We start from the raw sequence: 57671 nt of genomic DNA, 5'->3' as shown, positions 1-57671 counted from the left end.
CGATGATCCCGTGGCCGTCCCGGAGCACGGTCATGGCACGCCCGGTCGGCGGCATCACGATGCCGACCAGATCACCCACCGGGTCGCCGTCGGCGAACTCGATCACCCAGTCCTCACCCAGTCCGGGGAGCACGATCACGGCCGTGTCGGCGTGCGCGACCTGCCGCACCCGCGCCGCGATCAGCCCGAGCGCCTCCTCGATGTCTGTTCCGGAGAGCAGGGTGGTGGTGATCTCCTGCCCGACGGCGAGCCACCGTTCCCGGGTGCGCGCCGCCGCGTAGAGGCGTGCGTTCTGCACAGCGATGCCCGCCGCGGCTGCGAGGAGTCGCACCTGGTCGGCATCGTCGTCGGTGAACGGTTCGGCTTTGCCGGCCAGGTAGAGCCGACCGTAGGTGTGGTCTCGCACCCGCACCTGTACCCCCAGGAAGCGGGCGGTGCGTGGGTGCCCGGGCGGAAGGTCGGCGAACCGCGGGTGGTCGATCAGGTCCTCGAGGAGCAACGGTTCGGGCCCAATCGCCTCCAGCACCTCGACTCCGTGCGGGTGGGTGAGCAGGGCGCGCACGTCCGGGGCATCGCCGGTCTCCAGGTGCGTTTCCACCTCGCCGGCGGCGTCCAGCACCCCGATCGCGGCGTAGGGCGCCCCGGTGAGATCGGCTGCCGCCTCCACCACGTTGCGCAGCACCTCGTGCAGCTCCAGGTGTGAGGTCACCGAGAGCACGGCGTTCAGCATCCCGTTCCCTGGGCGGCTCGTCATGACACCAGTGTGCGGGATCCGTCGATCCGGATCACCTGATCCGCCGCCTCGCACCCGGTGTGCTGGTGGGTGATCACCAGGACGCCGCGGTCCCGGCCTAGGGTGAGGATGTCGGTCATCAGGGCTGCGGCGGTGGCCGGGTCGAGGTGCTCGGTGGGTTCGTCCAGGATGAGCAGGGGAGCCGGGCTGAGCAGGGCTCGGGCCAGCAGCAGCCGACGGCGTTCCCCACCCGAGAGGGTCGGTGCACCCACGATGGTGTCCAGCCCGTGCGGGAGCCGGCTCACCAGGGTGCTCAGGCCCACCCGGGCGAGGGCGTCCTCGGCCTCCGCACTACTCACGTCCCCACGGGCCACCCGTAGGTTCTCCAGCACGGTGGTCTCGAACAGGTGCGCGTCCTCGGCGGTGAAGGTCACCACCTCGGTAGGTGCGCCACCGGTGATGTCGAGCGTGCCGACCACCGGAGGGATCAGGCCGGCGAGCGTGAGTGCCAGTGTCGTCTTCCCGGCACCGCTCGGCCCGGCCACCACCACGGCACGGCCGGGCTCCAGGTGGAGGTCGATGCCGGTGACCACGGTCCGACCGTCCCATCCGCACGCCAGGTTCTGAGCCACCACCCCGGCGTGCGGCACGGCACGGCCGGTAGGTGCCGGCGATCGTCGCTCCGGTTGCCCCGGTCCCGACGACGAGTGGCACCTCGCGCGCACCGATGGCCAGTCCGCGGGCGAGGAGCCGGCCGGTCTGGCGGCATCGAGGAGAGCGCGGACGCGCCGGGCCGCGGCGGCGGATCGGGTCAGCTGCACCGCCGCCGCCGGGAGCGCCGCGCTCGCCTCGAAAGCGGCCAGCGGAGTCAGCACCACCACCGCGAGCTCCACCGGGGCCAGTGAACCGCCGGCGGTGGCACCGATCCCGATCAGCAGCGCCGCCACGGTCGCGACCCCGGTGGCGAGCAGCACCAGCGCGTGTGCCGCGGCCGCTGGCCCCGCCGCCCGGTCCCGCCCACGACGCAACCGCTCCTCCACCGCGGCCACGTGCCCTGTGGCCGCGGCGATCCCACCGTTCACCCGCAGCTCGGTGGCCCCGTCCAGCACGGTGGTGACGGCGGCAGAGAGTTCCGCTCGGTCCTCAGTGAGCGCCACCTCGGCGGCGCGCGTGGCCTTCGCGGCCAGCATCGGGGCACCCACTCCGCTGACCAGCAGGCAGAGCGCGAGCACGGCACCGGCGGCGGGGGAGAAAGCGCCCACGAGCAGCACCGATCCCGTGCTCACCACGGCCGCCACGGCGGCGGGTACCAGGGCGCGCACCACCACGTCCCCGATCGCGTCCGCATCCGCACCGAGCCTGCTCAGCAGGTCGCCGCGGCGTAGCCCCAGCACCGCCTCCGCCCGACCCGAGGCGAGTGCGGTGTAGAGCCGTTCGCGCAGCGTCGCGACCCCGCGCAGCGCCACGTCGTGGGAGGTGATCCGGTCGAGGTAGCGGAAGACGCCCCGGGAGATCCCCAGCGCCCGCACCGTCACCACCGCGACGGTGAGGTCCAGCACGTGCGGCATCTGGCTCGCCCGGGCGATCAGCCACGCTGACACCGCGGCCAGACCCACGGCAGCCGAGAGCGTCAGGGATCCCCACGCGATCGCCAGCATGGTCCGACGCCTGTCCACGCCGAGCAGCGGCAGCACCGCACGCACCTGCCGCAGGTCGGCCAGAAGTCGGCCCCGGGCGGTGGTGGGGTCGCCGGAAGTGGCCGGTGCGATCAGGTCTCCGCCCCGGGCGGTGGTGGGGCCGTTCGAGGGCACCGATGCGACCGGATCCCCGCCCCGGGCGGTCATGAGAGGGCCTCCGCCCGTGCCTCGAGCTGCGCGTCCCCACGCACCTCGATCACCGCGTCGCACGCGGCGAGCAGCGTTTCCCGGTGCGCCACCACGATCACCACCCGGCCCTCAGTTGCCGCACCCCGCAGCACCTGGAGCAACTCCGCCTCCGCGACTCCGTCCAGGTGCGCCGTCGGCTCGTCCAGCACCAGCACCGGCGCATCGGAGAGCAGCGCCCGGGTGAGCGCCAGGCGCTGCCGCTGACCGAGCGAGAGACCGACGCCGCCCTGCCCGATCCTGGTGTGCCACCCGCCGGGCAGCCCGGAGACCACGCTATCGAGCCCGGTGGCCCGGGCCGCCCGGGCGAGCTGCGTTCCGCTCGCTGAGGCGGCCTCGGCTGTTTCATTCATCGCCACGTCCTGCCCGAGATACTCGGCCAGGGTTCCTGGCTCCAGCACCGGCCGCTGCGGCACCCAGGACACCCGGGACCACCACTGCTCCGGTGCGATCTCGTCCAGGCGACGGACGCCGTCGGGGGCGTGCACCAGCACCTCGCCCCGGTCCAGGGCGAGCGCACCGAGCAGGGCGAGGACCGCCGTCGACTTCCCCGCACCGTTCGGCCCGTGCAGAGCGGTCACCTGCCCCGCGCGGGCTGTTCCGGTGAGCCCGTCGGGTGCGAGGTGCCCGCGATCGTCGGCCCGCACGCCCACGTCCTGCCAGCTCACCGCCGTCACCCGTGCCGGCGCCGCCTGTGTCCCAGCCGCGGGCAACGGCTCGTCCAGCACCGCGTGCACCCGCTCCGCCGCAGCGAGCCCGTCCGCCGAGGCGTGGAAGTGCACCCCCACCTGACGGATCGGCAGCAGTGCTTCCGGCGCGAGGATCAGCACCGCCAGCCCGGCCTCGAGCCCGACGTCGCCGAACACCAGCCGCAGCCCCACCCCGACCGCCACCGCCGCCACGATCAGGCTCGCGAACAACTCCAGCACGGCTGCGGACAGGAACGCCACCCGCAGCGTGGCCATCGTGCTGCGTCGGGACGCCTGAGCCAGCTCACGCACCCGAGCAACCGGCCCGATCGCGCGGCCGAACGCCTGCAGCGTCGGCAGCCCGGCCAGCAGGTCCAGCAGCTGGGCGCCCAGTCGTTCCTGCTCGGCGAGCCGCCGCTGAGCGTAGGACTGGGTGACCCGCCCGATCAACCACATGAACAGCGGGATCACCGGCAGCAGTCCCACCACCGTCAGCGCGGCCAGCAGGTCCAGGGTGGCCATCAGCACCAGCACCGCGGGCGTGAGCACCGCGGCGAGCAGCAGCTGCGGCAGATACCGGACGAAGTACGGCTCCAACGCGTCCAGACCCCGGGTCAGCGTGGTGGCCGTGGCCGTGCCGCGTGCAGCCAGCCACCGCGGACCGAGGGCCACCGCCCGGTCGAGCACTTGGGCGCGCAGCTCGGCGATCACCCGGGTGGCCGACCGGTGCGCGAACCGTTCGGTCGCCCCCGCCAGCAGAGCCCGCAGCACGAAGAGCGCCGCGGCCCCGGCGATCTCCCCGCGCACCTCGCCCAGCGTGGCCGTGCCGGTGATCACCGGTGCCAGCGCGCCGGCCAGCAGCACCGCCGTGCCCAGCACGCATGCCGTGGTCGCCGCGGTCAGCACCACGGTAAGCAGCAGGTAGACCCGGGCGGCACGTGCCCGGCCCACCAGCCGCGGATCGAACGGTCTCATTCGCCGTCCGCACCGGCACGGGCCGGCAGGCCCGCATGCGGCGGTATCACCTCAGCGGTGAGCCGCTTGCGGAACACCCAGTACGTCCAGCCCTGGTACCCGATGATCAGCGGGGTCAGGAATGCCGACACCCAGGTCATGATCGTCAGTGTGTAGTCGGTGGAGGAGGCGTTCGCGATGGTCAGCGAGTTCGCCGGGTCGTTGATCGCGGGCATCACGTTCGGGAACAGGGTGCCGAAGATCAGCACCACCGCCGCCGCGATCACCAGCGCGCTGGCCCCGAACGCCCAGCCCTCCCGGCGCGCTCGGGTCGCCACCAACACCACGACCAGCCCGACGGCGGCTATCACCACCGCCGCCCAGGTCCAGTCGTGCGCCGAGTGCGCGAGCTGGGTCCACACGGCGAAGGCGCCGGCCACCACTGTGGTGGGCACGGCCAGCAGCGCTGCCAGGCGCCCAGCGCGGTCGCGCATCTCCCCGGCCGTCTTCAACGCCAGGAAGATCGCCCCGTGGGTGGCGAAAAGCAACGTGGTGGTGGCCGCGCCGAGCAGCGCGTAGGGGCTGAGCAGGTCGGTGAGCGAGGAGACCATCTGATGGTCCGCCGTCAGCTCCACCCCGCGCACCAGGTTCGCGAAGGCGAGCCCCCACATGATCGCCGGGATCCAGGAACCGAGGGTGATCGCCCAGTCCCATCGGGCGCGCCACGTATCGTCGTTGATCTTGCCGCGGAACTCGAACGCCACCCCGCGCATGATCAGCGCCGCGAGGATCACCAGCAGCGGCAGGTAGAACCCGGAGAACATCGTGGCGTACCACTCCGGGAAGGCGGCGAAGGTGGCGGCGCCGGCCACGATCACCCAGACCTCGTTGCCGTCCCAGACGGGGCCGATGGTGTTGATGATCAGGCGTCGGTCGGTGTCGTTGCGGCTCAACGGGCGCATCAGCATCCCGACGCCGAAGTCGAACCCCTCGAGCACGAGGTAGCCGAGCCAGAAGAAGGCGACGATGACGAACCAGAGCTGCGGCAGATCCATGATGTGACCTCAGTAGGCGAAGGAAAGGGGAGCGTCGTCGGAGGAGTCCCCGCCGCCGTCGGGACTGTCCGGCCTGTCGGGGCCAGACGCCAGCGCTGGTGAGGTGGCCGCAATCCCTGCCGAGGCGTAGCGCCGCATCAGGGTGAACCAGACCACGGCGAGCACGGTGTAGAGCACGGTGAACGTGACGGTCGCAGCGATCACCTCGCCGGCCACCACAGAGCTGGACACTCCGTCCTGAGTGAGCAGCCGGATCGCATCCACCCCGTTCGGGTCCGGGTTCGGGACCACCACCCAGGGCTGGCGGCCGGTCTCGGTGAAGATCCACCCGAAGGAGGCCGCGACGAACGGCATCGGCAGGGCGAGCAGGCACAGGCGTGCGAACCAGCGGTTCTCGGTGACCCGCCCCCTGCGTAGCAGCCACAGGCCGGCGACGGCCAGTAGGCCGCTGAACACGGCGAATCCGATCATCAACCGGAAGGACCAGTAGGTGAGGGCCAGGTTGGGCTGGTAGTCGACGCCCTCGCCGTAGGCGGCCTCGTACTCGGTCTGCAGGTCCTGCACGCCGGGCAGGTAGCCGTCGAAGTCGCCGGTGCCGAGGAAACTGGTCAGGCCGGGCACGGTGAGGATGTGATCGACCCCTTCGCAGGAGTTGGACAGGTCGCCGATGGTCAGGATCGAGAACGCGGCGCCGTTCTCGCCCTCGCAGAGCGCCTCGGCGGCGGACATTTTCATCGGCTGCTGCTCGTACATGAGCTTGGCCTGCCAGTCACCGCTGGCTGCGACCCCGGCGCCGGCGATCACGATCGTGACCATGCCCAGGATGGCTGCGGGGCGATAGATCGTACGGGCGGTCTCCCGGTCCCCGGCGCGGACCGACTTCACGATCCACCAGCCCGCCACGCCGGCGACGAAGGTACCGCCCACCAGCAGTGCTGAGGCGACGGTGTGACTGTAGGCGGCGAGCAGCGTGTTGTTGGTCATGACGGCGCCGAAGTCGGTCATCTCGGCCCGGCCGGTGCTCTCGTTGTAGACGGCGCCGACCGGGTGCTGCATCCACGAGTTCGCCGCCAGGATGAAGTAGGCGGAGATGTTCGTGGCCACGGCCACGATCCAGATGCAGGCCAGGTGCACCTTCTTCGGCAGCTTGTCCCACCCGAAGATCCATAGACCGAGGAAGGTGGACTCGAAGAAGAAGGCCGCCAGCCCCTCGATCGCCAATGGAGCGCCGAATACGTCTCCGACGAATCGGGAGTACTCGCTCCAATTCATCCCGAACTGGAACTCCTGCACGATCCCGGTGACCACCCCGAGTGCGAAGTTGATCAGCAACAGCTTGCCGAAGAACTTCGTGAGCTTCAGCCACGACTCGTTGCCGGTACGCACCCACATCGTCTGCATGATCGCCACCAGCGGTGCCAGACCGATCGTGAGCGGCACGAAGATGAAGTGGTAGACGGTGACGATGGCGAACTGCCATCGAGCGAGATCGAGGGTGTCCACGCGGGTGCGTCCTTCCGTGGGGTGTGCTTCTCACGGTAGGCGCGTCATGGCGCCGATCTCCGGGACGAAGGTCCCAGCCGACCGCGGATCTGCAGGTCCGCCTCGTGGCGACGTCCCCCGCTGGTGACCTCTCCTGTGCGATACTCCTCGTGGTGACCGGCTCGATCCATACCTGCCGGGAGCCCGGTGACATCGGCAAAGGTAGTTGGGGTCATGGAGTACGCGCCGCCTCAGGTGGCGGGCGCGGCCCAGGACCGACCACCCGGCGAACGTGCCCCCATGGTGCGTGATGGCACTGGCAGACGGTCAACGCGAGCAGATCGCGAGGCCCGAGCACCAAGGACTTTTTGACGGTTCGCTTCACCGAAGGCGGCCGACGAACCGCCCTCGGACATCAGGTGGGTATGGCTGGTGTCCGACGGCCTGGGGAATTACCCGTGTCAGACGAACACCAGAACATCAGCACCAGCGCGACCGACCACGAGGGTGTGGAGCAGCCGCGCAAGCGCCGTTCCCGCCGCGCGACCGCACCGGCCATGACGCCGGACGCGCCGACCACGTCGCCAGATCCCGTGCAGGAGGTGCCCGCGCCCGAGCCGACGAGTGAGCCTGCCCCGCAAGCCGCTGAGCCACCTGCTGAGCCCGCCGCCGAGAAGCCGAAGCGTGCCCCGCGCAAGCGTGCGCCGAAGAAGAGCGCCGATCCGGCCCCCGCCGAGACCGCGAGCACCGACGAGGCACCCACCGAGAAGGCCGCGCCCGATACGGCTCCCGCGAGCGCTCCGACGCCGGAGGTGCCGGCGACCGACGACGCCCCGGCCGAGCAGGCTCCGGCACCTACGCGCAAGCGCGGCGGACGCCGCGCCGTCTCCGGCGGCGGTACCCCTGAACCGGCACCCGCCCTCGATGTCTTCGCCGCCTTCGGCGTGCAGCGGGACGAGGATGAGGAAGACGCCGCCACCACCGCGGCCCCGCAGCTCGATCTGGACGTGCCCGCCCGCGACGAGGCTCCGGCCGCCGACGCGGCAGTGGAGAACGACGAGGACGAGGACGAGGACGAGCAGAACGCCGCGGAGCAGAACGAGGACGACGAGCCGCGCCTGCCCGCCACCGCACTGCTGTTCCAGGCGCCGGACACCTCTCGCGGCCGTCGTCGCCGCCGGTCCACCGACGCCGACGTCTCCACCGAGACCGCTGACTCACCTCGCGAGCAGGAGGCCGGCGACGACGAGACGCCGGACTCCTCCGCCAAGCCCACGAAGAAGAAGGGCAAGGGAGGCTCCCGTAAGAAGGGTGCTCGCCAGTCCGACTCCGACGCTGAGCAGCAGGTCGAGGATGGTTCGGCCGACGACCAGTCCACCGACGAGACTGCAGACTCCGGTGAGGCAGACGGCTCCGGCTCCTCCGGAGGGGGGAAGCGCCGTCGCCGGCGTGGTGGCCGTGGCCGCCGCAAGACCGGCGGGAACGGCGACTCCGGGCAGGACCAGGACTCCGCCGAGGGCGAGGGCCCTTCGGGTGATGACAGCAAGGGCTCGGACTCGGACAACTCGGGTGGCTCGGACGCCGAGAACGGTGCGGACGGCTCCGGTGACGGCGACGGAAGCGGTTCCTCCCGCCGTCGGCGCCGGCGTCGCAGCCGTGGTTCCAGGGGTGGCGACGACTCCGGCTCGGCCAAGGACGAGGTGACCGCGCTCAAGGGATCCACCCGCCTGGAGGCCAAGCGTCAGCGACGTCGCGAGGGCCGGGACTCCAACCGGCGCCGCTCCATCATCACCGAGGCTGAGTTCCTCGCCCGCCGTGAGTCCGTGGACCGGTCGATGGTGGTGCGTGAGCGCGACGGGCGCACTCAGATCGCCGTGCTCGAGGACGACGTGCTCGTGGAGCACTACGTGGCCCGCAAGACGCAGAGCTCGATGGTCGGCAACGTGTATCTGGGCCGGGTGCAGAACGTGCTGCCCTCCATGGAAGCGGCGTTCGTGGATCTCGGCAAGGGGCGCAACGCCGTCTTGTATGCCGGCGAGGTGAACTGGGACGCCGCTGGTCTGGAAGGACAGCCGCGCCGCATCGAGCAGGCGCTCTCCTCCGGCGACTCCGTGCTCGTGCAGGTCACCAAGGACCCGATCGGCCACAAGGGTGCCCGCCTGACGGCGCAGGTCACCCTCGCAGGTCGCTTCCTGGTGCTGGTGCCCTCGGGTTCCATGACCGGGATCTCCCGCAAGCTCCCGGACACCGAGCGCAACCGCCTGAAGAAGCTGCTCAAGGAGATCGTCCCGGACGGGCAGGGCGTGATCGTGCGCACCGCCGCCGAGGGCGCCAGCGAGGACGCGCTGCGTCGTGACGTGGAGCGGCTCACCAAGCAGTGGGACGACATCCAGACCAAGGTGAACCGCAAGTCCACCAACGCCCCGGTGCTGCTCAAGGGCGAGCCCGAGCTCTCCACCCGCGTGGTGCGGGACGTCTTCAACGAGGACTTCAAGAAGCTCGTGGTGGCCGGAGACGACGCCTGGAAGACCATCTCCGAGTACGTGGAGACCGTCGCCCCCGACCTGACCGAGCGACTCAGCCAGTGGACCGAGTCCAAGGACGTCTTCGCCGCGTACCGGATCGACGAGCAGCTCGCCAAGGGCATGGACCGCAAGGTGTTCCTGCCCTCGGGTGGGTCGCTGGTGATCGACCGTACCGAAGCGATGACCGTGGTGGACGTGAACACCGGCAAGTTCACCGGATCCGGCGGCACGCTGGAGGAGACGGTCACCAAGAACAACCTCGAGGCGGCCGAGGAGATCGTGCGCCAGCTCCGGCTGCGCGACATCGGCGGCATCATCGTGGTCGACTTCATCGACATGGTGCTGGAAGCCAACCGCGACTTGGTGATGCGGCGGCTGGTGGAGTGCCTGGGGCGGGATCGCACTCGCCATCAGGTGGCCGAGGTGACCTCGCTGGGCCTGGTGCAGATGACCCGTAAGCGGGTCGGCCAGGGCCTCGTGGAGGCGTTCAGCGAGACCTGCGAGCACTGCAACGGCCGCGGTTTCCTGGTGCACTCGGACCCCGTGGAGTCCAAGGACAAGGGAGCCGGCTCCGACAACGGTTCGGACGGTTCCGGACGTTCCGGACGCCGTCGCAAGAACCGGCAGGACAAGCCGGCCACGCCCGAGCCCGAGGTGGACCCGGAGAAGCAGGCGCAGGTGCGTGCCACGTTGGCCACGATCGCTGCGGCGGCCGCTCACGCGCACGAGCACGAGCAGCACCCCGAGGGTGACAGCGACGCCGGTGATGCGAGCAGCGCGGGCGCATCGGCCCCGACGGACGCTCCCGAGTCCGAAGCACCGACAGGGGACACGACTTCCTCAGGCGACCCAACAGGGGACGGCGGTGAGCCCGATGCCCCGAAAGGGGACAGCGCGGACTCAGGAGCCCCCACCGGGGACACGGCTGAGCCGAGCGCTGCGGAGGTGGATGCCGTGGATCCGGTGAGCCACGCCGAGGCACCGGCTGACGTGGCGACCCCGTCCGGCGATCCGGCCACCGTCGAGGGCGAGCCGGGTCCCGGGCTCTAGGTCAGCGATCGACGACGCCTGCGCGCGGTGACGGCCCTCGGGTCGCGGTCAGCGGGTGGTCTGGGCCATCCGGCGCTGCCACCACGACCGGGCCAGGACGGGAAACACTGCGAGCGCGAGCAACGTGAGCAACCCGGCGGTCGCCACCGTCCAACCACCCAGGGTGATCGGCGTGGTCACCGCGGCCCAGAATCCGAGGATCAGCAGGCCACGCGAGGCGGGACCGGTGGAGCGAGCCCGGCTCGTCGGTGAGGCGTCCGTGAAGACATCGTCAGTGGGCAGCACGCGCGTGGCATAGGTGTCGCCCACGGTGAGCCCGGCCGTCTCGGCGAACCCGGCGAGGCTGGTCAGATCGTCGGACGGGACCCAGTGGTCGAACGGCAGCACAGCACGCCAGCGCCCGGTGCGATCCACCAGCGCCACTGCCCACGGACCGCCGTCGTCCATCAGGCGACGCATGGCCACCACACCTCGCTCGGTGTCGTGCGGACCAGCGACCCACGCCTCGTGCCCGCCCGGTCCGCGCACGCCGAGATCGCTGCCGTCATACAGCAACGCAGTGCGGCGTGCGAACCCGCGCGTACGACCCGAGCTCCTGCCGGGGTGGTAGACCGCTGCCGGGCGTCGCGCTCGCCGGTCCCGGAGGAGTTCGTAGCACCACCACAGCCACGGTTCGATCACGGCCGCGACCGCCCACAGCACGCACAGGCGGATGAACCACGTCTCGGCGAGCAGATAGGCGCTCCCGATGCCACCGATCACGATCGCCCAGGCTGCTGGGCCGCGGAGCACCCAGTTCGCCGGGGACGCGGGCCCGGTGTCGCCGCGCCAGAACCGCCGCCGTTTCGCCCGGCGCTTGTACGCCACCGTTGGCCGGGTGCCGCCGCCGCGGTACTCCTGCAGATGCGGCGCCGGCCGCAGCAGGTCGATGAGCGGTTCGGGGTCGAACCCGGTCGCCCCCGGTGACGCGAGGGAGCGTGGCGCCACGCCTCCCTGCGGCATCATCGCCTGCTGAGCACGTGAGCGCCAGCCGCTCGGCGCCTGAAGCGGGCCTGCGCTGGGTGGGTGCATCACGCCGCGCCGGATCGGCACACCGAGAAGAGCGGCGCCCTGGGTAAACCCGGCGGTATCGAGGCCCCACACCAGCAGGTCCCGCGCTCGGAGCTGCTCGGCGGCCGGCACGGTGGCCCGGTACTGGCCCACCTGGTACTCCGGTTGCGTCAGCCAGTCCGCCACCGCGACGGCGCCCAGGCTGTACCCGGACTCGGAACAGAAGTGGATCACGCCGAGCTCGTCGTACAGGGGGACCGGCGCCCACCGCTCGGCGGGGTCGTACCCGGCGAGCACGTCGCGCGGGGTGGGCGGGCTCACGTGCATCAGGGAGGCGATCGGTTCCTCCTCGCCGATCACCCGCACGCCTGCGCTGGTGGTGATCTGCACCCGGCCGGAGCTGAACAGCACCCGCGCCCGACGGGCCCACCGCCGCTGCGGGGCGGCACGGGCGGACGAGCGCAGTTCGATCCGGCCGCTGCCCGCCGGGTTGAGCGGCATCGCGGGGCGCTCGAAGTCCCAGACAGCGGCGGTGAACACGCAGGTGATGTGGTCGGCGGCACGGGCTGCCTCGGCCACCTCACCGGCCAGCATCAGCCGGTGCATCCCACCCGAGGGGTAGGTGCCCGCCGGCGGAAGTCGCGAGGCGGCCGCTTCGAGCCGCCCGACGGCCGGCCCCAGCAGCGTACGGAAGCCGTAGACCGGCTCGTCGTCGGGGTTCTCAGCCGCCGGTGTGCTGCCGACAGGAGCGTCGGGCCCCATCGTCGGTTCACCCCAGGAGGTGACGGTGGGCATTGCCAGCGTGCGGGACTCGACCTCGCTGAGCTGCCAACCGCTCAACCGTTGCTCAGCCAGTGACAGGCCGCTGGCGAGCCGGGTGAAGGTCTCCCGGAGCCCCTGCTGCTGCGTGGGCAGCACCGCCAGCAGCTCGGTGACGCTGCGGCGCGCCTCGTCCACGGCCGAACGTGCCTGGTCGAACGGGTCACCGCCACGCGCCAGCAGCAGCTGGGTGGCAGTGTGCGGCCGGGTGGGGCGGATCGGGGCATCAGTCATCGTGCTCCCAACCTAGCGGCCGAGCAGGTCCGGACCGTTGCGTCGCGATGGGGAGTTCGGCCCGTCAGCGGGCGGTCAGATCCCGCGGTTCCCAGCGCTCCTCCTGCACCTGCCCGGTCGCGTCCCGCAGCACCCGGTAGGCGCCCTTCCCGGGTCGCTCCGTGACTGCCTCCACGAGCGAGGTGCCTTCGTAGACCAGGCCGACGCCGTCGTCGGTGCAGTGAGTCTCGCCGAGGGTGCCCTCGGCCACGAGGGCATGGACGAGCGGCCGACGGCGTTCCTCACTGTCGTAGTGCACGCCGTTGGCGTAGGGCAACAGTCCCAGCCCGTTCGTGACGGGGCGCAGCTCGGGGCCGAAGGAGTCGGTGGTCCCACCGGTGAACCAGCAGATCGAGCCTGCGCTCACCCCCGCGAGCACCACGCCGGACTCCCAGACGCGCCTGACGATCTCGTCCAGGCCGTGCACGCGCCACACGGCGAGCAGGTTCGCCACCGAGCCGCCGTCCACCCAGACCACGTCCTGGGTGAGCAGCGTGGCCTCGATGTCCTCCACGTTCGGCATGGTGAACAGCCGCAACGGCGTGACGTCGTATCCCGCGACGCGCCCCGCCTCGGACATGGCGGCGATCCGCCAGTCCTGGTCACCGCCCGCCGTGCCCACATAGGACAGCCGCGGTGCACGCCCGGCCACCCCGGAACGTTCGACGGCATGGTGCACCAGCGCGTCGAACTCCAGCCGGGTGCGGTGCCCGGGGCGGTAACCTCCGGAGGTGGCGACGATCGTGGGCTTCGAGGCGGGCACAACAAGCTCCTGTCGAGCGACGGTGGCGGGGCCGCCAGCCTACTGACCGGTGTGGGGTGCCTTTTCGTCGTAGATCGGCGATCGTGCGACGCTAGTGCACCCCACGGCCGGATCCGGACCGCAAGAGAGGTCCAGGTCACGCACGTGTGGTTTGCTCATCGGGGCAGGCGTCGCGTAATCTTGAGCGTCGGTGCGTAAAGCACCGCCATCCCGTGCGCGCCTACGAAGGCGCCGGTCGCTGACCTTTGGTTGCACCAGCAACTCGGCAGCCGCGTTGATGCAAGCGCACGGGTGCCCCAGCAGTCTGACGACAGAGATGAGCAGGAACGTGGTGTACGCGATCGTGAAGGCCGGCGGCCGACAGGAGAAGGTGTCCGTCGGCGACATCGTCGTCGTGGACCGGATCTCCGGGACCTCGGGCGACTCCGTGGAGCTCGAGCCGGTCCTGCTCGTCGATGGTGACAAGGTCACCTCCGACGCCAAGGGCCTCGAGAAGGTGACGGTGACCGCAGAGATCGTCCGGGACGACAAGGGCAAGAAGATCTCCATCGTCAAGTACAAGAACAAGACCGGGTACCGCAAGCGCATGGGGCACCGCCAGAAGCTGACCCGCCTCAAGGTCACCGGCATCAAGTAATCCCGAGCACGGCGAGCCAGGTCGCCATCTCGGATCCGGACATACGAACGAAAGGGTCACCATGGCATCAAAGAAGGGCGTCTCCTCTTCCAAGAACGGGCGCGACTCCAATGCCCAGCGCCTCGGCGTCAAGCGCTTCGGCGGACAGGCCGTCAAGGCCGGCGAGATCATCGTGCGCCAGCGTGGTACACACTTCCACCCGGGCCTGAACGTGGGCCGCGGCGGCGATGACACCCTCTTCGCCCTGCAGCCGGGCGCCGTGCAGTTCGGCCAGCGGCGTGGCCGCAAGGTCGTCGACATCGTCGCGGCCGAGGTCTGAGCACACTTTTCCTGACGGCGGGGGTGCAGCGGCTGAGTCGCTGTGCCCCCGCCGTTTTCGCATGAGGGTGGCACCGTCCACCCGCACGGAGGGATGAACCATGGCCAGCTTCGTCGACCGCGTGGTGGTCCACGCCCGCGGTGGTGACGGTGGCCACGGGTGCGCCTCGGTCCACCGCGAGAAGTTCAAGCCGCTCGGCGGCCCGGACGGTGCCAACGGCGGCTCCGGCGGGGACGTGGTGCTCGTGGTCGACCCGCAGGTGACCACCCTGCTCGACTACCACCACCTGCCGCACCGGCGGGCCCAGAACGGCACCCCGGGCATGGGCGACAATCGCACCGGTCGGCACGGTGAGGTGCTCGAGCTGGCGGTACCGGACGGCACCGTGGTGAAGACCCGTGAGGGTGAGGTGCTCGCCGACATGGTGGGCTCCGGTACCCGGTTCGTCGCCGCCGAAGGGGGCCGTGGTGGGCTCGGCAACGCCGCCCTCGCCTCGCCCAAGCGCAAGGCACCCGGTTTCGCGCTGCTGGGTGAGCCCGGCCAGGAACGTGACCTGGTGCTCGAGCTGAAGACAGTGGCCGATGTGGCGCTGGTGGGATACCCGAGCGCCGGGAAGTCTTCCCTGATCGCCGCGATCTCCGCCGCCCGGCCGAAGATCGCCGACTACCCGTTCACCACCCTGGTGCCCAACCTCGGTGTGGTCCAGGCCGGGGAGCAGCGCTTCACCGTGGCCGACGTGCCCGGCCTGATCCCCGGGGCCAGCGAGGGCAAGGGACTTGGTCTGGAGTTCCTGCGCCACATCGAACGCTGTGCGGTGATCGTGCATGTGCTCGACTGCGCCACGCTCGAACCGGGCCGTGACCCGATCAGCGACCTGGACGTGATCGAGACCGAGCTCGGCGCCTACGCCGCCGATCTGGGGATCGACGGCGGGCGGGTGCCGCTGGCGGATCGGCCACGGTTGGTGGTGCTGAACAAGATCGACGTGCCCGAGGCGCGGGACCTGGCCGAGCTGGTGCGCCCCGACCTCGAGGAACGCGGCTTGCAGGTGCTGGAGATCTCGACGGCGTCCCACGAAGGGCTACGACCACTCACCTTTGCGCTCGCCGCGCTGGTGACCCGTGCCCGCGCCGAGGCGCCGGCACCCGAGGCCACCCGGACGGTGCTCCGTCCGCGTGCGGTGAACGAGAAGTCCTTCACCGTCACGCGCCGCCAGAGCGACCACGTCTACTACCTGGTACGCGGCGACAAACCGGAGCGGTGGGTGCGCCAGACCGACTTCGCCAACGACGAAGCGGTCGGGTATCTGGCCGATCGGCTCGCCAAGCTGGGAGTCGAGGACGAGCTCTTCCGCGCCGGCGCCCAGGCGGGTGACGAGGTGGTGATCGGCGACGGCCCGAACGGGGTGGTCTTCGACTGGGAGCCCACCATGGCCGTGGGTGCCGAGCTGCTCGCCGGTCCTCGTGGGAGCGATCTGCGCCTGGAGGAGACTCACCGGCCCACGCGTGCCGAGAAGCGTGCCGCCTTCCACGACAAGATGGACGCCAAGGCGACTGCCCGCGATGAGCTGTGGGCCGACGGGGAGGACTCCGCCGCCGGGGACTGGTCCGACGACTCCGAGGAGGGCCGGTGACGGCGTCGTTACCGGACCGCGCCGCCTTCGCTGACCCGGCACAGGCACAGCGCATCGTGGTCAAGGTGGGCTCTTCCTCGCTCACCGATTCTTCCGGTCGCCTCGACGTGACCCGTCTGTCGGCCCTGGTCGATGTGCTCGCGGCACGGATCGCCGACGGCGGACAGGTCACCCTGGTCTCCTCCGGTGCCATCGCGTCGGCGTTGACCGTGCTGGGGCTGCCCGGCCGTCCGCGCGATCTGTCCCTCGCCCAGGCCGCCGCGAGCGTGGGCCAGGGCCTGCTGATGGCGCACTACACGCGGGCGTTCTCCGTGCACCACCTGCACGTGGGTCAGGTACTGCTCACGGTGGAGGACGTGGTCCGGCGCGGGCACTACCGGAACGCTCAGCGTGCCCTGAACCGGCTGCTCGACCTGGGCGTGGTGCCGATCGTGAACGAGAACGACACGGTGGCCACCCACGAGATCCGGTTCGGCGACAACGACCGCGTCGCGGCCCTGGTGGCGCACCTGACCCAGGCTGACGCCTTGCTGCTGCTCAGCGACGTCGATGCGCTCTACGATGGCCCACCGAGCCGCCCCGGTGCGCAGCGGATCGCCCGCGTGGAGCGTCCCGAGGATCTGGACGGACTGGAGATCACCGCACCCGGCAGCGCCGTGGGCACCGGCGGGATGGTCACCAAGGTGGAAGCCGCCACGATCGCCACCGGGTCTGGTGTGCCGGTGGTGCTCACCAGCGCCGCGAACGCCGCCGCTGCACTGGCCGGTGCGGATGTCGGCACCTGGTTCGCCCCGACCGGCCGGCGGATCCAGAGCAGGCGACTCTGGCTCGCGCACGCCGCTCGGACCCGAGGTCGCGTGATCCTGGACGATGGCGCGGTGCGGGCGATCACGATCGGGAAGAAGTCGTTGCTCGCGGCCGGGGTGATCGGCGCTGACGGTGATTTCGAGGCGGGTGACCCGGTCGAGCTGGTCGGTACCGACGGCACTGTGGTGGCCCGCGGGCTGGTGGGCTACTCCGCGGAGGACCTGCCCGTGCGGATGGGGCGCACCTCCGAACAGCTGGCGGAGATCTTCGGGGACGCCGACACCCGGGCCGTGGTGCACCGCGACGACCTGGTCCAGGTGCGTAGCCCGCGCTGACCGAAATCGGGTGGTGGGTCGGGTGTATCAGAACGCACGAGTTGCACACTTGACCAGGTATGCACACCATTCACCCCATGGCGCGTAACGCGGAGGAGACGGTCTGGTCTTCGGCGGCGCGCCACTTCCGCTGCTGGCGGGACGGCTCCCCGACGGCGATGGACGACCTGGTCCGTGAGCTCACCCCGGTGCTCTGGCAGGTGGTGCGGGCGCAACGCCTGGACACCGAGACGGCCTCGGACGTCGTTCAGTCCACCTGGCTGGCGCTCGTGCGCCGGCCGGAATCCGTGCGCGAGCCGGACGCCGTCGGGGCCTGGCTGATCACCACCGCCCGCAGGGAGGCCTGGCGCGTGACCAAGGCAGGCGCCAAACTCGAACCGATGGAAGAGGTTCCGGAGTTCGGTGAGGGCGCCTCGGCCGAGCACGAGGCGACGACGCGCTGGATGGACGACGTGCTGTGGCGGCTCGTGCGGCAGCTCTCCGAACGCTGTCAGCGTCTGCTCCGGGTCGCTGCGTTCTTGGACCGACCCGACTACCGGAACCTGGCCGGTGAGCTGGGGATGGCCGTGGGCAGCATCGGTCCCACCCGGGCACGATGTCTGGATCGACTCCGATCCATGCTCGCCGCGGAAGGGGTACACCATGCCTGAGGGCGTGCAGCGCGGACCCTCCGAGGCCGACACGTGGGAGTGGATGCGGGGGATGTGGCAGCGTGCGGACCCCGCCCCGACCGGGTTGGTCGACTCGGTGATCGCTGCGATCGCCGCTGAGGACCTCGACGCCGAGCTGCTGAGCCTGCGGCCGGCCGAGCTGGCCGGCGTGCGCGGTGAGGGGGCACAGGTGCTGGAATTCACCTCCGACAGCCTCACGCTGGTGCTGCGGCTCGGCCAGGACGACGACGGGTCGCGGCGGGTGGACGGTTGGGCGGAGGGCATCCGTGAGGTGGCCCTGGTGAACGAGGAATGGTCTCGCACGGTCCAGGTGAGCGCCGCGGGCCGGTTCGAGTTCGACAAGGTGCCTTCCGGACCGGTGCGACTGCGACTACGTTCCGACGAGGGTGCGTACCTGACTCCAGGATTCGAGGTATGAGATGACCGACTGGAAGCCTCCGGCGCTGTGGGCGCGGGTGCGCGCCACGGGTCCCGATCCGGATGTCGGATGGTTCGGCACGACCTACCTCAGCGACTCGTTGCTGTGCCCACTTGTCCCGGGTGCTGAGGAGGACCTTGCCGTTCTCGACGAGGTCCTCGCGGAGCGGCAGTGGCGGCTTGAGCTCGGCGATCCTGTCCTATTCGTCTCGGACGAGGTGAGCGCCGACGCGGGGGTGACAGGCGCCGTCGAGAACTTCCGGAAGGCGTACCGGGCGGGCGAGCCGACAACAGCGCTGGAGGCGCTGCGAAGGCTTTGGAAGCCTCTGTACGCGGGGCGAGAGCACGCCGGTCCGGAGGGGCAGCCGATCCCGGTCGGGGTGATCGGGGTGCACCTGGCCAGGAATGTGGGTGCCCCCGTCGACGGGCCGGATGCAGCCGTCGCGTTGCGGGCCGTGCAGGAGCGTCGGCGGGCACCCGTGGCCCTCGGCCTCGACCATCTGCTCAGTCTCGGGCCCTTCATCGAGACCAATCCCTTCATCGAGACGAACCCCTTCATCGAGACGAACCCCTTCATCGAGACCAATCCCGCCGCCGGGTACGCCCGGCCGGGGCTCGGCGGACGGCAACCGGTGAGCGTACCGATCGCCCCGCCGTCCCGTCGCCCCGAGGCCTCTCGCAGGGTCACGGTGGCGGTGCTCGACACCGGGTGCGGCGACCACGAGTGGCTCGACGACGTCGTCACCGTGCCGCACGTCGACGGACATCCCATCGGCCGGCACGGCTCACCTGATCCGGAACGGGACCCGAGCCCGGGACCGACCATCACCGGTCTCGCCGGGCGCGCCGTCGGCCACGGGACGTTCATCGCCGGCCTGGTGCGGCAGGTGGCACCGGATGCTGACCTGCTCGCGGTGCGGGTCTGTGATGGGGACGGGATCGTCACCGAGCTCGAGCTCATCTCCGTGCTCGCTCAGCTCACCGCGTACCAGCGCACGACAGGTCCCATCGACGTGCTCAACCTGTCGCTCAGTTACACCCACGAGCGGCCCGAGGATGCCGCCTACAGCTCCGCGCTCTACGGGGTGCTGCACCACCTGCGCGCGGAGGGGACCACGATCGTCGCCTCCGCAGGGAACGCCGCCACCACTCGTCCGCATTTCCCGGCCGCGTTCACCCTCTCTCCGGACCCCTCGGTGGCGCCGTTGATCTCTGTGGGTGCGCGGAACCCGAACGGGACGATCGCGGCCTTCAGCAACCAAGGCGCGTGGGTCAGCTGCTGGGACCAGGGTGCGGCTCTGGTGAGCACCAGTCCGCGCCTGGACTCCGGCCGCCAGCCCACGGTGGAGACGGGGCCCGGCAGCGAGACCTTCGACCTCGACGACTTCAGTGGTGGCTTTGCCGTCTGGAGCGGGACCTCGTTCGCCGCACCGCTGCTCGCCGCCAGAGTGGCGCACGTGCTTGAACCGCGAATTCCTCCCGCCAAGCACATCGCGGAGCGGATCCGCGGTGCGCACCTGGCATGGCGAATGGTCGAGGACGGAGGTCGATGACGCGGTGACCGAGCTGCTCGCGGGCAGCGCGGGCGACGATGCCGCCGCGCTGCATGGTGAAGCCAGGCGAGTGGCCAACGCCGGCGATCTGCCTGGTGCGGAGAGATTGCTGCACCAGGCCCGTGAGTGTGCCACCAGCGTCGAGGACATCTGCCGGATCGAGGGAACCCTCGCGTTCGTCGAAGTCGAGCAGGGTCGTGCAGACGAAGGGCTCGCCCGGTGCGTGGCAGCGCTCGACGGCGCGGAGAGCGGCACACTGGCGCACGCACTCCTCGCGGGCCAGCTCGGCACGATCCGCTTCGTCCGCGGAGAGACTGACGCGGCCATCGAGCTGTTCAGCACCGCGCTGGAGGTCCTGACGGGAGAGGAGCGGTGCCGCATGCTCCTGAACCGGGGGACGGCCCACCTGAGCGTCGCCGCCTACGAGGCTGCTCGGCGGGACTTCGAGGAAGGCACCCGAGGCTCGAACGCCGTCTCGGCGGCCAAGAGTGCCCACAACCTCGGCTACCTGCACCTGCTCCGCGGCGAACTGGTGGACGCACTCCGGTGGATGGACCGCGCGCGCCCCGACCTCGCCGAGCTCGGCACGTCCGTGACCGCGACCCTCGACATCGACCGGGCCACGGCGCTGGACGCGGCCGGCCTGCGTGGTGAAGCAGTGGCGCTGCTGCGCGATGTGGCGGCGCGCCTGCATGGCAGCGGGCTGTGGCGGCTCCAAGCCGATGTCGACCTGCACCTGGCTCGCCAGCTCGGCGACGACGAGTCGCTGGGAGCCGCTGAGCGCGCGGTGCGTCGCAACCGTGAGCACGGCAACGCCGTCGATGCCGACGAGGCGCGCGCGGTGGTCATGCTCAGCAGGTGCCGCAGCGCGAGGCCACCGAGCCCGCACAGCGTGGAGACTCTCGCCGACCGGCTGGAGCGGGCCGGACGCCGGCACACGGCGACCGCGCTGCGGATGCGCGCCGCCGGCCTGCGCGGGGCAGAGCCCCGGCTCCCGGACAGTGAGGAGCCGCTGACCGTCCGCCTGCTTGCCGGTGAGGTCGCGGCTGAGGTGGCGTTGCGAGCCGGCGACACCGATGCGGCTCTGAGTGCGGCAGCGGCTGCGATCGACGAGCTCGACCGGTGGCAGCGCGGAATCGGCAGCCTCGAGCTGCAGTCGGTGAGCCGGCGGTTGGGGGCGCGGGTGATCAGGCTCGGCCAACGCGCCGCACATCTGAGCGGGGATCCTCAGGACCTGCTCACCTGGTCCGAGCGAGCTCGTGAGCTGGTGGCTCGCGTTCCTGCCACCCGACCGCCGGAGGAACTCGGCAACCTGCTGGCCGACTTGCGCCAACTCGGTCCGGACGGTGATCCCGCCGCGCGGTTGCAGCTGGTCGCCCAGATCCGCCACGGACGGTGGTTGGCCGCAGCGGATCTTCCGACTGGTGCGCTCGTCACGGTGCAGGCGGTGCGTGAACGGGCGGCGGGAGAACGAGCCGGACGCTACGTGACACTGATGGAGATCGAGGGCCGCCTCATCGCCCTCACGCTCGGCGACCGCGAGGAGATCCTCGACCTCGGCGAGTGGGCACACATGGCGCGCCTCCTCGGGGGTCTCAGCGCGGACCTGACGATGGCAGCACAGCTCGCGACCCCCGTGGTGCGGGCCGCTCTCCAGGAGCGGATCGAGGCGTTCGACCACATCCTCGAGCCCGCGCTATGCGGGGCGTCCTCGCTCGTCGTCACCGCCCCGGCGGTGATGGCTCGGATGCCGTGGGGCCAGCTGCCGAGCACTGCGGACGTCCCGGTGACCGTGCCGACCTCGGCGAGCGCCTGGCTGCGCAACGGCGATCGGCACGACCCGATCGGCGACGTCGGAGTCGTCGTCGGGCCCGGTACCCGCACCGGAAGCGCGGAGGCGGACGTGGTGCGCCAGCGATGGCACACGCACACGGTGACGGCAGGGGACCGGTGCCACGACGCCGAGGCCCTCGCTGCGGACGTGGATCTGCTGCATGTGAGCGCCCACGGTCAGGACCGGGAGGCGCACCCACTGTTCGCCTCCTTGCAGCTGACCGACGGCGACCTGTTCGGACACGACGTCGAGCTCTTCGGTCGGGTGCCGCCCGTGGTGGTCCTCTCCGCGTGCGGGGCAGCCGGTGGCTCGCTCGGGATGGCGCGGGCGTGGCTGCACGCGGGAGCGCGCACTGTGGTGGCGGCGCCGGCCGACATCGCCGAGACGGCCGCGCTCGAGCGATTCTCCCGGCTGCACGAGTTGCTCGCCGGCGGGCGCAGCCCGGCCGAGGCGGTCGCGACGGCGTTCGGTGGCGACGCGCTCGACTGTGCCGTGCAGTGCTACGGCACCGGGTGATCTGTGACGTCTCTCACGTCTCACGATTTGGTTGACACGTCATCCAAACCGTCCGTAGAGTACTGACCAAGGTCTTGAGTGTCAGCGAGACGGCCCCGGCCAGCTGACCGGCAACCCTCCTGTGCGGTGGGGTGCCCCGGGTGACGACCTGGCCCCGGCCAACTGGTGCGGGGCAAGCGCAGCACCGCAGATGCGGTGAACGAGAGAAGGACACCTCAGCAGATGATCCAGGACTGGACCACAGTGCCCGAACGGCCCGCACTGAGCGTCACCCCCTGTGTCATGTGCTGTTGTCGCATGCCGGCCTGAGCCGAGCTCCATCCGATGTCTCGGGCGTTCTTGCCCCTTCGGCATCACCCTCGGTCCCCAGGTGCACACCTGCCGGTGGCGTGACACCACCAGCGTGCATCAGGCGATCGAGCCCCCGGCCTCTCGCTGAAAAGGACACTTCCCATGTCTGCTGCATCCGCTGCTCGTCCCACCTCCCTGATCGCCCTCGATCTCTCCGGCGCCGGCGCACCGCGCGAATGGCGCCGCGCTGAGGACTCCGACGCCGAGTCCTTCATCATGGGTCGCCTCGCCGGGCTCGCCTCCCTCGCCGACAAGGGCGGGGTCGACGTGCTGGCCTTGGACGAGACCTTCCACGCCGCCGGCCAGCGTCGCCGGGACGACTGGCTCGACGGCGCCGTCGCCGCCTCCCGCCTCTCCCGGCACACCTCCTCGGCCACCCTGGTGGCGACGGTGCCGCTGACCGGGAGCCGCCCGGACCACGTCGGCGGAGCGGTCGCCAGCGTGCACCGCGCCTCGGCCGGTCGTGCCGGCTGGCAGCTTGAGGTCGCCGAGTCCGGCACGCGTAGCCTGCGCGCGGTCGAGTCCGTGATCGGCACGTGGCCCACGACGGCGGAGCGCACCAGTGCCACGACCCGCCCCCAGGTGGTGGTTCCGGTGCGTACCCCAGTGGACGGTGAGCTCGCCGCCGCGCGCGGCGACATCGCCCGGATCAGCGTGGCCACCTTCGAGGAGGCCCGGGCCGCCCGGACCGCGATCCGTGAGGCTGCCGCCGAGTGGGGCCGCGACCCCGACGATGTGCAGGTGCTCGTCGATGTGCACGCCGTGATCTCCGCCGACGCCCCGAGTGCGCGGGCTCGATGGGACCTGCTCACCTCGCTGGAGACCCAGCCGCGACAGGTGCCGCTGCGCTCGATCGGAACCGCGACCGACCTCGCCGACCTGTGGGCCACCTGGGTACACGGGGAGCCGCCGACGGGTTCACCGTGATCCCCGCCTCGGTGCCCACCGACGTGGTCGCACTGGTGCAGGAGGTCATCCCGCAGCTGGAGGCCCGCGGACTGCGCAAGCCGCGCACCGCCGCGGTGGACACGGCGCCGGCACGTCGCACGACTCGCCGCACTCCGGCACGTCAGCGCAGCCACGCCACCGCCTGACCAGAATCCGACGTCGACCTGGAGGTCGTGGCGCCTCGGTGTGAGGCGGGCGACAGCCGGCCGACGTCGGATTCTGCGGATCAGGGCGTAGCATTGCTGCTGCGGTCGGGCTTCGGCGTCGACCAGGGCATGGCGCGCACCAGCGGTGGGGTGGTGCGCACACCGTCGCACCCTGGAGCATGAATGTCCCCGCTGAGTTCCTACCGGAACCTGTTCTCCCTCACCGGCGCGATCTACGTGATCATCGCCTTCCTCGCCCGCCTCCCGCTGGCGATGTCGCAGATCGGTGCGCTGCTGCTGGTCTCAGCGGTGACCGGTTCCTACGGTGCCGGTGGTGCCGCGGCCGGTGCGACCGCCGTCGTGAACGCGGTGGCCTCCCCACTGGCCGGTGCGCTCACCGACCGGGTGGGACAGCGCCGGGTGCTGCTCGTGCAGTCGGTGGTGGGCGCCGCCGGACTGATCTGGCTCGTGCTCGCTGCCGCGAGCTACACCTCGGGCGAAGCGTGGTGGCCGCTCGTGCTGATCGCGGGTGCCAGCGGCGCGTTCCTGCCTCAGGTCGGGACGATGGCGCGGGTGCGATGGCGCCCGATCGCACGACGTTCGGGCAGGGCGGAGCAGCGGATGGTCGATGCAGCCTTCTCCTACGAGGGCGCAGCCGACGAGGCCAGCTTCGTGCTCGGGCCGGCCCTGGTCGGGGTGGTGGCGGCGATTCTGAACCCGTCTGCGGCGTTGATCACCGCTGGTGTGCTGCTCGGCGTGTTCGGGCTGTGGTTCGCCCTGCACCCCACGGCCACGGTGGTGCCGAAGCCGGACCGTTCGGTCGCTGCGGTGCGGTTGCCGGCGGTGCTGTTCGTGCTGGTGTTCGCCCAGCTCACAATCGGGATGATCTTCGGGTCGGTCCAGGCGGGGGCTTCGGTGCTCGCCACCGAGGCGGGGGAGCCGGGCCTGACTGGTCTGCTGCACGCGTTGCTCGGGATCGGTTCGGTGACGGCCGGTCTGGCCGTCGTCGCGGTGCCCGAGGCGTTCCGGTACGAGAATCGACTGCGTCTGTTCACGGTTGCTCTGGCGGTACTGAGCCTGCCGCTGCTGCTGGTGTCCTCCATCGGCGGGCTCGTCCCGGTGCTGGTCGTCCTCGGCCTCGCCGTCGCCCCCTCGATGATCACCACCTTCACCCTGGCTGAGCGGATCAGTCCGCCGAGCCGGCTCGGTGCCGCGATGACGTTGCTCGCCGCTGCGACCGGCCTCGGGTACGCGATCGGCTCGAGCGCGGCCGGGCGGCTCGCCGACTGGGGCGGGTACACCCCGGCCTTCGCCGTCACGATCGTGGGGGCGTCTTCAGCCGCGATCATCTCGCTGGCCGGTGCGCGAGCCCTCCGTCGAGCGCAGAGCACCAGGCTCCCGCGCGAAGCGACCAGCTGAGTCGACGGTGATGCGTCAGGCCCCGCGATATGGGCACCTCACCCGACGTATCACCGTCGTCCCGGTCGCGGCGAGTGAGTGCCGGCGGGTCGTATCCTGGCGGGATGAGCGTGGATACTCAGGACCCGACCCAGGTCACGGACGAGCAGGCGACTGCTGGTGTCGGTGACCTTGCCCGTGCTGCGAAGGGTGCCGCCCGGACGCTGCGCAACGCCACCAGTGCCACCAAGGACGCTGCGCTGCATACGCTGGCCGACGCACTGGAAGCAGAGCAGGCCACCATCCTGGCCGCCAACACCGTCGATACCGAGCGCGAGGCCGCGAACGGGATGAGCCCAGGGTTGGTGGACCGCCTCCGCCTCACCCCGGATCGAATCACCGGCATCGCTGACGCTCTCCGCGAGCTCGCCGGGCTGCCCGATCCGGTCGGGGAGGTGGTCCGGGGCCAGACGCTGCCCAACGGGCTCACGGTGCGCCAGCTGCGGGTGCCGATGGGCGTCGTCGGGATGATCTACGAGGCGCGACCGAACGTGACGGTGGACGCCGCCGGTCTGGCGCTGAAGAGCGGAAATGCGGTGCTGCTGCGCGGCGGGTCGGCTGCGGCGGCGAGCAACGAGGCGATCGTGACGATCCTGGGTGATGCCCTGGTCTCGGCGGGGCTGCCGCGCGAGGCGATCCAGTCCGTCGACGCCTACGGTCGTGCCGGCGCCCGCGCCCTGATGCGTGCCCGCGGGCTGGTCGACGTGCTCATCCCACGCGGCGGGGCCGGACTCATCCAGACGGTGGTGACCGAGTCGCTGGTCCCGGTGATCGAGACCGGGGTGGGCAACTGCCATCTCTACGTGGACTCCACGGCCGATGTCGCCCAGGCCGTGCAGATCCTGCTGAACGCGAAGACCCAACGGGTGGGCGTGTGCAATGCCGTGGAGACGTTGCTGGTGCACGCCGACGCCGCAGAGACGTTCCTGCCCGCGGCGCTGACCGCGCTCGACTCTGCTGGTGTGCGGTTGCACACGGACGAGACCTCGGCCGCCTGTGCTCCGCCGTCGGCCGATGTGGTGCCGGCCACCGATGAGGACTGGGGCACCGAGTATCTGAGCATGGACATCGCGGTGCGCGTGGTGCCGGACCTGGATGCCGCGCTGGAGCACATCCGCACCTGGAGCTCCGGGCATACCGAGGCGATCTGCTCTCAGGACGTGCGTGCCGTGCAACGGTTCACCGCTGAGCTGGACTCCGCGGCGCTGCTGGTGAACGCCTCGACACGGTTCACCGACGGCGGCCAGCTCGGTCTGGGGGCCGAGATCGGGATCTCCACCCAGAAGTTGCATGCTCGCGGACCGATGGGTCTGGCCGAGCTCACCACGACCACGTGGATCGTGCAGGGCGACGGACACGTGCGTCCGTGAACTGCGCAGACCGCTCACCGTCATGGGCGGGTCGTGCGAGAATGAGCACTCGCGTTGTTGGTTGATGATGAAGGAGGACGACGTCGATGCGCAGCTCTCTGCTGACCTTCGCCGCCGAGCAGGGTGAGGCCGCCGCTGAAGGACTTCAGCCCCTCGGGTTCGGGATGATCACCTTCGGCATCCTGATGTTCCTGCTCCTGGTCACGCTCGCGTTCCGGAGCCTGGGCACTCGCAACCGACAGCGCTGAGGTGCCTGTGGGTCCTGACGCCACGCGGAGCCTGGGATGATTGCCGCGACACCCGCGCCGACCCGGGTGGGCATCATGGGCGGCACGTTCGACCCGATCCACCACGGACACCTCGTCGCCGCCAGTGAGGTGGCGGACGAGTTCGGGTTGGACGAGGTGGTGTTCGTGCCTACCGGTGCGCAGCCGTTCAAGCTCGACCGGGACGTCACGCTCGCCGAGCACCGATACTTGATGGCAGTGATCGCGACGGCGTCCAACCCACGCTTCACCGTCTCCCGGGCCGATATCGACCGCTCCGGCGTGACATTCACGATCGACACCCTGCGGGACCTGCATGCGGTGTACCCCGATGCGGAGCTGTTCTTCATCACCGGCGCCGATGCGCTCGGCCAGATCCTGCAGTGGAAGGACGCTGACGCGTTGTGGGACCTCGCGCACTTCGTCGGCGTCACCCGGCCCGGTCACCATTTCGACACGGATGATCTTCCGAAGGGGGAGTACTCGTTGCAGGAGATTCCCGCGATGGCGATCTCGTCGACGGACTGCCGTGAGCGCGTGCAGGCCGACAAGCCCGTCTGGTACCTGGTTCCGGACGGCGTGGTGCAGTACATCGGCAAGCACGGGCTCTACAAGGATCCGAGCTCGTACCAGCACCCGACGGAGGACCAGTCGTGAGCGAGACACCCACCGGGGGGCTGGGCGAACGTCGTCGCCGGCGGGAGGCCGAGCGGGCGCGGGCCGCCGCTGCTGAGCCGCCGATGACGCGCCGGGAGCGGCGCGCGCTGGAGGAAGCGCTCGCCAGTGGCGCGATCCGGCTCACGGAGTCCGGCTATGAACCGACCGGGGAGATCCCGACGACGACGTCGGGTCAGCACGCGCTCACCCCGGAGCAGGTGCAGGAGCGGACGGAGACCGATCAGTCAGCTCCGGTCGACGACGGGGAGTCGGGCGACGCGACTATCGTCGAGCCTGAGCCTGAGCCTGAGCCTGAGCCTGAGCCTGAGCCTGAGCCTGAGCCTGAGCCTGAGCCTGAGCCTGAGCCTGAGCCTGAGCCTGAGCCTGAGCCTGAGCCTGAGCCTGAGCCTGAGCCTGAGCCTGAGCCTGAGCCTGAGCCTGAGCCCGAGCCCGAGCCCGAGCCCGAGCCCGAGCCCGAGCCCGAGCCCGAGCCCGAGCCCGAGCCCGAGCCCGAGCCCGAGCCCGAGCCCGAGCCCGAGCCCGAGCCCGAGCCCGAGCCCGAGCCCGAGCCGGCGGAGGCGGAAGCCGAGGACTCCGAGGTGCCCCGGGGGAAGCGACGTGTCTCTCGCCGCTCGCTGCGTCAGCAGCGTGCCGCAGCGGATGCGGAAGGCACACCGCCGGAAGCTCCGTCGGAACGGACCGGGACCGGGCGCCGCCCGGTGATCCGTCCTCCGGCCGCGGCACGAGCCGTGCGTGGGGTGGACGCCACCGGCGAGCTGACCGGTATTCAGCGCGCCGTGCGCGATATCGACCCGGACACCGCGTCGACGTCTGCCCCGGACCCGGCCCCGACGCCGGAGGACCCGGCGGATCGCCCGGGTGAGGCAGCCGCGCCGCCGGATGAGTCGGAGGACCGGGCGGCGTCACCGGCTGATCAGCCTGAGATGGTTGAGTCAGTCGGCGACGTCGATTCGACCGATGCGGCGACCTCCTGGGACACCGGGGACGGTCACATCTATCGGGTGCTGCTCGACGGGGCCCCGCTGCCGACCACGCAACGCGTGGAGGCGAGCCCTGAGGCGGAGGCCAGCCCCGAGGCGGAGGCCAGCCCCGAGGCGGAGGCCAGCCCCGAGGCGGAGGCCAGCCCCGAGGCCGAGGCCAGCCCCGAGGCCGAGACGAGCCCTGGGGCCGAGACCGGCCTCGAGACCGACGTGGGCCCCGACACGGTCGCTGAGACTGAACCGGACGTGGAGAGTGAGCCGCCCGCCGCGAATCCCACCGACACCGAGAACGAGGCGACGGGCACGGAGGAGGCGACCTCCGCCGTCGGAGATCACCACCGTGACGACAACGAGCGCACCCAGGAAGAGGAGCCGGACGACTCCTTCGACATGCGCCCACGGTGGCCGAGCCTGGCTGGGGTCGAGACCGGCGAGAACCCGATCCTGAGGATGGACCCCGAGGGTGAGGGTGCGCTGAACCACGACGATCACGAGGACGACGAGGAGGACGACAAGCGCACCCCCGTCTGGTTGGCAGCGCTGTACATCCTCGTGCTCGTGCTCGCGGTCGGGGTCCTGGCTCTGCTGGTGTGGCGGATGGCGACCGGTGACCTGTTTGAGGAGGAGCACGGTGCAGCCGCGCTCGCGGTGGCGTCGTGGCTCGGGGTACCCAGCGCTTAGACTCGTCGGACGCGACGGTGCACGCTTGCCCGCCGACTGAACGACTTCGAGGAGACCTGTGCCCGCAGACGACCGTTCCCGCGAACTTGCCGTGGTGGCCGCACGCGCCGCTGCCGGTCTGAAGGCGCGAGAGATCATTGCCCTCGACGTGTCCGAGCAGCTCGTGCTCACCGATGTCTTCGTGGTGACCTCCGGCTCCACCGAGCGCCAGGTGCGCGCGATCGTGGACGCCGTCGAGGAAGCGATGCGGCTGGAAGGCGCGAAGGCCGTGCGCCGCGAAGGTGTGGCCGAGGGCCGGTGGGTGTTGCTCGACTTCAACGACGTGATCGTGCACGTGCAGCACGACGAGGATCGCCTCTACTACGCGCTGGAGCGGCTCTGGAAGGACTGCCCCGTCGTGGAGCTGCCCGAGGATGCCCGCGGTGAGGCCGGGGACGGAGCAGACGACGCAGGTCCGCAGCTGTGACGGCAGGGACCGTGCTGCTCTGGCGGCACGGGCAGACCGACTACAACGTCGGCGGCCGGTTGCAGGGGCAGGTGGACATCCCGCTGAACGAGACCGGGATCGCGCAGGCTGAGGCGGCTGCACGGGTGCTGGCCGCCGCCGGTCCGACGGCGATCGTCGCCTCCGACCTCTCGCGAGCCCATGCAACAGCGCAGGCGCTCGGTGAGGTCACTGGGGTCACCGTGACGACGGACCAACGGTTGCGGGAGCGGAGCTTCGGCGACTGGGAAGGTCTCACGCACGACCAGGTGGCAGCCGGGTGGCCCGAGCAGTTCCGGGTGTGGCGGGCCGGGGGATTCCCGGAGGGGGTCGGCGCCGAGACCCGGGGTGATGTTGGCCACAGGGTTGCTGAGGCGATCCAGGAGGCCGCCGAGGTGCTGGGGGAGGACGACGTGCTCGTGGCGACCACCCACGGAGCGGCCATCGGCATTGGAATCTCGGCACTTCTGGGCCTTGACCCGGAGTCCACGCACGTGATCTCCGGGATCGGCAACTGCCACTGGTCGGTGCTGCGGCACAACGCGACCGAAGGGCAGGCCTGGCGCCTGGCCGGTCACAACCTCGGTGCGCCGGAGTCCGATTTCGCACGGGCGGCTCGCATCGTTTAGACTCGAGACCGCTCGCGAGAGCAACCCGCACGGGGCTATGGCGCAGTTGGTAGCGCGCTTCCATGGCATGGAAGAGGTCGGGGGTTCGAATCCCCCTAGCTCCACCAATGGCTTGTGGGGGTCGGCACGCTTTTCGCCGGCCCCCACAAGCCTTATGAAGCAGAGTGGATTCGGGAGTCTGCCGCAGCGGAGCGAGGACAGGCGGCTCCCCCTAGCTCCACTCACAGATTCAGACGCACCTCGCGCAGGCCTCGAACCCATCAGTTCGGGGCCTTCGTCGTTCCCCGGACCTCACGGCTCATGACTTCCACGGCGAGGGTTGGCTGAGTGTCGTGATTGGGCGAAGAATCGACACTCAGCCAACCCAAGATCGCGTGTCCGTGGGTGAATCTGACCACCTATGCCCCACCGATCCCCGTCCAGGTCTGCCCGTCGTCGCTACTCACCTGCAATCCACCGTCGCCAGAGATCACCAGTCTGCCGTCGGGGGCGCGGGCGATCGCAGCGGCGGACCCGGTGCTCCGGCCCAGCTCCTCCCAGTCGTCCGACCCGGTGAGCGACCCGGACCAGATCACCCCGTCGACATCAACACCGACCACGCCGTCCGGGCGGGACAGGTCCGGTTCCACGAGACCGAGGAAGGGAGCGCCCTCGGCCGGGGCGAACGTGGCACCTTGGTCGGTGCTCACCATCGGCCCGTTCTCACTGGTGGAGAGGATCAGCTCGGGGGTGTCCTGGCTGACCACCACGTCGAACGCGGGTCCGTCGGCGATGTCCTGCCAGGTCTGCCCACCATCGGTGCTCAGTTCGACCACCGCTCGCCCGGACGATACGCCGACGATCACGTCCGGATCGGCGGCACTGGCGGTGAGGGCGTGGAAGTCGACCTCACCGGCGAGCGCGATCGCTTCCCATCCACTACCGGGCTGGAACTGGATCAGTCCGAGGTTCGGGGCGGTCAGTGCCACGTGGTCGTCCGTCCCAGGATGGCCTGAGGCGTAGATCCGATCGCCGACGGGAGTCATGCCCATGGCATCGAAGCTGATCCCGCCCACCAGGGTGGTCTCACTGCCGTCGGCGGGAATGGAGTAGACACCGCTGTGACTGCCCACGAGGATCGCCCCGTCGGGGGAGAAGCCGAGGCCGTGCACGTGGTCGATCTGCACGTCGGTCGTCGCTCTGGCGGACGGCTGGGTCGTCGGTGCGGCAGACGCACCGGACGTCTCAGACGTGGGGGACGTCGGTGCCGGCGAGTCGGCGGCGCCAGAGCACGCGGCCAGGGTGAGGACAGCGGCAAGGGTGAGTGCTAGCGAGCGGCGGGGGATGATCATGATCACCTCATCGTGCGAAGGGTCGGGCGGACGGTGGAGCGGGGTCGCTGACTGCGCCCCGCTCCACCCCGCGCTCATCGGTCGAGCAGGTCCTGCATGAGCGTGATCTCGATGTTCTGTGCCTCGATGATCTGCTCGGCGAGTGCGATCGCGTCGGCGTTCTCGCCGTCTTCCACCTCACCCTGCGCCATCTGCACCGCGCCTTCGTGGTGGACGATCATCTGCTCCAGGAACAGCTCGTCGGCCTCAGTACCCGATGCCGAGTCCAGTGCGGCCATGTCCTCCTCGGACATCATCCCGTCACCGTGGTCCATCCCGGCCATCTCGTCCGCCATGGGCTCGGCGCCCCAGTCCTCGAGCCAGGTGTCCAGCTGCTCGATCTCGGGGCCCTGGGCAGCCATGATGTCCTCGGCCAAGGACGTCACCTCGGCGTCACCCGACCCGTTCTCGAGCACCAGCTCGGACATCTCGATGGCCTGCTCGTGGTGCGGGATCATCATCTGCGCGAACATGACGTCCGCGTCGTTGGCCGTACTCGTGGTGGTGGACGTCTCCGACTCGCCGTTCGGGCCGCTGCAGGCGCCCAGGGCGAGGGCCGCGGTCAGGGTCAGGGCGGCAGTGCTGGTGATGCGATTCATCAGTCTTCTCCATCAGTGTGATCGTGGGCGCGACCGTGTGGCCGCACGTGGATGCCCGGCGCGTGGGTATGCGCGGGTACCGCCCGCAGGCGGCATGACGGCGCCGCAGAGGCGGCGCGGCCCTGTCACGTGCGACTGATGCAGAGAACGCTGAGTGAGGGTGGGCGCGGGCAGATCCCGACGGCGGAACTCCAGGTGCTCTGGACGCTCCGTTCGAGAGTGCACAGCCAGCGATGCAGGACTCTCGGGCGCAGCAGCGCTAGTGCGACCAGCACGAGGGCGAGGACACACCCCAGTGCGGCGCCCGCCAAGGACTCGGCGCAGTCGTCGCAGGTGGGCGCCGGGCTCTGCGCTCCGAGCGGTGCGCTGGAGTGGTGCTGCGGCGCGCCCTCGTCGTGGGCGGCCGCGCTGAGGTGCGGCACGGCCTGGGTGGTGGTGTCCGCGTGCTGGCCGAGGCCGTGCAGACCGAGCGTGTGCATGGCCAGGAGGCCGAACAGGACGCAGGCGGCGAGCAGGATCAACGCCGTGCGGACGATCCGCCGGGTCCCTGCTGCCAGATTTGCCATGGACCGATGGTAGCGCCGCCATTGCTGCGCACAAGGGGAGCCCTTCCGCGTGCCGAGTGTCGCCGAGTGGACCGCGTGCGCCGCCAACAGGTTGTGGCGCGTCAGGCCGGATACCATCACAGACAGCCCGACCGGCGGCACTCAGGCTGCTCCACCGACGTGAGGACCACAGCATGACTGACCTGGTGGTGACCCTGGTGGCTGCGGTGGCCTTCGGTACTGCCGCTCATGCCGTGCGGGTCCCACCGCTGGTGGGGTTCCTGACTGCGGGCTTCGTCCTCGGCGCGGTCGGAGTCGCACCCTTCGAAGGGCTTCCCGAGCTGGCCGATCTGGGCGTGACGCTCTTGCTGTTCACCATCGGTCTGAAGTTCGACATCCGCACCATCCTGCGTCCGGAGGCGTACGGCACCGGACTGATCCACCTCGTGCTGAGCGTGCTGGTCGGCGCCGGGACGGTCGGGCTGCTCGCCGTCTTGGGGCTGGCCTCCTCCGACGGTGGGTGGCAGACCCTCGCACTGGTCGGCTTCGCGCTCTCCTTCTCCTCCACGGTGTTGTGCGTGAAGGTGCTTGAGGAACGCTCCGACGACGGATCCTTCTACGGTCAGACCGCGATCGCCATCTTGGTGATCCAAGATCTGGCCGCGGTCGTGTTCATCACTGCCAGCAATGGCAACCCGCCCAGCCCGTGGGCCCTCGCTCTGGTGCTCCTCGTTCCTGCGGCGTGGGTGCTGCGCAAGGTGCTTGAGCACGTCGGACGCGGTGAGTTGCTCATCCTGTTCGGCGTGGTGCTGGCGCTCGGGCCGGGCTACTACCTGTTCGACGCTGTGGGTATCAAGGGTGATCTCGGTGCCCTCGTGGTGGGCTTGCTGCTGGCGAGCCACCCGCGGGCCATCGACCTGTCCAAGGCGCTGTTCAGCGTCAAGGAGCTCTTCCTGGTCGGTTTCTTCCTGATGATCGGGATGACGGCCGAACCCACCTGGGGCAAGCTCGGTGTCGCGGTCGTACTCTGCGTGATCCTGGTCCCGATCACGATCGCCGGTTTCGGTCTGCTCGGGCGCATCTTCGGCCTCCGCAATCGGACCGCGATGCGGATGGCGCTCGTGCTGGGCAACTTCTCCGAGTTCTCCATCATCGTCACCGCCGTGGGCGTGACCGGTGGCCTGCTCACCGAACGCTGGTTGACCATCGTGGCGATCGCCGTCGCGCTCTCCATGGTGGGATCGACGATGCTCAACGCGCGTGGACCACGCCTGCCCGGCCGCATCGCGGCGGCCCTGCCCGCGCAGGACATCCAGCGACTACGCCCGGAGGACCGCCCCATCGACACCAGCGCGTCGGACGTGGTGATCCTCGGGATGGGGCGCGTGGGCCGATCCACCTATCGGCGACTGCAGGAGATCGGTGGGCACCGTGTGCTCGGAGTCGACAACGACCACCTGGTTGCGACCCGCCTGCAGGAGGAGGGGTACGACGTGGTGGAGGGGGACGCGACCGACCTCGAGTTCTGGCAGCGCATCTGCGCCGGCGGATTCGTCGAGACCGTCATCCTCGCAATGCCGATCCACGACTCCAACGTGTTCGCCCTGGAACAGCTGCGCACTGCCGGATTCGGCGGACACGTGGCGGCGGTCGCTCAGTACCAGGAGCAGGTGGAGCATCTCGCCGAGGAAGGCGTCGAGGCCGTGTTCAACCTCTACGCAGGTGCCGGTGTCGCCCTCGCCGATCTGGTGCCGCCGCAGCGTGGGCGCTGACCGCGCCTCCGGGATCACCGCTCGGAACGGGTCGTGCTCTTCTCGCTTCGCGGGCGGGACTTCACCACAGCCTTCTCCTTCGCCTGGCGCGCCTCGAGATACGACTTCTGCGCCGCATCTGAAAGTGTGCCCGCCCACCACGGAACCGTATTGCCGGATGTCCCGGTCCCGCCCGGCGCGAGCTTGAGCCCTGGATACCGCAATCTGGCGAAGGTCTCCGGCATCCGCACACCGAGAAACACGATTGCCGCGCGCCCCAGACCCCAGGCCGCCAGCGCCCCGTTGAGCACTCCGATAGCCAGCAACGCATACGGCCACCACCATGCCCCGGTGAACCCTGCCCCCGTGATCGTGAGCACAGCCACGGCCACGGTGGGTGCGCTGATCAGCGCCGAGGCCCAGAACCCGATCTGCAGCAGCAGCGGGTTCTCACCGGCATCGGTGGCGTTGCGACGCTTGGCCGGATCCACGCCCGCACTGACCCCGACTACCGAGAACAACGCCGAGATCCCGGCGCCACCTCCCACCAGCGCAGCCATCGCCGCACCGACCGGGACCAGCACAGACCAGCCATCACTGAGCCACGCGAGCGCGACGGCAAGGATCGCGGCAGGCAGACCCAGGGAAAGGACGATGGCGATCTGGCGGCCCCGTACGTCCGCTCGCACTGCGCTGCGGGAGTCAGTGACGGCGAGCATCCACAGCGCGGTTCCGTCCTGGCCGTACAGGTTCGCCCCGGACAGACCCACCATCATGGCGGCGGCAAGGGCCGCCGCAGGTGCGAAGCGGAAGAGGTCAGGGATCTGCCCGAGACTACCGATATAGAGGAACAGGGCGAAGAACACGCCGAGCCAGACGGCGGTTCGAATCTCCAGGCTGCGCCACGGGTCACGCATCCAACTGCGAAGTTCTTTGCCGACGACGGCGCCGAGCGGCGTGGGTGCGAGGGCGAGTAACGGGTCGCGCACGGCCTTCCCTCGAGCGACCTGGCGCGAACCCCAGGGCAGACCGCGACGGCGCGCCGTTCTGTTCCCGACGTGCGGGATGAGCAGAGCCACGGCAGCGGCAACGGTCAGGACAGCAGCAGCCATCAGGGCGCCGAGGCGCCAGAGCGCACCCATGGCGTCGCCCGCGGCGGCGGCGGCGAGCGCGCCGCCCGGCCAGCCGAACGGCAACGCATGCAGCACTGTGGCCGGCGGCCCGTCCCCGATTCCGTCGGCGAGCAGTGCCGGGATGGCGATGCCTGCGGGGAACACCACGAGCCAGCCGGCCATCGCCGACGAGATGAGCAGTCCATACTGCATGGCGGCGATCTCCACGCCCACCTGGGTACGCATCGCCGCTCCGAAGATGGCGTACACGGCACGTGAGAGCGCCACCAGGCCGACCGTGAACAACACTGCGACGAGCAGGCCCAGGAGCGCCAGCCACAGGTCCAGCAGTGCGCCGTGAGCGACCAGCACCAGCATCGCGGTGAATGTCAGGATCGCTCCCGGACCGACGTAGACCGAAGCCAGCAACCCCATGCCGAGCCGGCGACGGTCGAGAGGCAGCAACGTGAAGTACTCGGGCCGCAGCACGGAGGCGCCGGAAGCGAGGATCGGTCCGATCACCCAACCCAACGCCCAGAGTCCGAAGATGACGGCGATCACGTCGCCGCGCGCGCCGGGGTCGGCGGCGAGCGTGCCCGCCCATGTCGCAGCGACGGCCAGCAGACCGAGAGTGACGCCTGTGGGGCGCTTCCAAGACTCGTTGTGGGACTCGATCGTGCGACGTAGCCCGATCAGGTGCCGTACCTCGGTCAGTGCCCCAGCCACGACAGTTCCTCCGCGTTGATCGTGCGTTCGCCGACCAGAGCGACGAATCGGTCTTCGAGGCTCCCGGAGCCGCGCACCTCGGTGAGTGTGCCGTCGGCAAGGACTTGACCGCGCGCAATGATGGCCACCCGGTCACACATCTCCTCGACGAGGGACATCACGTGGCTGGAGATGACGATCGATCCGCCGGCGGCCACGAACCGGCGCATGATCGCGCGCAGCACCCGCGCACTGACCGGGTCGACAGCTTCGAACGGCTCGTCCAGCACCAGCACCCGCGGGGAGTGCAGCAGTGCGGTGGCCAATCCGATCTTCTTGCGCATCCCGGTGGAGTACTCCATCACCAGCACGCCGCCGGCATCGGCCTCGTCGAGCTCCAGGATGCGCAGCAACTCGGCAGTGCGGGCCGTCACGACGGCGGGGTCCATGCCTCGTAGCAGCCCCCAGTAGCGCAGCAACTCGCTGGCCGTGAGTCGTTCCGGAAGGGCGAGACCGTCCGGGAGGACGCCCAGTAGCGCTTTCGCCGTCGCAGGCGCTTGCCAGACATCGATCCCGTCGACGCGAGCGGTGCCCGAGTCCGGTCGCAGCAAGCCGACAGCCATCGAGAGCGATGTGGTCTTGCCGGCTCCGTTGGGTCCGACCAGTCCGGTCAGGGAGCCGCGCGGAACGTTCAGGGTCACGCTGTCGGCGGCAAGGTTGCCCGAGAAGTCCTTGGTCAGGGAGTCGAGCGCGAGCGCTGGTTCAGTCATGTGCCCTACGGTGCCGGTCGGTCGCGAAGGTGGCATCGGCCGATCGGTCAATCGTGCTGACCGATCGGGTAGGGCCTGAAGGAAGCTCACCCTCCTACTCTGGTGGCATGACCAGCAGCGACGATGGTGTCCGGACCTCCCCGCCGGAGGTTGACACGTGGCTGCTGCCGGGAGAACTCGCACGAACGGTGCAGCGCAGGTCGCGCCGAGCCAGCGCGATCCGATTGCCGCGGGCGCCTGGGCGAGCACACGTGCACCGCACCGCGCGGGACTGGGTGGTGGACAGCCTCGTCTTCCTCGTCTGCGCCGCGGGGTGGGCGGCAGAGACGTTCGGTGCGTCCACTGCGGCGCCCGTGCCCGTGTGGCTGCAGTGGATCGACGTGGCCAGCGGCGGGCTGATGTGCCTGGCACTGTGGTGGCGGCGCGACTTCCCGATCGTGATCGGGTTGACAGCAGCAGGGATTGGCGCGGTGTCCAACAGTGGAGGGTTCGCCCTCATTGTGGCGATCTTCTCCCTCGCCTTGCACCGCGGCTGGCGGTGGGGCTACGGCGTGGCGGTCCTGGCACAGGTACTGGCCGTGCCCCACCTCGTGACGTTCGTGCCCGAGTCGATCGGCAGTCCGGTGGCATGGACGGTGATTGTGACCTTGTGGGTGCTGCTCGCTGCGACGGCGGGACTCATGGTCCGCGCTCGACGTCAACTCGTGTGGATGCTCGTGGCCCGGGCCGAAGAGGCCAAACGTCACGAGGTAAGCAATATTGCCGCGGCGCGGACCGCCGAGCGCGAGCGGATCGCGCGGGAGATGCACGACGTTCTGGCGCACCGCTTGTCGCTGTTGGCTGTGCACGCTGGGGCGCTCGAGGTGCGGATCGATCGGGCGCGTGATGCGCAGGTTCCGGCAGCGGAGCTGGCGGAGTCGGTCTCCGTGGTGCGTCGCAGTGCGCACCAGTCGCTGGAGGAGTTGCGCGAGGTGCTGCACGTTCTGCGTGGTCCGGCGCAGGCTGCGGCAGACCGGCCCGATGACGGCGGGACGGCACCACCGGCCCCGACGTTGGACGGTCTGCCCGCGCTGGTGGCCGAGGCGCGCGGTGGTGGTCAGCAGGTGAACCTCGAGGTGGCCGGCACGTCCGGTGTGTCGGTGCCTGCGTCGGTGCAGCGCACCGTCTATCGGATGGTGCAGGAAGGCCTCACCAATGCTCGCAAGCACGCCCCAGGTAGCCGCGTGCGGGTGCTTGTTGAAACCCACGCGCACTGGGTCCCACCATCTCTGACAGTGCAGGTCAGCAACCAACTGCTACCGGGCGTCAGTGCCGCTGAGCTGCCGAGCGCGGGTACGGGGCAGGTGGGGTTGGCCGAGCGGGTCGCGGTGCACGGCGGCACGTTCGAACGCGCCGTTCGCGAGGGCGAGTATGTCCTGGAAGCACGGATCCCCCTGCGCAGCAGCTCGTCGTCGTAGGTTGGAGCCCATGGTCACGGTCCTGCTGGTCGACGACGATCCCTTGGTGCGCTCGGGGCTGCGCCTGATGCTTGGCTCCGATCCTGCGATCGAGGTGGTCGGGGAGGTGGGCGATGGCGCAGATGTGCTCGCCGCTGTCGGGCGTCTCGCGCCGGATGTGGTGCTGATGGACGTGCGGATGCCGCAGCTCGATGGCGTGGCAGCCACAGCGGCACTCGCGAGGATGGGCGAGGGTGCGCCGTCGGTGCTGATGTTGACCACGTTCGGCGCCGACGCCACCGTGGTCTCCGCGCTGCGAGCGGGTGCTAGCGGGTACCTGCTGAAGGACACCCCACCGGAGCAGATCCTCGAAGCAGTACGGCGCGTGGCCGCCGGTGAACCGGCGTTCTCGCCTGCAGTCACCAGGTCCCTGGTGACACTCGCCACCTATGGATCTGGCGAGCGAACCCCGATTGAGCCGACGGCGCGTGAGCGTGCGCGGACTCGGCTGGCAGCGTTGACCGAACGGGAACGGGACGTGGCGTGCGCAGTCTCGAGGGGCCTCTCGAATGCCGAGATCGCCCGAGAGATGCACCTGTCCGCCTCCAGTGTGAAAGTGCACCTCTCCGCCGCACTGGCCAAACTGGGCCTGTCGAACCGCGTGCAGGTGGCGATTCTCGCGCACACGGCGTTCGGAGAAGACACGGCCGACTAGACGAAGCATCCTCCGCTACCGCGTTCGGACCTCACTCGACAGGTCAGGCGCCGGCAGTGCTGGGGCCAGGTGCGCGCGGGTGGCCTCATCTGCCGGGAGGAATGTCTCCAGGTGCAGCCCTTCGAGCGTGGCGTCGGCGGCCGTGGTGATCTGTGCTGAAGTACTGAACAGGCGCAGGACCGATCCGGTCACCGCAAGGTCGAGCGTCAGGACCGGCCCGGTCTGCGGGGGAGAGCAGTCGCCGCCGTCCAGGTACTCGGCGAACTCGTCGGCGAGCTGATGGTGGCGCGGGTTCTGCGTGCGCCGGGCGCGGTGGATCACTTGGCTCCGGAGGTGCGTGGTCCACTGGTCCGCGTTGCGGATGCGGGGCAGCAGCCCGTTCGGGTGCAAGCACAGCCGCAGAATGTTGACGGGCGGTTCCAACAGTTCGGGTGCGCACCCAGTCAGGAGCTGATCGACTGCGGTGTTGGCCTCGACGATGTCCCAGTAGTCGTCCAGCAGCAGCGCGGGGTACGGCAGATGGGCATCGACCAGGCCGCGTAGCCCGTCGAGCACCACGGCCAGTGCCGGGTGCGTGATCGGGCGGTCGGGGTAGCGCGGGGCGTGACCAGCGAGTGTCAGGAGCTGGTTCCGGTCCCGTAGCGGCACGTCGAGCTGGTCGCTCAGCCGCAGAATCATCTCTGCCGAGGCCCGAGCGAGCCCGGTCTCCATCCGCGACAGGTGCCGGGTACTGACTGCGGACCGGTTCGACAGCTCCTGCTGACTGAGGTTGCGATGTGCGCGCCAGGAGCGCAATTCCTCACCGACATGCGTGGGCGCGGCGGCAGGGATCACCTGCGACAGCCTAGGCGAGTGGGCGCGGCCCGGTCGCACCGGGTCAGGTAGGGGCCGCCGTCTTGACCCCACAGGTCATGGCTGGCACACCGTCCGGGGAGCAGGGTGGACGACGTCAGTTGCACACACAGATCAAGGAGAACTGCCATGTTCCGGCACAGCGGCACCTACGGCTATGCGATCGGCCACCTGACCGAACTCCAACTCGGGCCTGAGGTCATCGAGTACGTCGAACGGATCGAGGCGACCTTCATTCCGTTCGGCGGCGAGTGGCTGGTGCACGGAGCCTCACCTGAGGTCATCGAGGGAGACCTGGACGGCGACATCGTGATCATCCGCTTCCCCTCCGTTGAGGCTGCGCGGCAGTGGTACTCTCGCCCGCCTACCGAGCGATCGTCCCGCTGCGTCGCCAGAACTCGAAGTCGGTGGTGCTGCTGCTCGCCGGGGTCCCACAGGGATACACGGCCGGCACGACGGCCGATCGCCTCCGTGGGCTTCTGGCGAGTGGGGGCTGAAGCTGACGCTGGGACGCGTCAATGGGCGCATCCGCAGTGGCCCCTGCGGGCCCGTCGACCTCACAGGTGGATGGTGACGTCCCCGTCCTCACGCAGACCCGCCAGGATCTCCTCGACGGCCGCATTCTGCTGCTGTCCACGCGCCTGGGCCGCGAGCTGGTCACGCACCTCCTCGAAGGGCGGGATCTCACCCTCGCCTTCGCCGCCACCCTGGGCCTCCATCTGCTCCACGAGGGTGTCGTACTGTGCTCGCAGCTCGTCCTCGCTCGGCTCAGTGACCTCGGCTTCGGCGTCGATGTAGGCCGTCACCTCGAACTGGGAGGCGGCGTCCTCGCGCACCTGCTCCTCGGAGATGCCCTGCTCGCCCAGTGCTGCGATCACCTCGTCGGCTGAACCGAGACCGTTCTGGGCGGCGATGTCGGCGAGCGTGGCCTGGATGTCCTCCTCGGTGGCCTCGATGCCGGCCTCCGCGGCAGCCTGGGTGAGCAGCCGGTTGCCCACCAGCTGATCGATGACCTGCTGCTGGAGTGCGGCCTCGTCCACCTGCTCGCCGGTGGTCTGCTGGGACATCGCGGCCTGCTGCAGCTGACCCTCATAGCTGGAGAGGAACTCCTCGAGGGTGATTTCTTCGCCGTTGACCTCGGCGACAACCTCGGGGAGGTCCTCCAGGTCGGCCTCGGCGTCAGGCTGAGGGGACTCCGTGCCGGGCGCGTCACTGGCGGACTCGCCGGCACCGGGGGACTCGCTGGGCTCGCCCTCGCCCTCGCTTCCGGAGCATCCGGCGAGCGCGAGGACCGCCGCCAGCGAGACGGCGGTGAGCGGGCGGATGAGCGACATGCAGACTCCTCAAGCGTGGGTACAGACCATGCGACGGTACACACATGCACCTGGCAACGAGGCCAGGGAATGATCAGGGAATGTTCAGGAAGGTACCGTGCGGTGTCGGCGTCTCGGGATGCTGGGGCGCGCTAGGGCGCCATGGCGGGCCAGGGGGCGGCGCCGCAACCGAATCCCTGTGATTTCATGAGATCCATCACATCGAGAACCGGGGGAGGTCCGCATGGCCGATAGTGACGAGCTGCTCGCACTCGAGCATGACGGATGGCAGGCACTGTGCCGTGGCACGGGGGCCGCGCACTACGGGCGCCTGATGACCGACGACGGGCTGATGGTCCTCGCGCACGGGTTGGTGCTCGACCGCGCGGCGGTGGTGGCCTCGCTGGACCAGGCACCGCCGTGGGACACCTATCAGATTCACGATGAGCGACTGGTCGAGGGCGTTCCCGGCGCGACGGCCCTGGTCTACACGGCGCGCGCGACCCGGGCGGGGGAGCGCCCGTTCGTGGCGCTCATGTCCAGCCTCTACGTGCGCCGCGACGGCGAACTCAGGCTCGCGCTGTACCAGCAGACGCCGATCCCTGGTGACACAGACCAAGGCGCCGGAACGCACACCCGACGGTGTTCGTTCCTACCCGCTCGATAGGGTGATCGATTATGGCCATGATGCGAGCGAGCCTGTTGGTGGCGCCGGGCTGCCTGGAGATCCGCGACATTCCGATCCCGACCCTGCGGCCTGGGGACGTGCTGGTCCGCATCGAGCAGGTCGGGCTGTGCGGCTCCGACGTGCATTTCTTCGACCATGGTCGGGTGGGGTCGCTGGTGGTCGAGGAGCCGTTGATCCTCGGGCACGAGGCGGCCGGCGTGATCGTGTCCGTGGGGGAGGGGGTGGACCCGACCCGCGTGGGCGAGCGAGTGGCGATCGAGCCGCAGCGGCACTGCCGGGAGTGCTCATACTGCCTGGACGGCCGGTACAACCTGTGCGAACAGATGGAGTTCGCCTCGGCACCGCCGGTGCACGGCGCCTTCGCCGAGTACCTGGCCGTGCCGGCCATGTTCGCCCACCCAATCCCGGACGCGATGACCTTCGAGCAGGCCGCGCTGGCCGAGCCGCTCTCCGTCGGACTGGCGGCCGTGCGCAAGGCCAGGGTGACTGAGCGGCGGGTACTGGTGGCCGGCGGGGGACCGATCGGGGTCCTGACGGCGGCCGCCGCCCGGGCGCACGGCGCCCGGGAGGTGGTGCTCACCGACCCGATCGCCACACGCAGGGCGCACGCCCGTGCGCTGGGTGCCACGACCGCCGTCGGGCCGGAAGAACTTGAGGCGAACACGGGCGCCGGCTTCGAGGTTTTCGTGGATACCTCCGGGGTGCCGGCGGCGATCGATGCGGGACTGCACGCCCTGCGCCCGGGTGCGGACGCCGTCCTGGTGGGCATGGGGCACGACCGGATCGAGCTGGACCTGTTCCGGGTGCAGTCCCATGAGCTGCACCTGCACGGCCTGTTCCGGTACGTGCGCACCTGGCCCACCGCGATCGACCTGATCGCCCGCGGCGTGGTGGCCACCGACCCGCTCGTCTCCGACCGGACCGACCTGGCGGGGCTGCCCGAGGCGATGCGCCGCAACGGTGACCCCGAGGTGATGAAGATCCTCGTCAACCCGCAGAAGTAGCGCGCCGCCGGTCACGCCGTACTCTCCATGGGGTATGGACCCGCGCGAGAACACCTCGACGTTCCGTGGCCGGCTGCGGCTGGTGCTCTGGGCTACGAGGGGGAGTGCTCCGAGCGCACGGTGCGGCGGCAGACCGCCGTCGGGCTCGTGCTGCAGGCGCTCGTGGCGCTGGTGCTGCTGCTCGGTGGGGTGATCGGGCTGCTCGCCTTCGACGTGGCCACCGCCTCGCTCGCCGTGAACGGGCTGATCATGATGGTGATCGTGATCTGGGTGGCCCGGTCTGGACGGTGGCGGTGCTGGGCCAGGAGATATGGTGGCGGCTGCTGCAGTTCGTGGCGCTCTCAGTCGGGGCTCGTGACGGTTGCGCCCGGCATGGCGGCGATCGAGACGAGGGCAGTGCAGGTCGGCTGACCTGGGCATGTTTGCCAACGTCGGGTGCGGTGCAACTGCACCAGTGGTGGCACACGAGCGGCGAGGTGCCGTCCGTAGTCTTCTGGCTGCGCACGTCCGGCGGGCTTGCGCTTAGCTGCTTACATCGACAAACGGCCGGACTTTACCCATCTCAGGAAGTGGCACCTAGGCGCCAGAACTACCGACCCGTCGCCAAGGCCTGTGCCGTGAGCCGGTCGCGAGCATGAGCGAGGTGGGCTAAGAGCGTGGCCGCCGCCGTCGCCGCGTCACCGTCGGTGATCGCCTGCATGATGGCGGCATGCTCGCTGGCGACATCGCCCGGGCTCGTGGAGCGATGAGCCTGGAACTGTCCCATGGTGAGATGAACCTCCCCCATGATCAAACTGTGCATCTTGGCGAGGCGACTGCTACCGGCAGCCTCGACCAGGGCCATGTGGAACTCGATGTCGGCAGCAACCTGATCGGGGAAGTTCAGCTGCTCCGCCGCAACCTCGATGGCCCCCTGAGCGTCAACGGCGCCCTTAGGTACTTCCTGTACGGCCGCGAGGCGGACGACCGCTGCGCGCTCCACGGCCTCGCGCGCGATGAAGAGGTCTTCGAGTTCGTCGACGGTGAAGGTTGGCACCACTGCGGTCTTGTGAGCGGATCTGCGCAGCAGCCCAGCTGCCGTGAGCCGCTCAAGACACGCCTTGGCGGTGGGCCGTGCGACGTCGTAGTCCGCCGCCACTCTGGCCTCAGTGAGCTTTTCGCCGGCTGGTAGATCAGAGTTGATGATGCGCAGCCGCAGAGATTCATACAGCGCGTCCGTCAGGGACGACGGGGTCAGCGCGAACCGTCCTACCATGGCGCCAACTGTGTCACAGGCTCACTTGCCCATCAATGTGAGCTGTTGCAGGTTCGGATCAGTGTCAATAACGCCGAGTGATCGAGGTGCCCGAGCCCCTGTGCCACGGCTGCCACCATGAGCTGGGAGACGAGAGCGGTCATCGGCAACGCGATGCCGGCACCATCGGCGGCACTGCACACGATTCGCAGATCCTTGTTGTGCAAGGTGATCCGGAACCCCGGTTCGAAGGAACCGTTGATGAATGCCTCGCGTTTGCGGGTAAGCACGGTGGAGCCTGCCAGGCCGCCATTGATGGCTGCGAGGGCGCTAGTGAGGTCAGCACCAGCCGATTCCAGCAGGACGATCGCCTCGGACACTGCCTGGATGTTGGCGGCGACGATCAGTTGGTTCGCCGCCTTCGTCAGCTGACCCGCACCGGCCGGTCCCACGTGGGTGATCGTTGCGCCGAGGCATTCCAGTACCTCACGTGCCTCGTCGAGCGCCGAGGCCTCGCCGCCGACCATGATGCTCAAGGTGCCCTCATGCGCGGCTGCCTCGCCGCCACTGACGGGGGCATCGAGCATCATGATTCCGCGCTCTGCGAGCGAATGGTGGATATCACGAGTAGTGTCCGGGCGGATTGTGCTCATGTCGACGAAGATCTGTCCAGGCATCAGCGCCGCCGCCAGACCACCGGTGCCGAGAACATCTTCGACATCCGGGGTGTCCGGAAGCATGGTGATAACCAGGTCTGCCCCATCCGCCACCTCCGCCGGCGAGCCTGCGACCTGTGCGCCCGCTGCCAAGATGCGGGTGCAGGACATCTCGGAGCGGCCATAGGCGAGAACCTGGTGGCCGGCTGCCACCAGGTTCGTGATCATCGGGGCGCCCATGATGCCCGGCCCCACGAATCCGATCGATGACATGTGTCCTCCTCTGATGCTGTGACACCGCCGAACGGCACGAAACGCCGACGGCTAGCGATGTCACCCTGGCATACTTCTGGACTAGCAAGCAATCTGGTCTAACAAAATGAGGTTCTCGTGGTCGAAGAGTTGAGAGCGGTCTCGCTTGTCGATGCTGTGGCGGAGTCGCTGCGGCTGGCGGTGATCTCGGGAACGGTCGAGTCCGGCGCGATTCTGACCGAGCAGTTCGTCGCCGACCGGTTCTCCGTGGCTCGAACGACGGCAAAGGCGGCGGTGGAGCGTCTTGTCACAGATGGCTTCCTGCAGCGCACGGTTCACCGCAGTGCCCGGGTGCCGGTGCTCAGTGCCGCGGATATCGGCGACCTCTACGACACCCGGATCCTGCTGGAAGTCGAAGCACTGACGCGGGTGGCACAGCGGGGTGAGGTGCCTGCCGAAGCTGAGCAGCGTGCTGCCGAAGTAGTGCTATTCGCCGAACGAGGCGATCACGATCGGATGGCCAGCTCTGATGTAGCGATGCACCGCGCACTGGTCGAGGCGGCGGGCAGCCCACGACTGACCCGGATGCACGCCACCATCATGGGCGAGGCCCACATCTGCATGGTCCAGGTGCAGCACCGCAACTTGTTGCACGCACGGACGATCAATGCTGAGCACCGGGCGATACTGGACACCATTGCGGCTGTGGATCCCGTGGCGGCGGCGGAGTCGGTCCGTTCGCATCTGGTGCGGGCCCGAGATCAACTGCTTGCGCGCTACCGGGAACTTGGCAACCGCACGTCATCGACTGAAGCGCCCGAGTCCTGAGTCGCGGTCGGCTCGGCGTCGGGAAGGGCGTGACTGGCCAGGTCGCGCCCGACTGCCTGAAGCCATCGCCCCGCGCAGGTGATGCTCGAACCCTCGTCTGGGGCGAGATCCATCAATGTCCGATGGCCTGCGTACCCCTGGTCGCGGACCTGCGTCGCGTCCAACTCGCTGCGGCCCGCCACTACCCAGCACGGTCGCCCGAGCTGGCGCGCATACCGGAGGACCCCCGAAGGCGCCTTGCCTGATGTCGTCTGCGGGTCCAACGATCCCTCACCAGTGATCACGACGTCTGACCAGCCAACGGCCTCTTCAAGTCGACTCAGTCGGGAGAAGACGGTGAGACCGTCCACGATGTCGGCACCGAGTCCCACGTGTAGGCCAAAGCCGAGACCGCCTGCTGCGCCAGCGCCTGGGCGGCACCGGCCGGCGCGGCCAGCGGCATGTTCGAGGACATCCGCCCATCGAGAAAGCGCGCGTTCGATGCACGCGATATCCGCCGCTCCAGCGCCCTTTTGCGGCCCAAAGATCGCAGCGGCGCCGGCGCCGCCCAGCAACGGATTGGTCACGTCTGTGGCAATCTGTAGCTCGATCCCGCGCCACCGCTGAAGCCCGCTGAGATCCACGCGGGCCACGCTCATCAGCGCGCTCGGCCCGAAATCTGTCATCGCGTTGCCGTCGCGGTCGTACACCTGCGCGCCGAGTGCAGCGAGCGCCCCAGCGCCGCCGTCGCTGGTGGCACTCCCGCCTGCGCCGACGATGATGCGTCGCGGGCATTGGTCGGCTGCCGCCCGCAGGACTTCGCCCAGGCCGTAGGTGTGTGCCACCAGCGGCTCGCGCTCGGCCGGGTGGATCAGCTCCAGGCCACTTGCGAGGGCCATTTCGAGGACGGCGCAACCTCCGCGCATCACGAATCCGGCCGCGACGGGTCGTCCGAGCGGATCCCTGGTGGAGACACGATGGAACGCGAATCCATATGGAACGAGTTCGCTCGCGAATCCGTCGCCGCCGTCGGAGACAGGATGAACCCGCACCTCAGTGTCCGGGCGGACGTCGCGAATGCCCGCGCCGAGGTAGCCAGCGACTTGCGTTCCGGTCAGGCACCCTTTGAACTTGTCGACGGCGATCAGGATTCGAAGTGAACCAGTCACGCCGCGTGCCCATCGATCCAGGTCAGGCTGTCCTCGGTACGGACAGTCGGCCGGTACTCGCAGGCGATCAGCCCCTCATAGCCAGCATTCGCGAGGCTGTCCAGCGAGGCGACGATGGGCAAAGTGCCCGTCCCTGGCTCGCCACGACCGGGCGAGTCGGCGACCTGCACGTGCCCGATCCACTGGATTAGCCCGGGAACGCCGCCGACGATGTCGAACCCATTGCTGCCGAGGTGGAACAGATCAAACAGGAGTTTGACATTCGGAAGATGTGCGAGCGGGCCGCGCAGCAGGTCGACCACCTGCTCAGGGTCGGTCAACGGGTAGTCGCCGTTGTGGCCCTTGGCGAGCGGCTCGAGCAGTACGGTGCCACCGATAGACGCTACGGCTGTGGCAGCCCTCTGGAGCGAGGCTAGCGCGGCGGAATCCTGCTCTGCCTGTGAGAACCGTGCGTCCCTCTGGCCGTAGAGGAGGTTGAAGGAGCGGCACCCAGTCGCCTCGGCGAGCTCCAGAAGCGCCGCGGTATTGGCCCTCAGCTCGGCCGCGCGGTCGGGAATGCTGGCCACCCCCCGTTCACCGCCGGGCATGTCACCGGCGTAGAAGTTCAGGCCACGCAGTGCCACGCCGGCCTGGCTGATCGCGGCAGCCAGTTCGCGAAGCTGCGCATTCTCGACCACTGGCTGCTCGAAGGGCCACCACATCTCGATGTCGTCGAAGCCGGCTGCGGCTGCCGCCCGTGGTCGATCCAGCAGCGGATGCTCGGTGAACATGACCGAGATGTTCGCGCTGTAGGTGAAGGTGTCGTCGTGCACGTGCCCTCCTGGCGACGATTGCGATTGTCCGTCTGGCAATCTTGACAGACAAGTCAACCGAAGCCAAGATGATCCCACGGTCAACGCCGACACACGTCGAAGACTCACGCTCACCGGCTACCTGTCTCGACATTCCGGTGCATCGCACCGACCACTATCCGACTCATACACCCGCCACGGGTGATGTCACTATTGACGAAAGGGCGGACTCGTGAGTATTCAGTCCTCCAGCATTTCCCGTAGGAGCCTGCTCCGGTTGAGCGCGACGGCGGGCGCGGCAGGCCTGGCAGGTTCCGGTCTCGCTGCCTGCAGCTCCGGAGGGTCGAGCGGGAACGGCTCGGCCTCGTTGCGCTTCATGTTCTGGGGAGCCGACGACCGGGTGCGTCGTTTCCAGGAAGCTTGCGATCTGTTCATGGAACAGAACCCAGACATCGAGATTCTCCCCGAGTTCGGGGAGATCGGTGCTCTGGAGACGCGCATGAGCGTTGCCATGTCGGCGGGCAATCTGCCGGATGTCTTCTGGGTCCACGGCAACCTGTTCCCGCAGATGGTGGCCGAGGGTCATGCGATGGACCTGACTGACCACCTTGGCCAGGAGATCCGCGACGAAGGGTTCACCGAGGCTGTGCTCGGCAGTGGTGCCTTCGAGGGGCGCCAGTTCGCGATCGCGCACGGGTTGCAGTCACCGTGCACGTTCGCGAAGGTTCCGGTGCTCGAGGAGCTCGGCATTCCGGTCAAGACCTACCCGGATTCCTACACGTGGGAGGAGTACGCGGAGTACGCCAAGCGAGCTCACGAACAGATGGGACCAGACTTCTACGGCACTGACGAGCCGACATCCACCGGATATTACGACCCGATGCGCGCCTGGTTCAGGCAGCACGGAGAGGAACTGTATGACGAGAGCGGCGGTATCGGCTTCACTGAGGGCACGCTTTCCAGCTGGCTGGAGTACTGGGACGACCTGCGCGCTAGTGGCGGGGCAGTCCCCCCTGACATCCACCGGGACGACGACCCCTTCTTCCAGGGCGCCCCGATGATCAGGAACCTCTCCGCGTTCCACATGCGGAACTCGAACCAGATCAGCGAACTGCAGAGCCTCTCGCCCGAGGAAGTCGTCTTGATGCCGCTGCCTGGTAACGGCGGCGACGGGACGGACAATATCTTCCAGTTCCCGAACAATCTCGCAGTCGCTGCTGAGACGGAGTACCCGGAGGCTGCGCTGCGCTTCGTCGACTTCCTTCTCAACGACCCGAGCGTGCGGAGATCGTTGGCACGACGATCGGTGCTCCGCCCACGCAGCTGATGCGTGAGGCGATCACCCCGGGCCTCGATGAGGCAGGCACGCAGTTCCTGGACTACATCGGATTCGAGGTCGATGCCAATCCGAGACCCATGCCATCCTCCCCGCCCGCCGCAGGTGCCTTCCAGACGGAGGCAACCGGCGTCCTCGACTCCTGGGCATTCGGGGAAACCACGATCGCCGATGCGGTGGAGAGAGTCTTTGCCGTGGGCGAGGAGCAACTCACCGGCTAACGGGGGGTGTCGGCCCTGGCCTGGCGCGGTCCGGCCAGGCATGCATTCAGGCGCCACTTGTGATGGCGCGCAGGTAGACGCACCGCAGTAATTCACGACGGAAATCCACAGAAGCGAAGGAACCGAATGGCACTCAATGAAATCGCGGCGAGCCTCTACGCCTGGGATCTGCACGACGAGGGTATCGATCATGCGCTCGACGTGCTGGCGAGCCGGGCAGAGGTGAACTCGGCCTATCTCGTCGGCCTGATGCACAAGGAGAAGCGCCCGCTCCATGCCCGCTTCTATCCGCACAATCCGGTGCGCAGGTACTACACGCCCGAGGACAGCAGGGCTTACTGGCTCCCGGATCCGTCGAAGTACGGCAGGATACGCCCGATGACCTCGGAGAGGGACTTCCTGAAGGGAACTGACTGGCTCCAGGTGCTGATTGACGGCGCCCGTGCTCGTGGGATGCGTACCGGATGCGAGATCTCCCACACCGTGATCGATGCGGTCCTCGCCCGAGAGTCATACCAGGACGTGCTTCAGCGTGACGTTTTCGGCAACGTGGTCGGGGCGTTCGAGGCGGTCGAAGCGCAGCGTGCACTGCCGTGCCTGAACAACCCCGATATCCGCGAGTACCTGGTGGCTCTGTTCGCCGACATCGCCACGAACTACGACGTGGACTATGTGCAGACCTGCCTGGTCATGTTCGGTGCCGGACGGGACGACGGAGGCACTCACGCGTTCGGACCGTCAGCGTGGCAGCAGCTGTTGAGCGTGGCTACTGGGGGATGCTTCTGCACCTCGTGCGAGTCGAAGGCTCGTGCCGAGGATCTGGATTGGACTGCGATGGTTTCGGAGATCCGTCACCTTGCCAACCTCTCCAAGCGCATCGGCCTCGACTCCCTGCATGAACGCCAGTTGCTCGATGATGCGAACTATGGTGAGTCGACGCTCCTGATCGAGAATGAAGCGTTTATGGCGTGGCTGCACTTCCGGAAACGGTCGATCACCGAGTTGTTTGCCAGAGTCAAGGAGGCTCTCTCCGGTTCCGGGCGAGACGTGGAATTCCGCTACAACACCTACATGGCGTCCCCGGAGCGCGCCGGACTCGACTTCAAGTCAGCGTTCGTGCACGTGGACTCGGTCCGTGAATCGGACTACTCTGATCAGCTCGGCACGCCCGAGGGTGTGGCGATCAAGCGTGCCAAGCTGATGAAATGCCGCCGGGCGTTGAACGAGGATCAGAAGCTCATCGCAGCACTGGGCGTGCGTCCGAATGCCACACCCGAGACACTGCGCGGCAGCGTGAAAGCGGCCGTGGATTCTGGTTGCGACGGACTCTCACTCGGTCACTACGACGGTGCGACGATGGAGCGTCTCGACGCAGTCCGCGAGGGTTTGCGGGAGTGGGAGGGCCAGGAGCGCGACTGGCAGCCCCGGCCTGCGACCTGACCTCCGGGGGTGGCGGGTGGCGGCGGCGCTCCAGGAGCGCCGCCGCCACCCGCCCCCCGAACCAGTGCACTATCCGAATTGCGCCAAAGGGGGCCCCGTGACTCAATCAGCCATCAACATGCGCCGCGCGGCGCAGGAATCGCAGGATGGACGCCACTCCCGGGCGGCTTACCTGTTCTTGATTCCGTGGCTCGCAGGAGTGCTGACGATCACTGCAGTGCCAATGATCGCCTCCCTGTACCTCTCGTTCACCAGCTACCGGCTCGGCGGCTCGCCGAGCTGGGTGGGCACGGAGAACTACCAGCGGATGTTCACCGATTCAACGTTCCGTGATGCCGCGCTCGTGACGGCGAAGTACGTGTTCATTTCCGTTCCCGTGCAGTTGGTCTTCGCGCTCGCCGTCGCCGTCATCCTGAACAAAGGCGTCCGAGCACTGCCGATCTACCGGTCGGTGTACTATCTGCCGTCGTTGCTCGGTGGCAGCGTGGCGGTTGCGGTGCTGTGGCGGCGGCTGTTTGCCAATGACGGACTTATCCCGGACCTGGCGAGCAGCATCGGCATCCAGATGGGTTCGTGGGTCTCGGATCCGGACCACGCACTGACGACCTTGATGATCCTCAACGTGTGGACCTTCGGCTCTCCGATGGTCATCTTCCTGGCGGGTCTGCGTCAGATACCCATGGAGTTGCTCGAGGCGGCGGCGGTCGATGGCGCCAGCAGGGCCAGGCGGTTCGTCGCGGTAACCATTCCTTTGCTCAGCCCCGTGATCTTCTTCAATCTCGTGCTGCAGCTCATCGGATCATTCCAGGCGTTCACGCCTGCATATATCGTCTCATCCGGAACTGGAGGACCGGCGAACTCGACATTATTCTACACGCTCTACCTGTTTCAGACGGGATTCCAGAGCTTCGAGATGGGATATGCCAGTGCCCTTGCCTGGCTGCTCTTTGTGGTGATCGGGATATTCACTGCCATCAACTTCGTCGCCGCAAGGTATTGGGTCCACTATGAGAACTGACGACTCAGGCAGCAGTGACCATCAGAGTGCATACGAGAGGGTCGGTGATCAGCCATGACATCTGGTGTCGGGGCACGCCGCCGCGGTACCCAACGGAACGGGCTGACCTCGGCCGTATTAAGTCTGACCGCCGCCGGCTGGAAGCATTTCCTGCTGATTGGCTTCGGGTTGATCATGATCTATCCATTGGTGTGGATGGTCACACGCTCATTCATGACCAACCTCGACATCTTCGATCCCGATGCACCGGTACAGCTGACGCTGGAGAACTACATCACGGGGTGGGGCTCGCTGCGGACTTCGTTCGGTCGTTTCATGTTGAACTCCATGGTCGTGTCGCTCGCTTGCATCGCCGGAAATCTAATCTCTTGCGCGCTGGCGGCGTATGCTTTCGCCAGGATGAAGTTCCGCCTGAGGCGGCCGTTCTTCATGATTATGCTCTCGACGATCATGCTGCCGTTCCACGTCACCATCGTCCCGCAGTATATTATCTTCAATCAACTCGGATTCGTTGATACCTATGTTCCGCTGATCCTGCCGAAGTTCCTCGCGGTCGAAGCGTTTTTTGTCTTTCTTATGGTGCAGTTTATGAGGGGGCTTCCCACGACTCTCGATGATGCTGCAGCACTCGACGGATGCGGGTCGTTCCGCACCTTCTGGAGCGTTATTCTCCCGCTATGCCTTCCTGCTATTGGGGTGACGGCTGTTTTCACATTCATCTGGACCTGGAACGACTTCTTCACGCCGCTCCTCTACTTGAACTCTCCCGACCTCTACACCGTGCCGATGGGCCTGAGCTCATTCCAGGACTCCACCGGCCTGAGCAACTATGGGGCACTCTTCGCCATGTCCGCACTCTCGTTGGTGCCAGTGTTCTTCGTCTTCCTCTTTGCACAGAAGGCGCTGGTCCAGGGAATTGCCACCACGGGTCTGAAATAGCCTCCGCAACAGCGGAGAGAACCGCACTGCCCGATCGCTGAAAGGGAGCACAACAGATGCCTACGATCACCGAGCTCACGATCGTCGAGTTCGACCACACGGTCACTTATGCTTACGACGCGCTGGGTCGGAAGCTCCCAGGATCGGCGCCTCCGACGCGCACGACCAGACGCTTCGGAGTCCGGATCAGGACCTCAGAGGGTATCGAGGGCAGCTACATCACGCTCTGGAGCGCGCCACCCCTCGCCACTCCGCAGGTCGCAGCGCTGGCACAGGCTGTGGTCGGCAGGTCACTCGGTGAGCGAGAACTACTGTGGGACCACGCCAACCGGGCACAGGCAAAATCGGATCGCATCGGGTACGGCGCGATCGACATCGCGCTCTGGGATGCGATGGGGAAGACTGCCGGTCAGCCGATCTCAGCCCTGCTGGGACGGTACCGCGACCGCCTACCCGCCTATGTCAGTACTGTCGGTGGCGGCCATGGGCTTGGCGGACTGGCCACACCGGAGAGCTATCGGGACTATGCGCACTGGTGCGCTGAGCGAGGAATACCCGGGTACAAGATCCATGGCCCTGGCACTGGCCGGGTACGCGACGAGATCGCTGCGCTCAGGGCTGCAGCGGAGGGGTCCGCCGGGCGGTCTGATGTGATGACCGATCCCGGCAACGGCCTGTCGACGCTGGCCGACGCACTGAAGCTGGGAGCGGTGTGCGACGAGGTCGGAGCCTTCTGGTGGGAGGACCCGATGCGAGACGACGCCCGCCTCGGTCACGCCATTCTGCGAGACCGGGTACGCACCCCGCTGCTCATCACGGAGTTCGTCCGCGGTCTCGACCAGCGGGTGGAGCTCGCGATCGCGGGTGCCACCGACTTCCTGCGGGCGGATCCGGAGCTTGATATGGGTATTACCGGGGTGATGAAGACAGCTCACGCGGCTGAGGCGCTCGGGATCGACATGGAGGTCCATGCGTCCGGCCCGGCCCAGCGCCACTGTATGGCGGCCATCCGGAACACCAACTATTACGAGCTCGGCCTGCTGGATCCCGAGACCGGTAACCCGCTGCATCCTCCGGTCTACGCCGACGACTACGCCGAAGACGTCGGATCAGTGGGTACGGACGGCTGCGTCGCCGTCCCGACAGGACCCGGGCTCGGAGTGACCTACGACTGGAACCGCATCCTGTCGATGAACGCGGACAGCCGGGTGTTCACAGCGCATGCCTGATCTGATCATCGTCACCGGGGAGCTCGGCGAGACTGAGCGCGACCGCGCCCGGCAAGCAGTTGGGTCGCACGAAGTCCTGTTCGTTCCCGACCTGGCCGATGTTTCTGCGGAGCTGGGACGGGCGGCAGTGATCGTAGGTCCGGTGGGCCCGGACCAGCTCCGGGCGGCCTGCAGCCTTCGGTGGGTGCACAGCTGGATCGCGGGCCCGAACAGCCAGCTCAGCGAGGAGATGCGCGCGAGCGACGTGATCCTGACGTCCTCGGCGGGCAATGGCGGTGTGCCCCTGGCCGAGCACGCCATGATGATGATGCTGATGCTCGACCGGGATGCCCCCCGCTGGCTCCGTGCGCAGGAGGAGCGGCGCTGGGACCGGCACGTCCATGGCGAGTTGCTCGGCCAGACCGTCGGCATCATTGGTCTCGGCAACGCCGGCGCCGATCTCGCGCGCAAGGCGAAGGCGTTCGGGATGCGTACGCTCGCTGTGCGGCGACGTGCCGAGGTCCAGGATCCGGATGTCGACCAGGTCTTCACCCCTGGGAACCTCCACGCGATGCTGCGCCAGTCGGACTTCGTGGTTGTCACGGCACCACTCACGCCCCAGACCCGTGGGATGTTCGGGCCCGACGAGTTCGCGGCGATGCCCGACCACAGCTTCTTCGTGTGCATCTCCCGCGGTGGGATCGCTGACGACACAGCGCTGCTCAATGCGCTGCGCACCGGTTCGATCGCGGGCGCGGGGATCGACGCCCACGGTGTCGAACCCCTGCCCGAGGAGAGCGAGTTCTGGGACATGCCGCACGTGATCCTTACGCCACACAACGGCGCAACCACGCCGGGAACGCGGCGACGTGGCGTGGACATCATGCTGGAGAACCTGAGGCGCTACCGGGACGGCGAACCACTGCTGAACGTTGTGGACAAGGCTCACGGGTATTGAGACCGATCGTGGCCCTCGGCGTGGACCCGACTGCCGTCGTGTAGCCGAGGCGGCGCCGCGCTCGACTACCGAGCCCAGGACTGCGTCTGCCGGTGACCGTGCCGCCCGGCGCCCGCACGATGACCGTGATGTTCGAGTTCGAGGCCGAGCGTCGCCGGCTCCTGGATGGTGGACGACCTGCAGGTGGTGGCCCCGCTGGGCCCGCTGGCTTCCGATGCCGAGGTGCTGGCCGCGGTGGACGTGTTCAGCGACGTGCAGGGCTCGAACGTACGACTGCAGGAGTAGGTGCTGCCCGGGCTGCGCTCGCTCGAGCCAGCCGCCGGCACCCCGGTGGTCAACGGCGCCACGCAACTGTGGCAGGACTACCTCGCGGCGTTCGGGCCGGCGGCGGGAGCTCCGAGCAGTCGGTCTCCACCATCGGCAACCACGAGTTCTACGGCTGGGACGGCTCGCAGACCTCCCTGGACCGGCACCTGGACATGATCGGAATGCGCGACGTGGGCGACCAGGGCGGCCTCTGGGGCGAGCTCATGGTGCACGGCTCAATGCCGTTGCTCTGGATCGGCAGCGAGGGTTCCGACTACGCCGAACAGCGGGGGAGTGGCCCGTTCGTAGAGATGTCGGACGAGCAGTACACCTGGCTCGCCGACCGGCTCGCGCACTGGCGTGAGCAGAACACCCCCGGTGCTGCTGTTCTCCCACTAGGTGTTCGCCAACACCTACGCCAGCTTCTACCGCAACGACTTCGGGGAGGACACCGAGCGGGTCGCTGCACTCCTGCAGGCCAACCCGAACGTCATCCTGCTGAACAGCCACACGCACTGGTCGCCCGAGCTGAAGGATTGGAGCGTGCAGCACTGGTTCGACCCGGCAGCCACGGACCCGGTCACCATCGTCAACACCGTCGCGGTGACCACCCAGTACGGTCCGTCCGGCGATTGGGGCGGTCGGGGCATCGGCGGTGCCGACCCGGCCGGCCTGAAGATCGCTCTGTACGAGGACCAGGTGCGGGCGAGCGTGTACGCATTCGGTGCCGACGGGGCACGCGAGGTGAAGCGCGTGGACGTCCCGGTGCCGCAGGAGCGACGTGGCGCTGAGCCCGCGGAGCTGGCCCACCCGGGCGGACCGGGGGAGCCGGCCGATCCGGCGGACCCCGCCGTCCCGGCCGGATCACAGTGAGCCGGGCGGTCGTTCGCTGACGAGGTGCGCGGCTTGGTGGTCGGGCGGGGTGGCCGTCGACCGGAGATGAACGCGCCGGGGGTCGAAGTACAGGTGCCCGAGGGTCACGGTGCGCAACGTGCCGTCTTCCTCGGCGCTGCGCAGGGATGCCTCGACGACGAGCACCGGGCTGCCCGGTGCCAGGGCCAGGTCTCGCGCGAGCGCGTCACCGGCCGGCACGGCGGAGGTGATGTGCTCGACCTGGTCGATGCTGATGTTCTCGACCTCGGAGAGGAAAGTCGAGACACCGTCGGTCAGGGCCTCGATGTGGATGCCGTGCCCGTGCAGCATCCGCGGGATGACGTGTTCGCTGACCGCGACCGGTTCGCCGTCCTCGACGTAGGTGCGCCGTACCCGGTACACCTCGTCGTCGGAGGTGAGCCCCAGCTGCGCGATCAGCGTGGCGTCCGGGCGTTCACGGACGACGGCGACCGAGGTCACGGTGACCGGCCGGTCCACCTGGGCGAAGAAGTCCGGGATGGAGACGATCGTGTCCAGCGGGTATGCCGGTGGGGCCGGGGTATCACTCTGGTCCGGCTCTGGGTTGATCACCGTGCCCACCCGGCGCCGTCGGGTCACGGTGCCCTGCGCCTCAAGCTGTGCCAGTGCCTCGCGCAACGTGTTGCGTGAAACGCCGAGCGTGCTGCTGAGTGCTGCTTCTGGGGGCAGCCGGAGATCGCCGGACTTGCGTTGCTGCGCGATCAGCTCGACGAGCTGGTGATGCGCATGCTCGACCGCAGCGCGGGCCGAAGGTACTGGCATGTGCTGACCTCGTGTCTCTTCGTCGATACTAAAAGTAGAACCATAGAGAAGATCGACTGATCTGTCCAGCATGGGCTTGACAAGCAGTACTGAACCCGGTGATGGTGGCATTCGTTCATAGATCGCACCAAAGGATCAAGAATGATCCTACTTATGCGGAGGCCATCGACGTCCATGCAACAGCAACTAGCCGAACCGTCGGCGGAGCCCGGTGGTCCGCCGCAACCACCCAGTCGAGCGGCCGAACGAGCGCGACGGGTTCGCCGAGCGATCGTCGACGCGATCCTGGGCACCCTCGGCTTCCTCATCATCCTGACCGCATGGCAGCTCGCCTCCACCTTCGGGGCGATGCGACCAGGGCTCCTGCCGCCACCCGGGGACGTGGGCGCCGTCCTGGTGGAGGGACTTCTCTCCGGTGACCTCCTGCACGACCTGATCGTGAGCAGCCGCCGCGTGATCATCGGCATCGCGATCGGGATGTCGCTGGCCATCCCGGTCGGCTTCGCCCTCGGCTGGTTCCCCCGGGCCCGGGTCACCTTCAACCCCCTGGTGAACTTCTTCCGCGCACTGCCGCCGATCGCGTTGGTGCCACTGGTCGTCATCTACTTCGGCATCGGGGAGGTGGCCCGGGAGGTCATCCTCATCTACGCGGGATTCTTCGCCACCGTGATCGTGGTCTACGAGGGCATCGGCAGCATCGAGGAGAAGTACATCCGCGCCGGGCGCACTCTCGGAACCAGCCGGCTGGAACTGTTCAGCAAGGTGATCCTGCCGCTGTCCACACCGCACATCTTCACGGCCGCACGCATCTCC

The 57671-nt window shown here is 68.8% G+C and carries 53 protein-coding genes, 1 tRNA gene, 1 pseudogene and 1 riboswitch (2 of these 56 only partly in view); of the genes and pseudogenes, 36 read left to right on the top strand and 19 right to left on the bottom strand.

Going from position 1 to position 57671, the window contains the following annotated elements:
- The 5 genes in view from BLU77_RS09450 to BLU77_RS09430 are tightly spaced (at most 9 nt apart) and all read right to left on the bottom strand, a layout consistent with a single transcriptional unit that may run on beyond the window.
- A protein-coding gene (locus BLU77_RS09450) for a GAF domain-containing sensor histidine kinase (RefSeq protein WP_089772697.1) crosses the window boundary here: on the bottom strand, positions 1-754 show its 5' end (the start). Its footprint begins 887 nt before the window's first position; 754 of the gene's 1641 nt are visible here — the first part of the coding sequence; its start codon is at positions 752-754; its stop codon lies beyond the left edge, outside the window.
- Positions 751-2577: a thiol reductant ABC exporter subunit CydC gene (cydC, locus tag BLU77_RS09445; RefSeq protein ID WP_089772696.1), complete on the bottom strand. Its 1827-nt coding sequence runs from the start codon at positions 2575-2577 to the stop codon at positions 751-753. Before cydC ends, BLU77_RS09450 begins: the two co-directional genes overlap by 4 nt.
- A complete protein-coding gene (gene cydD, locus BLU77_RS09440) occupies positions 2574-4280 on the bottom strand; it encodes a thiol reductant ABC exporter subunit CydD (RefSeq protein ID WP_089772695.1) in 1707 nt (568 codons plus the stop codon). The genes cydC and cydD overlap by 4 nt, the downstream gene beginning before the upstream one ends.
- Positions 4277-5314: a cytochrome d ubiquinol oxidase subunit II gene (cydB, locus tag BLU77_RS09435; RefSeq protein WP_089772694.1), complete on the bottom strand. Its 1038-nt coding sequence runs from the start codon at positions 5312-5314 to the stop codon at positions 4277-4279. Before cydB ends, cydD begins: the two co-directional genes overlap by 4 nt.
- Before the next feature lie 9 nt (positions 5315-5323).
- Positions 5324-6817 (bottom strand): cytochrome ubiquinol oxidase subunit I, encoded by a 1494-nt coding sequence (locus tag BLU77_RS09430; RefSeq protein WP_089772693.1) that lies wholly within the window; start codon positions 6815-6817, stop codon positions 5324-5326.
- Positions 6818-7254: 437 nt separating this feature from the next.
- Here BLU77_RS09430 and BLU77_RS09425 point away from each other — a divergent pair, with 437 nt between their 5' ends.
- Complete coding sequence (locus BLU77_RS09425; protein WP_425441214.1) at positions 7255-10371, top strand: Rne/Rng family ribonuclease; 3117 nt, start codon at positions 7255-7257, stop codon at positions 10369-10371.
- A 48-nt stretch (positions 10372-10419) separates the two neighbouring features.
- Here the strand turns inward: BLU77_RS09425 and BLU77_RS09420 are convergent, their stop codons facing one another.
- Together BLU77_RS09420 and BLU77_RS09415 are read right to left on the bottom strand one after the other, a co-directional pair.
- The gene (locus BLU77_RS09420) at positions 10420-12474 is read right to left on the bottom strand and encodes a hypothetical protein (RefSeq protein ID WP_089772692.1); all 2055 of its coding nucleotides are present in this window, start codon (positions 12472-12474) and stop codon (positions 10420-10422) included.
- 64 nt (positions 12475-12538) lie between these two features.
- Positions 12539-13276 carry a Type 1 glutamine amidotransferase-like domain-containing protein gene (locus BLU77_RS09415; RefSeq protein WP_089772691.1) on the bottom strand — a complete coding sequence of 246 codons (738 nt, stop codon included), beginning with the start codon at positions 13274-13276 and terminating at the stop codon, positions 12539-12541.
- 316 nt (positions 13277-13592) lie between these two features.
- Between BLU77_RS09415 and rplU the strand changes: the two genes are divergently transcribed.
- The 18 genes from rplU to BLU77_RS09330 all read left to right on the top strand — a co-directional run bounded on the left by rplU (position 13593) and on the right by BLU77_RS09330 (position 30096).
- Positions 13593-13913 carry a 50S ribosomal protein L21 gene (gene rplU, locus BLU77_RS09410; RefSeq protein WP_089772690.1) on the top strand — a complete coding sequence of 107 codons (321 nt, stop codon included), beginning with the start codon at positions 13593-13595 and terminating at the stop codon, positions 13911-13913.
- A 61-nt stretch (positions 13914-13974) separates the two neighbouring features.
- A complete protein-coding gene (rpmA, locus tag BLU77_RS09405; RefSeq protein ID WP_089772689.1) occupies positions 13975-14232 on the top strand; it encodes a 50S ribosomal protein L27 in 258 nt (85 codons plus the stop codon).
- 100 nt (positions 14233-14332) lie between these two features.
- A complete protein-coding gene (gene obgE, locus BLU77_RS09400; RefSeq protein WP_089772688.1) occupies positions 14333-15865 on the top strand; it encodes a GTPase ObgE in 1533 nt (510 codons plus the stop codon).
- Positions 15862-17007, top strand: coding sequence for a glutamate 5-kinase (gene proB, locus BLU77_RS09395; protein ID WP_089772687.1), 1146 nt, complete (start codon positions 15862-15864; stop codon positions 17005-17007). The genes obgE and proB overlap by 4 nt, the downstream gene beginning before the upstream one ends.
- A gap of 77 nt (positions 17008-17084) precedes the next feature.
- A complete protein-coding gene (locus BLU77_RS09390; RefSeq protein ID WP_089773108.1) occupies positions 17085-17657 on the top strand; it encodes an RNA polymerase sigma factor in 573 nt (190 codons plus the stop codon).
- Complete coding sequence (locus BLU77_RS09385; protein ID WP_089772686.1) at positions 17650-18096, top strand: hypothetical protein; 447 nt, start codon at positions 17650-17652, stop codon at positions 18094-18096. Before BLU77_RS09390 ends, BLU77_RS09385 begins: the two co-directional genes overlap by 8 nt.
- 1 nt (position 18097) lies before the next feature.
- Entirely contained in the window at positions 18098-19648 is a 1551-nt protein-coding gene (locus BLU77_RS09380) for a S8 family peptidase (RefSeq protein ID WP_089772685.1), read from the top strand.
- Complete coding sequence (locus BLU77_RS09375) at positions 19605-21998, top strand: CHAT domain-containing protein (RefSeq protein ID WP_089772684.1); 2394 nt, start codon at positions 19605-19607, stop codon at positions 21996-21998. The genes BLU77_RS09380 and BLU77_RS09375 overlap by 44 nt, the downstream gene beginning before the upstream one ends.
- A gap of 70 nt (positions 21999-22068) precedes the next feature.
- Positions 22069-22183: riboswitch (SAM riboswitch) on the top strand.
- A 268-nt stretch (positions 22184-22451) separates the two neighbouring features.
- Positions 22452-23276, top strand: a complete 825-nt coding sequence (locus BLU77_RS09370) for an LLM class oxidoreductase (protein ID WP_089772683.1) — start codon at positions 22452-22454, stop codon at positions 23274-23276.
- A gap of 11 nt (positions 23277-23287) precedes the next feature.
- Positions 23288-23443 (top strand): hypothetical protein, encoded by a 156-nt coding sequence (locus tag BLU77_RS22025; protein WP_175477008.1) that lies wholly within the window; start codon positions 23288-23290, stop codon positions 23441-23443.
- A 183-nt stretch (positions 23444-23626) separates the two neighbouring features.
- Positions 23627-24862 (top strand): MFS transporter, encoded by a 1236-nt coding sequence (locus BLU77_RS09360; RefSeq protein ID WP_089772681.1) that lies wholly within the window; start codon positions 23627-23629, stop codon positions 24860-24862.
- A gap of 104 nt (positions 24863-24966) precedes the next feature.
- The gene (locus BLU77_RS09355) at positions 24967-26271 is read left to right on the top strand and encodes a glutamate-5-semialdehyde dehydrogenase (protein ID WP_089772680.1); all 1305 of its coding nucleotides are present in this window, start codon (positions 24967-24969) and stop codon (positions 26269-26271) included.
- Positions 26272-26357: 86 nt separating this feature from the next.
- Positions 26358-26519, top strand: a complete 162-nt coding sequence (locus tag BLU77_RS22020) for a hypothetical protein (RefSeq protein ID WP_175477007.1) — start codon at positions 26358-26360, stop codon at positions 26517-26519.
- Between the two features lie 36 nt (positions 26520-26555).
- On the top strand, positions 26556-27194 hold the full coding sequence (nadD, locus tag BLU77_RS09350; protein ID WP_089772679.1) for a nicotinate-nucleotide adenylyltransferase: 639 nt from the start codon (positions 26556-26558) through the stop codon (positions 27192-27194).
- Positions 27191-28876, top strand: a complete 1686-nt coding sequence (locus BLU77_RS22330; RefSeq protein ID WP_217632389.1) for a hypothetical protein — start codon at positions 27191-27193, stop codon at positions 28874-28876. The genes nadD and BLU77_RS22330 overlap by 4 nt, the downstream gene beginning before the upstream one ends.
- 58 nt (positions 28877-28934) lie before the next feature.
- Positions 28935-29342: a ribosome silencing factor gene (rsfS, locus tag BLU77_RS09340; RefSeq protein ID WP_089772678.1), complete on the top strand. Its 408-nt coding sequence runs from the start codon at positions 28935-28937 to the stop codon at positions 29340-29342.
- A complete protein-coding gene (locus BLU77_RS09335; RefSeq protein WP_089772677.1) occupies positions 29339-29989 on the top strand; it encodes a histidine phosphatase family protein in 651 nt (216 codons plus the stop codon). The genes rsfS and BLU77_RS09335 overlap by 4 nt, the downstream gene beginning before the upstream one ends.
- A gap of 31 nt (positions 29990-30020) precedes the next feature.
- Positions 30021-30096: transfer RNA gene (locus tag BLU77_RS09330), tRNA-Ala, on the top strand.
- 291 nt (positions 30097-30387) lie between these two features.
- Here the strand turns inward: BLU77_RS09330 and BLU77_RS09325 are convergent.
- From BLU77_RS09325 to BLU77_RS09315, 3 genes are all read right to left on the bottom strand, one after another.
- On the bottom strand, positions 30388-31320 hold the full coding sequence (locus tag BLU77_RS09325) for a beta propeller repeat protein (protein WP_139177696.1): 933 nt from the start codon (positions 31318-31320) through the stop codon (positions 30388-30390).
- Between the two features lie 74 nt (positions 31321-31394).
- Positions 31395-31958 carry a DUF305 domain-containing protein gene (locus BLU77_RS09320; protein ID WP_089772675.1) on the bottom strand — a complete coding sequence of 188 codons (564 nt, stop codon included), beginning with the start codon at positions 31956-31958 and terminating at the stop codon, positions 31395-31397.
- Between the two features lie 125 nt (positions 31959-32083).
- The gene (locus BLU77_RS09315) at positions 32084-32524 is read right to left on the bottom strand and encodes a DUF6153 family protein (protein ID WP_139177694.1); all 441 of its coding nucleotides are present in this window, start codon (positions 32522-32524) and stop codon (positions 32084-32086) included.
- A 173-nt stretch (positions 32525-32697) separates the two neighbouring features.
- On the opposite strand from BLU77_RS09315, the gene BLU77_RS09310 reads away from it, so the two are divergent.
- Positions 32698-34275 carry a cation:proton antiporter family protein gene (locus BLU77_RS09310; RefSeq protein ID WP_089772673.1) on the top strand — a complete coding sequence of 526 codons (1578 nt, stop codon included), beginning with the start codon at positions 32698-32700 and terminating at the stop codon, positions 34273-34275.
- A 14-nt stretch (positions 34276-34289) separates the two neighbouring features.
- Here the strand turns inward: BLU77_RS09310 and BLU77_RS09305 are convergent, their stop codons facing one another.
- Positions 34290-36092 (bottom strand): hypothetical protein, encoded by a 1803-nt coding sequence (locus BLU77_RS09305; protein WP_089772672.1) that lies wholly within the window; start codon positions 36090-36092, stop codon positions 34290-34292.
- Complete coding sequence (locus BLU77_RS09300) at positions 36077-36841, bottom strand: ABC transporter ATP-binding protein (RefSeq protein WP_089772671.1); 765 nt, start codon at positions 36839-36841, stop codon at positions 36077-36079. The genes BLU77_RS09305 and BLU77_RS09300 overlap by 16 nt, the downstream gene beginning before the upstream one ends.
- Positions 36842-36948: 107 nt before the next feature.
- On the opposite strand from BLU77_RS09300, the gene BLU77_RS09295 reads away from it, so the two are divergent.
- Complete coding sequence (locus BLU77_RS09295; protein WP_089772670.1) at positions 36949-38298, top strand: sensor histidine kinase; 1350 nt, start codon at positions 36949-36951, stop codon at positions 38296-38298.
- Between the two features lie 10 nt (positions 38299-38308).
- The gene (locus BLU77_RS09290) at positions 38309-38992 is read left to right on the top strand and encodes a response regulator (protein ID WP_089773107.1); all 684 of its coding nucleotides are present in this window, start codon (positions 38309-38311) and stop codon (positions 38990-38992) included.
- A 15-nt stretch (positions 38993-39007) separates the two neighbouring features.
- On the opposite strand, the gene BLU77_RS09285 is transcribed toward BLU77_RS09290, so the two are convergent.
- A complete protein-coding gene (locus tag BLU77_RS09285; protein WP_217632388.1) occupies positions 39008-39826 on the bottom strand; it encodes a helix-turn-helix domain-containing protein in 819 nt (272 codons plus the stop codon).
- A gap of 147 nt (positions 39827-39973) precedes the next feature.
- Between BLU77_RS09285 and BLU77_RS23180 the strand changes: the two are divergent.
- Positions 39974-40192: pseudogene (locus tag BLU77_RS23180) on the top strand (DUF1330 domain-containing protein); the annotation flags it as partial.
- 209 nt (positions 40193-40401) lie between these two features.
- On the opposite strand, the gene BLU77_RS09275 reads toward BLU77_RS23180, so the two are convergent.
- Positions 40402-41178 carry a SurA N-terminal domain-containing protein gene (locus BLU77_RS09275; RefSeq protein ID WP_089772669.1) on the bottom strand — a complete coding sequence of 259 codons (777 nt, stop codon included), beginning with the start codon at positions 41176-41178 and terminating at the stop codon, positions 40402-40404.
- A 223-nt stretch (positions 41179-41401) separates the two neighbouring features.
- Between BLU77_RS09275 and BLU77_RS09270 the strand changes: the two genes are divergently transcribed.
- Genes BLU77_RS09270 through BLU77_RS09260 form a run of 3 tightly spaced genes read left to right on the top strand, consistent with a single transcriptional unit; the run spans position 41402 to position 43260 of the window.
- A complete protein-coding gene (locus BLU77_RS09270) occupies positions 41402-41824 on the top strand; it encodes a nuclear transport factor 2 family protein (RefSeq protein ID WP_089772668.1) in 423 nt (140 codons plus the stop codon).
- Between the two features lie 17 nt (positions 41825-41841).
- Entirely contained in the window at positions 41842-42849 is a 1008-nt protein-coding gene (locus BLU77_RS09265; RefSeq protein ID WP_175477006.1) for an NAD(P)-dependent alcohol dehydrogenase, read from the top strand.
- Between the two features lie 27 nt (positions 42850-42876).
- Positions 42877-43260: a hypothetical protein gene (locus BLU77_RS09260; RefSeq protein WP_089772666.1), complete on the top strand. Its 384-nt coding sequence runs from the start codon at positions 42877-42879 to the stop codon at positions 43258-43260.
- 178 nt (positions 43261-43438) lie between these two features.
- Here BLU77_RS09260 and BLU77_RS09255 read toward each other — a convergent pair whose 3' ends face one another.
- Positions 43439-44104 carry a GntR family transcriptional regulator gene (locus BLU77_RS09255; protein WP_089772665.1) on the bottom strand — a complete coding sequence of 222 codons (666 nt, stop codon included), beginning with the start codon at positions 44102-44104 and terminating at the stop codon, positions 43439-43441.
- Positions 44105-44136: 32 nt separating this feature from the next.
- Complete coding sequence (locus tag BLU77_RS09250; protein WP_089772664.1) at positions 44137-45012, bottom strand: 2-hydroxy-3-oxopropionate reductase; 876 nt, start codon at positions 45010-45012, stop codon at positions 44137-44139.
- A 117-nt stretch (positions 45013-45129) separates the two neighbouring features.
- Here BLU77_RS09250 and BLU77_RS09245 point away from each other — a divergent pair, with 117 nt between their 5' ends.
- Positions 45130-45819 carry a GntR family transcriptional regulator gene (locus tag BLU77_RS09245; RefSeq protein ID WP_089772663.1) on the top strand — a complete coding sequence of 230 codons (690 nt, stop codon included), beginning with the start codon at positions 45130-45132 and terminating at the stop codon, positions 45817-45819.
- On the opposite strand, the gene BLU77_RS09240 is transcribed toward BLU77_RS09245, so the two are convergent.
- Both BLU77_RS09240 and BLU77_RS09235 read right to left on the bottom strand, forming a co-directional pair.
- Positions 45768-46967 carry a glycerate kinase gene (locus BLU77_RS09240; RefSeq protein WP_175477005.1) on the bottom strand — a complete coding sequence of 400 codons (1200 nt, stop codon included), beginning with the start codon at positions 46965-46967 and terminating at the stop codon, positions 45768-45770. The genes BLU77_RS09245 and BLU77_RS09240 overlap by 52 nt on opposite strands.
- Entirely contained in the window at positions 46964-47779 is an 816-nt protein-coding gene (locus BLU77_RS09235) for a hydroxypyruvate isomerase family protein (RefSeq protein ID WP_245708744.1), read from the bottom strand. Before BLU77_RS09235 ends, BLU77_RS09240 begins: the two co-directional genes overlap by 4 nt.
- 211 nt (positions 47780-47990) lie before the next feature.
- Here BLU77_RS09235 and BLU77_RS09230 point away from each other — a divergent pair, with 211 nt between their 5' ends.
- From BLU77_RS09230 to BLU77_RS09195, 8 genes are all read left to right on the top strand, one after another.
- Positions 47991-49085 (top strand): ABC transporter substrate-binding protein, encoded by a 1095-nt coding sequence (locus tag BLU77_RS09230; protein WP_139177693.1) that lies wholly within the window; start codon positions 47991-47993, stop codon positions 49083-49085.
- Positions 49085-49315, top strand: coding sequence for a hypothetical protein (locus BLU77_RS09225; RefSeq protein ID WP_089772660.1), 231 nt, complete (start codon positions 49085-49087; stop codon positions 49313-49315). The genes BLU77_RS09230 and BLU77_RS09225 overlap by 1 nt, the downstream gene beginning before the upstream one ends.
- 126 nt (positions 49316-49441) lie before the next feature.
- Entirely contained in the window at positions 49442-50755 is a 1314-nt protein-coding gene (locus tag BLU77_RS09220) for an alpha-amylase family protein (protein WP_089772659.1), read from the top strand.
- Positions 50756-50873: 118 nt separating this feature from the next.
- Entirely contained in the window at positions 50874-51773 is a 900-nt protein-coding gene (locus tag BLU77_RS09215) for a carbohydrate ABC transporter permease (RefSeq protein ID WP_089772658.1), read from the top strand.
- 54 nt (positions 51774-51827) lie between these two features.
- Entirely contained in the window at positions 51828-52712 is an 885-nt protein-coding gene (locus BLU77_RS09210) for a carbohydrate ABC transporter permease (protein ID WP_089772657.1), read from the top strand.
- Between the two features lie 56 nt (positions 52713-52768).
- The gene (locus BLU77_RS09205) at positions 52769-53941 is read left to right on the top strand and encodes an enolase C-terminal domain-like protein (RefSeq protein ID WP_089772656.1); all 1173 of its coding nucleotides are present in this window, start codon (positions 52769-52771) and stop codon (positions 53939-53941) included.
- Positions 53934-54878, top strand: coding sequence for a D-2-hydroxyacid dehydrogenase (locus BLU77_RS09200; RefSeq protein ID WP_089772655.1), 945 nt, complete (start codon positions 53934-53936; stop codon positions 54876-54878). Before BLU77_RS09205 ends, BLU77_RS09200 begins: the two co-directional genes overlap by 8 nt.
- Positions 54879-55583: 705 nt before the next feature.
- Positions 55584-56057, top strand: a complete 474-nt coding sequence (locus BLU77_RS09195; protein WP_089772654.1) for a hypothetical protein — start codon at positions 55584-55586, stop codon at positions 56055-56057.
- On the opposite strand, the gene BLU77_RS09190 is transcribed toward BLU77_RS09195, so the two are convergent.
- Entirely contained in the window at positions 56049-56858 is an 810-nt protein-coding gene (locus BLU77_RS09190) for a GntR family transcriptional regulator (RefSeq protein WP_175477004.1), read from the bottom strand. The two genes, BLU77_RS09195 and BLU77_RS09190, sit on opposite strands and share 9 nt — an antisense overlap.
- A 174-nt stretch (positions 56859-57032) precedes the next feature.
- Between BLU77_RS09190 and BLU77_RS09185 the strand changes: the two genes are divergently transcribed.
- Positions 57033-57671 carry the 5' portion of an ABC transporter permease gene (locus BLU77_RS09185; RefSeq protein WP_217632387.1) on the top strand. The gene runs 213 nt beyond the window's last position, so only the first 639 of its 852 coding nucleotides appear in the window; it begins with the start codon at positions 57033-57035; its stop codon lies off the right edge, out of view.

Source organism: Ruania alba (assembly GCF_900105765.1).
Classification (GTDB): domain Bacteria; phylum Actinomycetota; class Actinomycetes; order Actinomycetales; family Beutenbergiaceae; genus Ruania; species Ruania alba.
The sequence above is the reverse complement of the archived record's forward strand: the minus strand, read 5'-3'. Positions and strand labels throughout refer to the sequence as shown.

Bases quoted from the DNA above. Each gene is read 5' to 3' on its own strand.
- cydC (WP_089772696.1), bottom strand. From the start codon at position 2,577: ATGACCGCCCGGGGCGGGGATCCGGTCGCATCGGTGCCCTCGAACGGC.
- cydD (WP_089772695.1), bottom strand. From the start codon at position 4,280: ATGAGACCGTTCGATCCGCGGCTGGTGGGCCGGGCACGTGCCGCCCGG.
- cydB (WP_089772694.1), bottom strand. From the start codon at position 5,314: ATGGATCTGCCGCAGCTCTGGTTCGTCATCGTCGCCTTCTTCTGGCTC.
- BLU77_RS09420 (WP_089772692.1), bottom strand. From the start codon at position 12,474: ATGACTGATGCCCCGATCCGCCCCACCCGGCCGCACACTGCCACCCAG.
- rplU (WP_089772690.1), top strand. From the start codon at position 13,593: ATGAGCAGGAACGTGGTGTACGCGATCGTGAAGGCCGGCGGCCGACAG.
- rpmA (WP_089772689.1), top strand. From the start codon at position 13,975: ATGGCATCAAAGAAGGGCGTCTCCTCTTCCAAGAACGGGCGCGACTCC.
- obgE (WP_089772688.1), top strand. From the start codon at position 14,333: ATGGCCAGCTTCGTCGACCGCGTGGTGGTCCACGCCCGCGGTGGTGAC.
- BLU77_RS09390 (WP_089773108.1), top strand. From the start codon at position 17,085: ATGGCGCGTAACGCGGAGGAGACGGTCTGGTCTTCGGCGGCGCGCCAC.
- BLU77_RS09385 (WP_089772686.1), top strand. From the start codon at position 17,650: ATGCCTGAGGGCGTGCAGCGCGGACCCTCCGAGGCCGACACGTGGGAG.
- BLU77_RS09380 (WP_089772685.1), top strand. From the start codon at position 18,098: ATGACCGACTGGAAGCCTCCGGCGCTGTGGGCGCGGGTGCGCGCCACG.
- BLU77_RS09370 (WP_089772683.1), top strand. From the start codon at position 22,452: ATGTCTGCTGCATCCGCTGCTCGTCCCACCTCCCTGATCGCCCTCGAT.
- BLU77_RS09360 (WP_089772681.1), top strand. From the start codon at position 23,627: ATGTCCCCGCTGAGTTCCTACCGGAACCTGTTCTCCCTCACCGGCGCG.
- BLU77_RS09355 (WP_089772680.1), top strand. From the start codon at position 24,967: ATGAGCGTGGATACTCAGGACCCGACCCAGGTCACGGACGAGCAGGCG.
- BLU77_RS22020 (WP_175477007.1), top strand. From the start codon at position 26,358: ATGCGCAGCTCTCTGCTGACCTTCGCCGCCGAGCAGGGTGAGGCCGCC.
- nadD (WP_089772679.1), top strand. From the start codon at position 26,556: ATGATTGCCGCGACACCCGCGCCGACCCGGGTGGGCATCATGGGCGGC.
- BLU77_RS09325 (WP_139177696.1), bottom strand. From the start codon at position 31,320: ATGATCATCCCCCGCCGCTCGCTAGCACTCACCCTTGCCGCTGTCCTC.
- BLU77_RS09320 (WP_089772675.1), bottom strand. From the start codon at position 31,958: ATGAATCGCATCACCAGCACTGCCGCCCTGACCCTGACCGCGGCCCTC.
- BLU77_RS09315 (WP_139177694.1), bottom strand. From the start codon at position 32,524: ATGGCAAATCTGGCAGCAGGGACCCGGCGGATCGTCCGCACGGCGTTG.
- BLU77_RS09310 (WP_089772673.1), top strand. From the start codon at position 32,698: ATGACTGACCTGGTGGTGACCCTGGTGGCTGCGGTGGCCTTCGGTACT.
- BLU77_RS09300 (WP_089772671.1), bottom strand. From the start codon at position 36,841: ATGACTGAACCAGCGCTCGCGCTCGACTCCCTGACCAAGGACTTCTCG.
- BLU77_RS09295 (WP_089772670.1), top strand. From the start codon at position 36,949: ATGACCAGCAGCGACGATGGTGTCCGGACCTCCCCGCCGGAGGTTGAC.
- BLU77_RS09290 (WP_089773107.1), top strand. From the start codon at position 38,309: ATGGTCACGGTCCTGCTGGTCGACGACGATCCCTTGGTGCGCTCGGGG.
- BLU77_RS09275 (WP_089772669.1), bottom strand. From the start codon at position 41,178: ATGTCGCTCATCCGCCCGCTCACCGCCGTCTCGCTGGCGGCGGTCCTC.
- BLU77_RS09270 (WP_089772668.1), top strand. From the start codon at position 41,402: ATGGCCGATAGTGACGAGCTGCTCGCACTCGAGCATGACGGATGGCAG.
- BLU77_RS09265 (WP_175477006.1), top strand. From the start codon at position 41,842: ATGATGCGAGCGAGCCTGTTGGTGGCGCCGGGCTGCCTGGAGATCCGC.
- BLU77_RS09260 (WP_089772666.1), top strand. From the start codon at position 42,877: ATGGGGTATGGACCCGCGCGAGAACACCTCGACGTTCCGTGGCCGGCT.
- BLU77_RS09255 (WP_089772665.1), bottom strand. From the start codon at position 44,104: ATGGTAGGACGGTTCGCGCTGACCCCGTCGTCCCTGACGGACGCGCTG.
- BLU77_RS09250 (WP_089772664.1), bottom strand. From the start codon at position 45,012: ATGTCATCGATCGGATTCGTGGGGCCGGGCATCATGGGCGCCCCGATG.
- BLU77_RS09225 (WP_089772660.1), top strand. From the start codon at position 49,085: ATGCGTGAGGCGATCACCCCGGGCCTCGATGAGGCAGGCACGCAGTTC.
- BLU77_RS09220 (WP_089772659.1), top strand. From the start codon at position 49,442: ATGGCACTCAATGAAATCGCGGCGAGCCTCTACGCCTGGGATCTGCAC.
- BLU77_RS09215 (WP_089772658.1), top strand. From the start codon at position 50,874: ATGCGCCGCGCGGCGCAGGAATCGCAGGATGGACGCCACTCCCGGGCG.
- BLU77_RS09210 (WP_089772657.1), top strand. From the start codon at position 51,828: ATGACATCTGGTGTCGGGGCACGCCGCCGCGGTACCCAACGGAACGGG.
- BLU77_RS09205 (WP_089772656.1), top strand. From the start codon at position 52,769: ATGCCTACGATCACCGAGCTCACGATCGTCGAGTTCGACCACACGGTC.
- BLU77_RS09200 (WP_089772655.1), top strand. From the start codon at position 53,934: ATGCCTGATCTGATCATCGTCACCGGGGAGCTCGGCGAGACTGAGCGC.
- BLU77_RS09190 (WP_175477004.1), bottom strand. From the start codon at position 56,858: ATGCCAGTACCTTCGGCCCGCGCTGCGGTCGAGCATGCGCATCACCAG.